Origin of the sequence: Moorena bouillonii PNG (assembly GCF_001942495.1) — a bacterium.
Lineage (GTDB): Bacteria > Cyanobacteriota > Cyanobacteriia > Cyanobacteriales > Coleofasciculaceae > Moorena > Moorena bouillonii.
In genome coordinates, this window is the sequence record NZ_MKZS01000001.1 from 6676106 (window position 1) to 6733776 (window position 57671).

Here is a 57671-nt window from a genome sequence, read left to right on the forward strand (position 1 = left end):
CCTAGTTGGCGATTTCCGGGAATTGCCGGGAATTGCCTAGGCTTTGACTAGGAGTAGGTTAGACTGGTTTACGCACGTATCATTCTTTTAACACGTTTTTACGTTGTCTACTTATAGTCAGGCCAGTTAGTTGTCTGACTTCCTATTATATAGCAAAGTGCTATAAAGAGCGATCCAGCCCCTTAATCAGGGGGTTTCCCCCATTTGCAACAGCATCAAGACAGGTATTGCCGACAACAGAAGAAAAAAATATCCATTGACGAATAAATTCGTCAAGCACGCTTATATACCCCGGATAAATCACGGGTGCTAATCGCATCACGTTGGTAATTTCATGATAACTATGTTAATGCTAGCTTTCTGTGAGAAATGACTAATGACTAAGGACTGATGACTGATGATCGATATCATGGTTAAGGTTTAGGATAGCGATCGCACCATGTCTCATCCTCTATACGTTGCCTTTATCTGGCATCAGCACCAACCGATTTATAAATCCCACAAGGGTGCCTCGGTGGCATCAGGCGAATATCATCTACCTTGGGTACGCCTACATGGCACGAAAGATTACCTAGATTTGGTGCTGCTCCTAGAGAGCTACCCTAAGTTGCATCAAACGGTGAATCTAGTACCAACTCTAATTTTGCAACTAGAAGATTACATTGATGGTACTGCTTTCGATCCTTATCTGACCCTAGCGCTAACCTCCACTGAACAACTGACTCAACACCAGAAGCAATTTATTATCGAACATTTCTTTGATGCCAATCACTACACCCTGATTGACCCCCATCCCCGCTATCGGGAACTGTATGAGAGCCGCCAAGATCAAGGGAAAGAGTGGTGCCTAAACAATTGGACATTAGAGGATTACAGCGATCTACTAGCATGGCATAACCTAGCGTGGATTGATCCGTTGTTTTGGGATGATCCCGATATTGCTAGATGGTTAGAGCAGGGGCGAAACTTCACTTTGTCAGACCGACAGCGCATTTACTCCAAGCAACGAGAAATCCTCAGCCGCATCATCCCCCAGCACCGGAAAATGCAAGATGCTGGTCAATTGGAAATAACTACAAGTCCCTATACTCACCCTATTCTACCGTTGTTAGTGGATACGAATTCTGGTCGTGTGGCTGTTCCTGAGATGAGTCTACCCCAACAGCGATTTCAGTGGGAGGAGGATATTCCCCGACACCTCCAGAAGGCTTGGCAGATGTATACAGAAAAATTTGGACGAGCTCCACGTGGGCTATGGCCTTCCGAACAGTCAGTCAGTCCTGAAATTTTACCTTACATTGCCGAAGCTGGGTTTAATTGGATCTGCTCTGATGAATTAGTATTGGCTTGCAGTATCAACCACCGTTTCCATCGGGATAAGAGGGGGAATGTTACCGAACCAGAGTTACTTTACCGCCCTTATCGTCTACAAACAGAACACAAAGACCTAGCGATTGTGTTTCGAGACCACCGCTTATCAGATTTGATTGGCTTTACCTATGGGTCAATGTCGCCGACTAAGGCAACGGCTGATTTGGTAGGACATTTAGAGGGGATTCGCGCTTCCCTTGCGATCGCAGAGTGTAACCCTGACACCTCGAAACCCCAGCAATCTGAGGCTTGCAGCGGTTTAGAACAGCCTTGGCTAGTCACGATTGCTTTAGATGGGGAGAATTGCTGGGAAAACTATTCCGAAGATGGTTTACCCTTCCTCCAATGCCTCTATCAAAGTCTGAGTGATCATCCTCATATCAAACTCGTAACGGTTTCTGAGTTTATCGAACCATTTTCCCCTACAGAAACTATTCCGATCAGTAAACTACATAGTGGTTCCTGGATAGATGGTAGCTTCACCACTTGGATTGGTGACCCAGTCAAGAATCAAGCTTGGGACTTACTAAGTGCAGCACGACAAACCTTAGCCAAGCATCCAGAAGCCACGGAAGAAAATAATCCAGAAGTTTGGGAAGCTTTGTATGCAGCAGAAGGTTCTGACTGGTTTTGGTGGTTTGGTGAGGGTCATTCGTCCAACCAAGATGCCGTCTTTGACCAGCTGTTCCGGGAACATTTGTCGGGGATTTACCGAGCACTGAATGAGCCAATGCCACCTAATCTCAAACACCCCTTAGTATCTCTTCAGGTACCTTGATTGAACCGGCTAACTAATATACTATTATTTGTGGCTGTCGTGCCCGATAAATTGGGCTGCCATTAGGCTGGCTGGTTTAATCGGCAAGATTAATCAGGCTAGTTATGTCAAGGAAAATTTCAGCAGTCCAGAAACCAACTATATCCAAGCCGTGAAGCTATCTATCTACCACACCCCGGAAGAAACTCCGAAAGACACCTTACCAGACTGTGCGATCGCAATTGACGTCCTGCGAGCCACGACTACCATGGCTACAGCTTTAAATGCTGGTGCTGAAGCGGTGCAAGTGTTCAGTGATATCGACAAGTTAATGCAAATCAGCGAACAATGGCCCACTGACAAACGGCTACGAGCTGGGGAAAGGGGTGGTAAAATGGTAGAGGGCTGTGATATGGGTAACTCGCCCTTAATTTGCACACCTGAGCGAGTAGATGGAAGGCGACTATTCATCAGTACCACCAACGGTACCCGTGCTTTACAGCGTGTCCAAAATTCCCCAGTAGTCCTAGCTGCTGCCTTAGTGAATCGTGTCGCAGCAGTGGAGTATTTGCTGACCCACAAACCAGATACTATTTGGCTAGTGGGGTCAGGTTGGGAAGGAGCCTACTCCCTAGAAGACACCGTTTGTGCTGGGGCGATTACTCAAAGACTTATGGAAGAAACCGGAGACTCAGTGGATGACATGGCTGGTAATGATGAAGTAATTGGTGCGATCGCACTTTACTCCCAGTGGCAAGATAAATTATTAGAGATGTTCTATTACGCTAGTCACGGAAAACGCCTGCTGCGGCTTAATGGTCATGAAGATTTAAAGTATTGCGCTCAAACTGATGTATTAGACGCTTTACCGATTCAGAAAGAACCAGGGGTTTTGGTTAAAAACCCAGTTAACAGGTAACAGGCACGCAGCTAACGACAGCTTTTTTCCTTTTGAGTTTGCCTAGGCAATTATTTTGGATTTTTCAGCTAACCTCTAATGTGTTGGAATGAACTCACCAGAATTTAATTCACTTAGCGAATTTCTTCAAGGACTAAGTGAAGAAGACTTAGCTAAACGATTAGGAGTAGCACCAGCAACACTCCAAGAATTAAGAGATAAACCTGATTTTTACCAGTGGAGTCAGGATAAAGACCCAGAATCAGTTTCATGGCGATATCAAAAGGATAAGCAACGCTATATAGTCAACTTATCCTTTGGATGATTCTGGTTTACTTTGTAATTGTTTTTTTTGATTAATCATAGTTTCGTCGAATCTATCAGTAAGGCTAATCAAAACTAAAACTGCTTCAAAAAGCGCAAATCACTGTTATACAAGCGACGAATATCATCAATCTGATGCAGAACCATGGCAAAACGTTCTACTCCAAAACCAGCAGCGAAACCTGTAGAAATTTCAGGATCATAGCCTACAGCCTTGAGTACATTGGGGTCAACCATACCGCAACCCATCACTTCTAACCATTTCCCTTTCCACTGCACATCCACCTCTGCTGAAGGTTCAGTGAAAGGAAAATAACTGGCACGGAAACGCACTTCTAACTCTTCCCCAAACATTGCCTCCAAAAATTCCTTAAGGGTACCTTTGAGGTCGGTAAAGGTTATCCCTTCATCCACTGCCAAAAGTTCTATCTGATGGAACACTGCCGAGTGGGTAGCATCTACCGTATCCCGTCGATAAACTCGACCAGGTGCCACAATCCGAATCGGTGGCTCATGGTTTTCCATGTAGCGAATCTGTACCGAAGAGGTATGGGTACGCAGCAAATTACCATCCGGCAAGTAGAATGTATCTTGCATATCCCGAGCCGGATGGTCAGGGGGAGTATTCAGGGACTCAAAGTTATAGTAATCTGTCTCCATCTCTGGGCCAGTAGCAATGGTGTAGCCTAAACCAACAAAAATATCTAATGCCCGATCAATGGTGCTATTGAGGGGGTGAATTCGACCTTGGGGACGATATACCCCTGGCATAGTCACATCCAGGGTTTCTGAACGCAATTTTGCCTGAATTTCAGATGCTTTCAGCTCTTGCCGCCTCTGCTCTAGGTTCTGCTGGAGGGTTTCTTTGACAACATTTGCGATCGCACCAATCTGAGGTCGGTCTGCTGGTGCTAACTTACCCATTCCCCGCAATATCTGAGACAGTTGCCCTTTCTTGCCTAGGTAATTAATGCGCAACTGTTCCAAGTTTTCCAAGGTATCAGCAGAAGCGATCGCAATGGTTGCTTCTTCTTTGAGTGTAGCTAGTTGGGTCTCAATCTCGTTGAGGCTTGTCATCAGTAATTTTAGGTTATTAAGAGAAGAACCGGAAACCCCTGTCATTTATGCAGGACTGTTTCATTTTACTGAAAAAATTGTCAGCTGAGTGGGGTAAACGGTCTTAGAGTATATCAATTTCAGATTAAAATCGAACAGCGACTTTTATCTTTGGCTGCAGTATCCTATCTCATGAAATTGCTCATCAGCAACGATGATGGTATTTTTGCCCTTGGTGTACGTACCCTTGCCAACACCCTCGCTGAAGCGGGGCATAATGTTACCGTAGTATGTCCTGACCGAGAGCGATCAGCAACTGGTCACGGTTTGACTCTCCATGAGCCGATCCGTGCTGAAGTTATAGATAACATCTTTCATCCCAAAGTTACTGCTTGGTCTTGTTCTGGAACCCCTTCAGACTGTGTAAAGCTGGCTTTGTGGGCATTAATGGATAGCGCACCAGATTTAGTGCTTTCTGGGATTAACCACGGCTCTAACCTGGGTACTGATGTCCTCTACTCTGGCACTGTTTCAGCCGCTATGGAAGGGTTAATCGGAGGGATTCCCAGCATTGCCTTCAGTCTAGCTACCTACACCTCAAAGGAGTTTCAAGTAGCGGCTTCATTTGCGAAAACTCTCCTAAATCAGCTGTCAGAGCAACCTTTAGCAAAAACAACATTACTCAATGTGAACGTGCCAGCTGTTAAGCTCTCAGAAATAGCTGGTATTGCCATCACCCGTCAAGGGATTCGTCGTTATATCGAGAATTTTGAGAAACGAGTTGATCCCCGAGGTAAAATCTATTACTGGTTAGCTGGTGAAGTTATTGAGGATGTGGAACAACCCGATCATATTCACTTACCTCAAGATATCCCTACTGATGTTCAGGCAATTCGCAACAACTACATTACCATCACCCCTTTACAATATAACCTCACTGATACCGCTAGGGTGTATCACTTGAAGCAGTTGAAACTGGGTCAGGATGAAGGATGTTCGCCGTAGGCTTTCCTTGTAGGGTTTCATCAAGGATGAAAAATAAAGGATGAAGGATAAAGTTTGGCAAAATTTACCTGAATTTATATTTAAAAATGAGGAGATTTACTGCTTTTATACAGAAATACAATTGACCGTTTAATCATCAAAAATAAGGTAAAAAGCACCCATGCTGCGACAACTTTAGTCAGCGGATTTCTATAACCATTGAAGCAGGCATTGATGAGATACTTCGTAATTGTAAGACCTGTTGGCAATAGCTTAAGAAAGAAAAAGGTGAAACCAACTAGTCAACTCTTTTTTGGTTAAACTTTAAACCTTCAACTTTAACCCTTTGACATTTAACCTTCAACCACCGCCTCGATAGTACAGTTCAAGAAAGCGGAAAAACTTTTCACAGAGTTCTGGATCTCTTGCACCAACGTTTATTTCTTTGGTAATTTCTGCTACCGCCTGTTTCCAGTAGGGGCGAATGCCTGGGGGATCACTACGGTTACGATATAGCCGCTTGCTGATGATAGCATCTGCCGCATTCACCAGCTGAAAGACCTGAACAATGTAAGGAATTTTCTCACCACGCAACCCATCCGGATAACCAGTGCCATTCAGCCTCTCTTGGTGGGTACGCACTAAGAATGCAAACTCCTTCAGGAGCGGATACTGGTTACAAATCAGTTCTGAAACTTCAGGATACTCCTTAACTTTTGTCCACTCCTTTTCTGTCAGCGGTCCTGTTTTGAACAGGATCTGATCGGGAATGCTAATTTTCCCTAAACCGTGGCAATAGCACAAAAAAACCAGCTGACGCATTGCTTCTGGTTCTAAGTTTAACCAGCGGCCAAAATGCATACACATAGTTCGCAGACGATAGCACCTTAAGCCAATGGGTACGTTGCGAGCCAACTGGATTTGTTCAAGGAAATTTAGGATATCGGCGTCCCCAGAACGAAGCATCAAACTTTGAAGTTGGTTTTGATTTTAACAATTAAATTATCCCTATCTATTAGCTTACAGATGTGAATTTTTTATGAAGCTAATCCATTTGATTAAGTCTTTGTCCCATAGTGGTACTCCTTTAGAAGTAGTTAGAAACGTTAGTAAAATCCACTCCTATAGCAATCCTAAATCATTGTCTTGATGCAGTCGCTCATGGGGGTTTCCCCCAAGACCGCGCTGCATCGCTTGTAAAATCAGCAAAATCTGGGATTATTGCTGGGCAATGCTTTTAGCGATTCGGCGAGGCCGACGCTATCGCGAACACTTTGGCAAATATATTTCACGAATCATATAGGACTGCTATAGCAAGAAATAAAACTGCAATAATACTACTTATTTAAAAGTAGCTAAATCCCGATTTTGGTGAATTTTTCATGACCCTGAGTCAGTTTATTGAGTTGCGATCGCATAGTGAACTAACTCAACTAGTTTCTGACGCAATGTCTCCAGTCCAAGACGTTTACTAGCAGAAATAAACACTCCTTGAGGAAATTCTTCTTTCGCTAACGCTAGGGTATCACTATCTACTTGGTCAATTTTATTAAATACCACTAAAATCGGTCCTGGTGTAATGGGCATATCCCTTAGAATTCCCATTACAGAACGAATGTGACTAGCCCAAGCTGAATGGGATAAATCCACTAAATGCAGCAAAGCATCTGCTTCTGTTACTTCTTCGAGGGTAGCCCGAAATGAATCTACTAAGGGTGGGGGTAACTCGTGAATAAACCCTACCGTATCGATCAATAGCATAGCGCCAGACTTACCCGTTACTGAGTCAACAATAGGTAAGCGTCGTGTGGTGGGGTCAAGGGTAGCAAATAACTGGTCAGCGGTATAAACCTCAGCATTGGTTAGGGTATTCAACAGGGTAGATTTGCCGGCATTTGTATAACCAACGACCGCCACTGTCGGAACATCCTGTTGCTGACGCCGCTGCCTTAACCTTGACCGATGAGCCTGTAATTGGTTTACTTCTTGTTGAAGTCGGGTAATTCGACGCTGAATGGAGCGGCGTTCGGTTTCCAGTTTGGTTTCACCGGGACCACGAGTACCAATGCCACCCCCTAACCGGGACATCGCCTGACCCCGACCAGTAAGGCGAGGCAACATATATTCTAGTTGTGCCAGTTCCACCTGCAATTTACCAGCACGGGATTGAGCTCGTTGGGCGAAAATATCGAGAATCACTTCAGTACGGTCTACAACTCGAACACCAATTTGGGATTCTAGGTTGCGAGCTTGTGCTGGTGATAGGTCGCGGTCAAATACTACCAGATTAGCGGCTAGAGTTTGGGTAGTCAGAGCAATTTCCTCTACCTTACCGCTACCAACTACTGTTTGGGGATGGGGATGCGATCGCTTTTGCTGGATTACCCCTAATACTTCTCCACCAGCGGTTTCCACCAACCGCCCAATTTCTGCTAAGCCATCTTCAAATCGCTCTGGGCTGATTTTTTCAGTCATTAACCCTATAATCAGCACCCTATCTTGGTCAACATCAACTTGCTGAGCCACAAATTGCCGTCGAAACTCAGCTTCTAGCTCTTCGACCAATTCCTGGAAATCCTGCTTGCTCAGAATATCCAGACTCATGGGTGATGATACACTCCAATTTAAAAGTTGAGAGTCTACCTTATTGTTTCCTTCTGAGTTACTAGGAGGGAGTAAATGTGCGAGATAGGTTTCTTTGATATAACCTGTTGCTCCACCACCCCGCCTGATCATACCTGACCCAGTAATTGTAAGTACCACCAATGCATCCAATCGCTGAATTGCCATAGCCGTGAGGGTAGATTCTCTGGGGATTTCTGATTTGAGCTGAGTGGCGATACAGCGAATCCCGCACAATCGTTCAGCACCGTAACGGGGCAATTCCAGGGGAGGAATTTTGGTCTGAGTAGGGGTACCTACAGCCACACGAATCACTTGTCCCCGGCGATTGATGTAGGTGCATAGGGGCTGTTGGATGTCTGTGCTAATGGCCGCAACACGTTGAGCAAACTCCGGCGTAGTCAAGTTATCGCTGGGTAAGCGTTGGTGATACAGCCGTTTTAGTTGCTTGAGCTGGCTAGGCTTAAGACCTTGAAGATTACCGTAGATAGTATCGATAGGCGCTACTGACCAGTAACCTGGTTTCCAAGACTACTCTATCTATTTTAAGACTTACCCAGTGAAACCAAAAATCCGGCTTTACTACGGGTATAGGGTGATGGGGTGGGTGACCGGTTAACCGGGTGTGGGGAGCTTGGGGTGACACCGTTAGCCAACAGGACTTACGCACCAAGACCCTTAAAACCCAGTTTCTGGTTATAAATTAAAGATGCTTGCTTCCATGGCTTTTACCTTTTATATCAAATCCAGATAATTGTCCACATTTACGATATCCAGACAAAATCTTTCTCTCCCTGTTCCCCTGCTCCCCTGCTCGCCTAAACAGGAAGTATGCTTATTCAACCGGATTTGATATTACCTTTTGCCCTAGCTAAACCTTCCCCTACCTGTAAGACTAATACTGATTCACCAGCCCGAATCAAGGTTTTACCAATTGGCACCAACGCTAGACCATTGGTATAAGCAAGATTAATCAAATTACCAGAACTATGACTACCACTGGCCAGATGAAATTCGTAGGCACCAGCTGCATCTAAACACAGTTGTCCCCACAGGTAAGTTTCCCGGCGTCCACCGGCATGTAAGTCATTAGATGCGATCGCTTTGACAAAAATTGGTTTCGAAACTTCCTCCGGTAAACCAGATAGTTTTAACAGTGCTGGTTTAACAAACCGCCAACAACTGACTAGTGCTGAAACGGGATTCCCAGGTAGACCAAAGTAAAGTACTGGACGTTTTGAACAGGAGGGAGTAGTAGAAAGATCACTTTCTTCTGGGGAATTAGGCAAGGGGGAGGTAAAGGTAGCAACTGTTAGGGGTTTACCGGGTTTAACGGCAACCGAGTGGATGTGAATCTCTGCCCCGAGCTGGGCTAAGATTTGGTCTACATAATCATAATCTCCCACTGATACACCGCCAGTAGATAGAACCATATCTGCTTGGGATATAGCGTTTGCGATCGCATTTTTTAGATCGTCTGGCTGATCGCGCACAATCCCCATAGGTATGGGTACTCCTCCCAAGAGGGAGACAAAGGTAGCCAAGGCATACTGATTAGAATCCACAATTTGACCAGGTTTTAGGGGTTGGTCAGGGGTTACTAGCTCGTTGCCAGTGGAAAAAATTGCCACCCGAGGACGCCGATACACTGTCAATTGGTTACACTGAGCTGCAGCTAAGACGGCAATTTCTGGAGCACCAAGCCTAATGCCTGGTTTCATAAGACTTGTTTGGGCTTGGTAAAAAGATGCCCGATGACGGACAAAGGCTTGGGGTTGGGGAGCCTCCAAAATCACCACCTGGTTATCCTGGAGTTTGGTGTTTTCTTGGATAACCACCGTATCAGCTCCTTTTGGCATACAACCTCCAGTAAAAATCCGTGACGCTTGTCCGGGTTTGACTTCACATTGGGGTTGATATCCAGCAGGGATTTCTTCGACAATAGTCAAAACTACTGGTTGTTCGCGATTGCAGGATTGGACATCGCTATAATGCACGGCATACCCATCCATGGCTGAATTATCCCAGTGGGGAAAATCTAAGTTACTGGTCACTGTTGCTGCCAGAATTCTATTAGTGGCAGCGGATAGCTCTACCACCTGTGTTTCCAGCCGTGGGTCAAAGGGTTGAACCAAATTGAGAATGATTGACTCTGCTTCTTGAACTGGTAGCATTGCCTATTAAGTATCAAAGATGAACGATGCAGCACTATTGCATGAAGGACACAGTGAAGGACTTGCGCTGTGGTGGGCGTGAAATCTTCCCTAATTATCCTCTTAGGTGCGCTTTCCGCGTTAAGAATTAAATTCGCCACGGGTCGCACCTCTTAATCAATGGTAGGTTTTTAGCTTTCATCGGAAATTTCGATTCTGATGCGTTCATTTTCTGTTGCGACTCTTTCATCCACGAACAACTTTTAGCTTTCATCCCGTGACTAGATCAATTATCGATAGATTACGATTAGGGTTATCCGTAGGCATTGCCAAAACCGTCACCGCTCTGGTTCGGTTATTAAACCTAGGGGCAGCAAGTGTTCTGCCTGGAGCAATTGCCCGTCGTCTCCAGCCTCAAGTGCTTCCCTTACTCTTGGCTCAGGTCAGACGAGGTGTGATTCTAATTGTTGGTACTAACGGTAAAACTACCACCTCTCTACTTCTATGCACTATCCTGGAAGACCTTGGTTGGCAAGTTGCTCACAATAGTACTGGGGCAAATTTGATTAATGGCTTAGTGACAGCACTCCTAGTTCATACCAATGGCATTGGTCAGTTGGATGCTGACTACGCCCTTTTGGAAGTGGATGAAAATGTACTGCCCTTGGTATTGCTTGATTGTCAGCCTAAGTTTATTTTGGGCTTAAACCTGTTTCGTGACCAGCTGGATCGTTATGGGGAAGTGGATACCATTAGCCGTCGCTGGCAAAATGCGATCGCTCCGTTACCTGAGGAAACCGTTGTGGTTTTAAACGGCGATGACCCTACCCTTGCTTACCTCGGTCAACAGTTACCCCAAAGAGTCCTTTTCTTTGGGTTAAGTGAGCCAGATGTCTATCTTGATGAAATTCCCCATGCCGTTGACTCAATTTACTGCCCAAGTTGTGGACATCCCCTGGACTATGAGGGTGTTTATCTGTCCCATCTAGGAGACTATCACTGTCCTCAATGTGGCTTTAGTAAACCTCAACTCGGAGTCAATAGTAGCCAGTGGCCACAAATATTAATTGGTATCTATAACAAATACAATACATTGGCAGCGGGATTACTAGCCATAGAGATGGGAATTGACCGGGATACCATCTACAACAGTATTAAAAGCTTCCGCGCTGCCTTTGGACGAGCAGAAGAATTAGTTGTGGATGGGAAGCGGGTTCGGATTCTGTTATCCAAAAATCCAGTAGGGATGAATGAAACGATTCGGGCTGTAAATGACTTGCAAAAACAAGGTGGAGCATCCACTAAGCTAGTGGTACTCAATGACCGAACCCCCGATGGCACAGATGTGTCTTGGATTTGGGATGTGGATACAGAGAAATTAGTGAACTCAGGGGGAACTGTAGTAGTCAGTGGCGATCGCGTTTATGATATGGCACTCCGTCTACAATACAGCCAGAATCAAGACCAGAATCAAGACCAGACTAATTGCCAATTGATTATTAAAGAAGATTTATCAGACGCGATCGCTACCGCTTTGGACGAAACTCCAGCTGACGAAACCCTTCATATTTTGCCTACTTATTCTGCCATGTTGGAAGTGCGGGGACTTTTGACTGGGCGCAAAATTTTGTAGGTATTTTTAAGGGAGATAATTGGAAATTATATTAAGTCCTGACGAGCGCAAAAATTCTGCAAAAATAAATCTATACCCCCAGTAGAAGCCGATCAAGAAACCATGACTCAAAGTATTGACCCGGTTGTTTTACCTCCTCCTTTCCCAGATCACACCCAACTACCAGAATCAGATGGAAGTTTTGTGAAGAATTTTCAGGAACACCCCCAAAGCATCTTACTTACAGATTCCATTGGACCAGTTTTAGAGCAAATTCATCCCGATGGACACTATGCCATTGGACAAGACTGTGGTATATATTGGCGAGAAACTGACCCACCCGAAAAAGGAGCAGAAGCTCCTGACTGGTTTTATGTTCCCAACGTTCCCCCTAAGTTAGATGGTGAAATTCGCCGTTCCTACGTTATATGGCGAGAATATATCGCTCCTTTAATTGCTCTTGAATTTGCCAGTGGGAACGGGGAAGAAGAACGAGACCAAACTCCTCTATCCCGAAGTGAGGAAGGAAAAGTCACTAAACCAGGCAAATTTTGGGTTTATGAGCAGATTATACGCATTGCCTATTACGGCATCTATGAAATCAAAACCGGTAACTTGGAGGTCTATGAATTCCTTAAAGGTTTCTATCACAAAATGAAGCCCAACCAGCGAGGTCATTATCCCATTGAACCATTAGGAATCGAATTGGGACTGTGGCAGGGAACCTATCAAAATCAAAACCAACTCTGGTTAAGGTGGTGGGATAACCAAGGTAATCTATTGCTGATTGGTAATGAGCGGGCGGAAGTAGAACATGCACGAGCTCAAAAAGCTGAACAGGCAATCTTCGAGGCTGTGCCCCGTTTCCTGAAGATGGGACTAACAGTGGAACAGGTAGCAGAAGCCCTGAGCTTGAGTGTAGAACAGGTACTAGAACAAGTTGAGGGTTGAATAACTGTAACCAGACAATCAACATGAGCGTTATCAAACACACTACCGAATGGTTAGAAAGCAACTGGGTTAATCCCGCCTATGGAGGTTTGCTTTTAGCAGTTATTGCCATCTGTTTCTTTGGCGCTGCCACCAATACCATGGCAGGATGGCTCTATGTGATCAGTGCGATTATTTTTGCCCTACTGGTAATTGCCGCTATCTTGCCAATGCGATCGCTTAACCATCTATCAGTACGCCGACGTCCGATCTCACCGGTCAGTGTGGGAGACCAGTTAACCATTGAACTAGAAATCGAAAACCCCACCCTCCGGCCTCAAACCCTATTACAAATTCAGGATATGCTCCCACCGGAACTGGGAGCAATGACCAAAACCCCAGTAGCCAATATTCCAGCCCAAAGTGTCCATCGCTGGGTTTATTACCATCCCACCCCCAAACGAGGAGTCTATCGGTGGCACCAGGTACAATTGAGAACTGCCACACCCTTGGGATTATTTTGGTGCCGTCGCCGTCGATATGTCAGCGCTAGGGCAGTAGTTTATCCCACTGTACTGCCCCTTACTCGCTGTCCCCTAGTGGATGAAATCGGTCAAGAGGAGAGTATGCAAGTCCAAAGCGATCGCAAGTCTCAATCAGTTAGCCAAGACCTCACCAAAGCACTACGACCTTACCGAGTTGGTGACCCTACCCGTCTGATTCACTGGCGCACCAGTGCTCGTTACGGTGAATTACTGGTACGGGAGTTAGAAGTATTAACTGGTTCTCAAGAAATTATCATCTGCCTCGATAGCTCCAGTCAATGGCATCCCGAAGACTTTGAACAAGCCGTGATTGCTGCTGCTTCTATGTACTCCTATGCTTGTCGGACTCAGCCAAATGTCAAATTATGGACACCGATAACAGGGTTATTGCACGGTAACTCAGTAGTGTTAGAAGCCCTTGCTGCCACCCAAGCCGGAGTTGATGGCAAAGCCGAAGAGCAACCCTACCTACCCCCCTACCTACCCTTGATCTGGCTGACTCAAAATCCTGTTAGTCTTAACTCCCTACCCCCTGGAAGTCGTTGCTTACTTTGGCCAAAAGATGTATCCGTGGGGAAGCCAGTCCAACAACTTAAGCGCGATAGTTTGGGAATTGTAATTAATACGACTGAGCCCCTAAAACCCCAGTTACAGCAACCGATACGATAGCAAATAAGCTGTGGAACGCAACGGATTATTAACAGAGGTAAGGTCAGGTTTTTTGCAGTCATGTCTGCTGATTTAGGGTAAAGCAGAGGGTTTTGGTATGTCTTAACACCAATTCAACCCCATCAAAACAATTATCCTACACTATGTATCGGTATCCCAACGATCAACAACTATCCGATTTACGTTTAAGACAGTACGATACAATGCTAAAAACTGTTTCACAAGTCAATTTTCCTAAATGACTACATCACCAATAGCTAATCAAGCCAGTGATAGTAAACTGGAGGCGATGCAAAACTTTGCTCAGACTTATGCTCAGCGTACTGACACTTACTTCTGTGTTGACCCAAGCGTAACTGCTGTGGTTATTGAGGGACTTGCCAAAAACAAAGAAGAACTCGGTGCTCCCTTATGCCCTTGCCGCCATTATGAAGACAAAGAAGCAGAGGTGAAAGCTACCTTCTGGAATTGCCCTTGTGTCCCCATGCGGGAACGCAAGGAGTGCCACTGTATGTTATTTTTAACCCCGGATAACGATTTTGCCGGTGATAAGCAAGAAATTTCCCTAGAGGAAATTAAAGCTGCGCGAGATAGCATGGCATGACAGCCATAGTACTACCTGAAGAATTTTGGCAGGGTGTCGATCAATTTAATCAGCAAGAGTTTTACGCTTGTCACGACACCCTTGAAGCTTTATGGATAGAAGCAGTTGAGCCGCAAAAGCGGTTTTATCAAGGCATTTTACAAATGGCTGTTGCCTGCTACCACCTAGGTAATCTCAACTGGCGTGGTGCAGTGGTATTACTCGGTGAAGGGATCGGACGTCTCAGTAACTATCAACCAGACTATGGGGGGATTGATGTCACTGAGCTACTATCTCAAAGTGTTAATCTCCTAGAGGCATTGCAAAACGTCGGCTCAGAGCAAGTTGCTGATTTTGTTAGACAGTTAGAGGCGGCTGACAGCAATGATGTTGTAGTTGGTGCCGAAGGGGTTAGGGGTTTTCCAAAACTTAAGGGAATTGATGGTTAACCATTAACTTGTTAACCATTAGTTCTTAGGACATGCTTTGAAGGGATGAGAAACTTTGTTGGTGCCTAGTCGTCAAAACTAAAACACTTGCCTTAGAGCAAAAAGCCCATTTTCATTCCCAAGCTATGGCTGGATTTGCTTAAACTAGTAGGCAGAACAGCTTATTGGTATTCGATATCAGTCATCACACACAACAGCATGAAGTCCGACCTTAAATATACTAACCGATTAAGGCATAATCTAGGTCTAAGATTATTCTTGCCAGTTACCTTGGTAGGTGCGATCGCATTACCAACTTTCCTTAACATCCCCCAAGCACAAGCCCAAAATAAACCATCAGCTGCTGATGGAAGTGCCTTGACGGTTCGCTCTGATGTCCAGGAAGCTAACTCCAAAACTGGCGTAGTCACAGCCCGTGGCAATGTCCAAATTAACTATCCCGCTCGCCAAATACAAGCAACTGCAGCCCAAGCCCAATACTTTAGCCGTGAGCGCCGTCTGGTTCTCAATGGCAATGTTTTTGTGTTGCAGGAGGGCAATAGTATTCAGGGTGAAACCATTACCTATTTGATTGATGAAGGACGCTTTGTAGCCCTGCCTCAACAGAACCAACAGGTAGAATCAATTTACATCGTTACTGACTCAGACAGCACCACATCACCGGCTCCAGGGCTTCCCTAGCTAAATCAACCCCTACCATCAGCCATTATGGCTTAAAAACTAGCTCTTAATTGATAGAATAGCCTGCAACCACTTATGGTCATTTCCTGGTCATTGGTCAATTCCTAAGGATATAAGGATTATGGACTATTGACTAATGACTGATTAAAGGTGCTATCTGTGAAAATATTATTAGATAATATCCATAAGTCCTATGGCAGGCGCAGTGTTGTAAGTCGCGTTAATCTTTCCGTTGCCCAAGGGGAAGTTGTAGGGTTGCTTGGTCCTAATGGTGCTGGTAAAACTACAACCTTTTACATTGCCACTGGTCTAGAAAAACCTAATCTGGGTACAGTTTGGCTAGATGATCAAGATATCACTGCCATGCCGATCAATCGGCGAGCCCAGCTAGGTATTGGTTACCTGGCTCAGGAAGCGAGTATCTTCCGCCACCTTAGTGTTCGGGACAATATTCAATTAGTCTTAGAACAAACTGGTGTGCCTCGTGGTGAGTGGCGATTAAGAATGCATTACTTACTCCAAGAGTTTCGTTTGGAAAAAGTCGCCAATACCTTAGGTAATCAAGTCTCTGGAGGAGAAAGACGTCGAACAGAACTGGCAAGAGCGTTAGCTGTTGGTTCACTTGGACCGAAGTTCTTATTCTTGGATGAGCCATTTGCTGGTGTCGATCCCATTGCTGTCTCAGAGATTCAAAAAATTATGGCTCGATTACGCGATCGCCAAATGGGAATTCTGGTGACTGACCACAATGTAAGAGAAACCCTAGCGATTACTGACCGCGCCTACATTATGCGAGAAGGACAAATCCTGGCTGCCGGAAGTGCTGAAGAACTTTATGATAATCCTCTAGTACGTAAGTATTACTTAGGGACAGGGTTTCAACGATAACAGAAGCTATTAAAAATTAATTTAGTGATTAGCAAATCGTAAACAACTCACCGCTAACTCACAACGCGAGTATAGCGGGAGCTTTTAAGCTCAAAGTTTACCAGTCTAAGTTCTATAAGAACTACGTTATTTCTAAGTGTTCAAGTTCCTACCTGGGGATGCGTAGCTAGTCCCCAGCTCTAGAACCCAGTTATTAAACAGGTGTAATTGAGTTAAGCCAGTGTAGCTGGGAAAGTACCGAGAAATAACTTTGACTAAGCTAACTTTACCCTAGCAATAGGAGGAAACACAGTTATGCGTGTATTTGTGCTCAACAAAAATCGACAACCTTTAGATCCATGTAGACCAGCAAGAGCTAGGATTCTACTTTCAACAGGTAAGGCTAAAGTCTATCGTCGTTACCCGTTTACTATAATCTTGACAGAGGAAATAAAAGAACCTATAACTCACGGGTCACAAATCAAAATAGATCCTGGGGCAAAAACAAGTGGTTTAGCTATCGTCCAAGGAAATCGAGTGGTTTGGGGAGCAGAGCTTACCCACAGAGGCTTTCAAATTCGAGACGCACTAACTTCTCGTAGGCAATTAAGGCGTGCCCGACGCAATCGTAAAACTCGATATCGTAAGCCCAGATTTCTTAATAGAACTAGATCAAAAGGTTGGTTAGCTCCTAGCCTGATGTCTAGAGTTAAAAACATTTTAACTTGGGTTGAAAAGCTGACTAGAGTATGTCCTGTGACTGGTATCTCTCAAGAGCTAGTTAGATTTGACACTCAAAAACTACAAAATCCTGAAATATCTGGGATAGAGTATCAGCAGGGCACACTTTACGGTTACGAACTTCGGGAATATTTACTTGAAAAATGGAATCGTAAATGCGCTTATTGTGGGGCAACAGGTACTCAGTTAGAAATTGAGCATATCAAACCCAAGTCTAAAGGCGGTTCCGATTGGCCTTTGGCCACGCTACGCGATCGGGTTTCTAACTTAGCTATTGCGTGTCACCCATGCAATCAAGCTAAGTCTAATCAAGATATTGAGCTTTTCCTGTCTAATAAGCCTAGTGTCTTGAAGCGTGTATTGAGTCAAGCGAGACGCCCTCTGGCTGACGCAGCTTCTGTTAATACAACTCGCTGGAAATTATACCACGATCTAAAGTCAACTGGAATACCAGTCGAGGTTGGCAGCGGCGGATTGACTAAATTCAATAGATGCCGTCAAAACCTGCCAAAAACTCATTGGCTAGACGCAGCAAATGTCGGGAAAGTTGAAACATTGATCATTGAAGTAACCCATCCTTTGCTGATTACTGCCAAAGGTCACGGAACTCGTCAGCTTTGTCGAACCAACAAGTATGGATTCCCTGTCCGTCACTGTTCAAGAACTAAAATTCACAAAGGCTTTCAAACGGGTGATATTGTCCGAGCTGTGGTAACTAAAGGCAAGAAAATCGGTACCTACGTTGGACGAGTTGCAACTCGAAAATCAGGATATTTCAATATCTCAACTAAATCAGGACTGGTGCAAGGAATCAGTCACAAGTATTGTCAATTTATTCACAGGAAGGATGGTTATGCCTATACAAATTAAAGCCTGTCCTCCCTTTCCTGAGTGCCTGTCACCTGGGGTAACCCCAGGTGTTTATATGGCAAGTCTCACCGCTAAATCAAAGATTATAGCGGGAGACGACCGGGAGGCGGACAGATGAAATTTGGTAAATCCAAGTCCATCATTGCACTAATGCCTGGCTTATCAGTGATGGATCGCTACATCGTATTTGAGCTAATCCCACCACTGCTGTTTGGTATTGGTGCTTTTTCATCACTGGGTGTAGCTATTGGAACCCTATTTGAGTTGGTTCGCAAAGTTACTGAAGCAGGATTACCACTGGGAATTGCACTTCAAGTGCTACTGTTGCAGATACCCCAGTTTATTTCCTATGCTTTACCAATGTCGATGCTCCTAGCTGCTCTGATGGCATACTCTCGCCTCAGCAGCGATAGTGAGTTGATTGCCATGCGCAGCTTTGGGGTAAGTATCTACCGACTGGTAATACCTGCTGTAGTGGTGAGTTTGCTCGTTACAAGTCTGACATTTGTATTTAATGAATTAGTGGTTCCTGCGGCTAACTACCAGTCCAAAATCACCTTAGACAAAGCGCTTAAAAAAGAAAGACCATCCTTTCAGGAAAGGAACATCTTTTATCCCGAATATCAAAAAGTAAAGCTACCCAATGGCAAAAAAGTTAACAAAATTAAGCGTTGGTTCTACGCCGAGCAATTTGATGGTAAGCAGATGAGAGGCTTGACAATTTTAGACTTTTCTCAGACCGGTCTAGAACAAATTGTCACCTCTCAATCTGCCGTTTGGAACCCAACTGAAAATCTCTGGGATTTTCTAGATGGCACCATCTATATTATATCTCCCGATGCTTCTTACCGCAATATCCTCAGATTTCAAAAACAAAAGCTACAACTTCCTAGAACACCTTTGGATTTGGCAAAAAAAAATCGTGACTATGGTGAAATGAACATTGCTCAGTCTCTAGAGCGTTTGGAGGTATTACGCCATAGTGGTAATGCTAAAAAAATTCGTAAACTTAGGATCAGAATTCAACAAAAAATTTCTTTTCCCTTTGTTTGTCTAGTTTTTGGTTTAGTGGGAGCTTCCTTGGGAACTCGTCCTCAACGTACAGGTAAAGCAACCAGTTTCGGAATTAGTGTTTTAGTAATTTTTTCTTACTACTTATTAGGGTTTATCACCAATGCCCTAGGTCTAGTTAACATTTTCTCTCCTGTTATGGCAGCCTGGTTGCCCAATTTATTTGGACTAGGTGCTGGAGGATTGTTGTTATATAGAGCTGCGCGATAAGTAGGCTAGATAGACAGGTGGTTATTGTTGCTAATTGTAAATTGCTAATTGTAAATTGCTAATTGTAAATTGCTAATTGTAAACCTGAATCGGTTGATTAGAGGCTAGCATCAAGTTACAGCGAAGCTGAAATGTCTAACATCGTTGAAACGTGCCATGTCTTCTCGTCATCAACCTCCTGCCTACCTCCGCTATTGGAAAGCTCAACTACAACCTTTGGGACGACCAGCATTTTGGGGAGCAGCTGTCTTGTTATCCCTAATGTTGTGGTTTCTCCGGGAATACTGGAACCATCCAGAATTGTTAAGGGCAATTGGGATCAATCAAGTGGCTGAAACTGATACTCCCACCGTTGAACCAACCCTGTCTTCTGAAGATGATGAACTAGCGGCAAGGTTGGCTGATATTGATAATTCTGCCGTGCTATTAGCAGAGCTCGAAGCCCTAAGTGCTATATCAGTACCACCACAGCAAACCAAGAAAGCCAAAAAGTCTAAAACCAAAAATTCAGAAGGGTTATTTACTCAAGTTATTCAGCAGACAAAAGCTAACTCCCAAGCAAAATCACCTTTGCTAACCCCAAACGTCCAACCTCAGCAGTCCTCAAAAGCCAGACATCCGTTTGCTACATCTACAAACGATTTGTTTAATATCCCTCCCGTTCCTGGGAGTGGCTTACTGACCAATCCTAACTCTGTTAATCAGAGATCTTTATCCTCAAGCACACTGAACCAGACTAATTCTGTCTTGGGGTTGGGTTCCCCCAATTCCCTCTACACTAATCCAGCAGAGTTACCAGTCAGCCCTTTACAGGAAGCCTTGAATAGGCTGAATGCTGCTAAGTCTGCTACCACTAATAGCAAACCTCAACTACCTGCTCACATCTTGCCTTCAAACATCTCCTATGGAAACAGGGCACTTCAGCAACAAGGGAACTCAGGAACTCAGGAAATCAAAGCTAGGGGGGGAATACCGTTGAGGGCAACTGGGAATCAAGCATTACCGACTCCCTCCTATCCAGGACAAATTACCTATCCTGGAGCAATAAGACCAGGTGTAACCGGTAACAGGACTTTCTCGACCACACCGACAACCGCTCTTTTTTCGGGACAAATTAATTATCCTGGAGTCAATTTACCTCGAACAAGGAACGATAGAACTTTTCCGACAACACCTACAGTTTCTATCAATTCCAACACCTACTCTACTCCATTCCGGCAAACTACCGGTGTACCAACGGCAGCACCGCTTACACCAGTAGCACCACAAGGAACTAGTAAATTGGAGCAATTTTCTACCCAGTCTACTAGTCAAAATCAGTTTTTCAATCAGCCTCGCTTAAAGTCTAAGCTTGAACCAAGTCAGCTTAGGCGACCTAAAATTATCATTTCCAATCCTTGAAATTCCCCGGTCTCCCATACGGGGAGATTATCCCTTAGTAGATTTTGGTTAATCGACTCGTCCTAACCTGAAAGCTTGACAGCAACCAAGGGCTTAGGGCAAATTTTCCCAAGGATTGCCCTTAAATGTAGACTTGCACGTTCGGTTAATCGACCCAGTTTCTGGCATGGCCTGTCGTAACAAGTTTGCTCAAAACCTCTGTTGATCGGGTTACCAACTTAAGACACTCAAGTGTCAACTAAAATATTTAATGATTGCCTCAGCAAACTCAGAACACTTCAGGGGAGGTTCTACGGGTGGAGTCATCATCCGGGCTAGGTCATAAGTAACTTCCCGGTTAGCGATCGCATCTGATATCCCCTTCTTAATCAAATCAGCAGCTTCTTGCCAACCCATATACTCTAGCATCATCACTCCTGATAAAATCACAGAGCCTGGATTTACCCGGTCTAGACCCGCATGTTTGGGAGCTGTGCCATGGGTGGCTTCAAAAATCGCACAGGTGTCACCAATATTCGCTCCTGGACCCATACCTAATCCACCAACCATAGCAGCAGCAGCATCAGATAGGTAATCACCATTGAGATTCATTGTGGCTAGAATAGAGTATTCCGCTGGTCGAGTCTGGATTTGTTGGAAAATGCTGTCCGCAATCCGGTCATTTACCATCACCTTATCTTGCCATTGACCTTGCCCATGGCTGTCCCAGATGGAATTAAGGACATTTTCTACTTCCTGGATCACTTTCGCCTGTTTTTCTGGGGTCAAGGCATCATAACCCGGTTCAATCGCGCGAGCATTCTCTTCCAGGGTAATATCAGGATTTTGCTCTTTGTTGCTGAGAATCCAAGATTCCCGCTCAGTTATACATTCTGCTCGAAACTCTGTGGTTGCTAGTTCATAACCCCAGTCCCGGAACGCGCCTTCGGTGTACTTCATAATATTCCCCTTATGTACCAAAGTCACCATCTGCTTAGACTTAGGTAGCCTGAGGGCATGTTGGATGGCGCGGCGTACTAAACGCTGGGAGCCAGTTTTACTGATGGGTTTAATCCCAATACCAGCATCTAAGGGAATCTGTTTTTTGCCATGTTCTGGAGTGGCTGGGATTAGATCCTGATTGAGTAAAGTAATCAATTTTTCAGCAACTTCGCTTCCTTTGGGCCATTCAATACCCAAGTAGATATCTTCTGTATTCTCCCGATAGACAATCACATCCAGTTTCTCTGGAGTTTTGTGGGGAGAGGGGGTTCCTGGGTAGTATTTACAGGGACGCACACAGGCATAGAGGTCATTAATTTGCCGCAGGGCTACATTTAGAGAGCGTATACCACCACCCACGGGAGTTGTCAAGGGTCCTTTGATAGCAATGCCGTATTCTTTGATGGCATTGAGGGTGTCTTGGGGTAAATACTGATAAGTACCATACTTTTCGCAAGCTTCGTCACCCGCGTAGATTTTAAACCAGCTGATGCTTCGATCGGCACCATAGGCGTATTGGACTGCTGAATCAATTACCTTCTGGGCAGCTGGCCAGATATCGACACCAGTACCATCTCCGCGAATAAACGGAATAATTGGGTTGTCAGGAACAATGGGTTGACCATCCTTGTAGGTAATGGCAGAACCAGTCTGGCAAGGGGAGATTTTATCGTACATAAAGTAGTTTCAATGAATGTCAGATGGAAGTTGGCAATAGACCTATTGTCAGAAAACTACCAGATCTCCTGCACTGGGCTTGAGACATTAAGCTTTTTTGCTGATCAACCCCAGGTAGATGGTAGTTGAGGTAAAGTCTATCCATAGGGGGATGGCAAAAAATCTACCCTAGTTAATCTTCTCATTAAGATTATTACTACTTGACAGGGCAAGAGTCGCAGAAAGAGCAGGTAGTTGTTGATCTTTCTTCCCGAAAATTCCCATTTCTGGGTATTAGCATGAGTGAACGTAGTTCAAGTTCAAAGCTTTGATGAAGTTATTACACCATGGCTCAACTGTTTGAAATCAGCCTTTATGCTGAAATAGGGGTTCTATAGCTTAAGTTCTCCTGTAATAGGAAGGTGTTCAACTGTTTTACAACAGTCAGCCAAGGCTGCTTTGTGCAGCGCCATCGCTCCTAAAAAATTGCTTGGGTGATGTGTCAATAGTTAGGGCTTCAACACCGAAACTTACAGTGTTATTAGCATAGATGCTGCCTATGGTCAACCGAATTCCGTTCAAAAGATATGGTGTATTGTTTGTCTCAGTGGGCCTTTCATAGACTTCCAGCCAGATGGCAGCAGCATCAATTCATGACCAATTGGCAGGAGTGTTTTTAGAAAAGGTGGCTCCAGAAAGAATATGAAAAAGATTTTAGTTGTTGACGATGATAAAACCCTGCTAACTCTTTTGAAGCGCTACCTGGAACATCGGGGATACCAGGTAGAACAAGTGTGTTCGGGAACTGAAGCCTTGGAAGCTTGTCTCAAAAATCCACCTGATTTGGTAGTTTCTGATGTGCTTATGCCGGAAATGGATGGTCTAGAGTTTTGCCGTCGTCTGAGAAACATTCCCAATGGTAGGCTGATGCCATTTATTTTTTTGTCTAGCAAAGCAGAATTAGAAGACCGTATTAATGGTCATTCTATGGGAGCAGATGATTATTTAACTAAACCAGTTGCGCCTAGAGAACTAGAGGCAAAAATCGAAGCACTGCTAGAGCGCTCGCACCGTATCCATGCTGAAATTGTTCGGTTGATGCAGCAAGCTACTGCTATAGCTCCTGGCCATCTAGCTAACCAATTCTCAACACCAACAGCTGTTGAGAATTCTAAGACTTTTGCTCCGGTAGGGGCAAAACCTCAACCTCTACCCTTGACACCAGCAGAAGAACGAGTATTTTGGCAAGTTATTCAGGGGTTAACCAACAAAGAAATAAGCGATCGCCTATTTATCAGCCCTCGTACTGTTCAGACTCACCTCAGTAGCATACTCCATAAGTTGAAACTACATAATCGTAGCCAATTGGTGCGCTTTGCCTATGAGCAGGGATACAAAAGGCCTAAGGAGTAGACATGGGGAAAAATCGGGTTTATTGGTCAATCTTCGATTTTGACAGAGCTGCCTTGTATTTATAATTCCAACAGACATCAACTGAGCTTTTATTCTACTATCAGCTATCACCCATCAGCCAATTTTATGACTGCTTACTGACGACAAGCTAACCCCTTAAGCTATAAGGTATCAACTTTCAACTTCTTCCGCAATCAGTCTTCGGTCTACCCAGCAAGTCTCATTTTGGGCAATAGGTGTTCAAATTGGCAAAATTCCTGTACTGTATTAGACCTCTTGCAAAAGTATTTTTTTGATAGTGTTTGCGTCAATTCTTGTCCACTGTTCCGGTGATCCGCAGATTCGCTGTTCCCGACAACTGCCGCAAAGTCTATTGATATCCGGATCAGCCAAGAGACTTGAAGTCACACCAGACCACCAGGGTTGTTCGACACAATAGTATACCTCTTGCAAAAGTCTTTCGTGGTATGATAGAAAGCTTAGTGATTTTTGATTTAGTCTACGCTTAAGACTAACCAATTTGCTTTGTACTCTCTTTATATATAAGCCTAGTACACAATAGACCTAATTTTCCCAAAAATTTCTATTGTAACTCAAAATATTTTTGCAAGAGGTTTAGTGAGTGATCTTCCCTCCTGGCTGAAATCGCTGACAGATAAGCCCAAAGGCAAATGGTCGAGTAAGATGATAGGCACCCTTTTGGGATCTTCAAGATCTAGGTTTTGGCTTGTCGATGCCGTTGTGCGAAATCCCCCAAAGCATGCTAAACCAAGTATCCATTCATTGTTCTCATGATGACTATAAGTAATACTACCCACAACTGATGTCGTCTTCCATCAATGGTTCGAAAATCTTTTACCGAAAATAATGGGTTTAAAGCCCCGTCCTTCGCTGGATAGAAACCTGTTTATTGTGGAGCCTTATAACAATAGCCTTAACCCTTTTCACGGCCTGCCGACCATAAAGGCTCCACTATCTTACGGTAACTTGGCCTATGGCCACGCTGCGCGAACAATGGAAGGCTTTTTTTTGAACTCATAATTGACATTTTTATAAAATTATGTTAGTATAAAAATATATAAAATTAGGTCGATATTCGGTGATTATTATAGAGTTCAAAGCAAAAGGTAAAGACTCCCAATATTCAGCCATAGATGAGGCTATCCGGACAGTTAAATTTATTCGAAACAGTTGCATTCGTTTGTGGTTAGACAACAAAGGGAAAGGAAAAAGTGACCTTAGTAGGTATTCTAAAATCCTTGCCAAAGAATTCCTTTTTGCCAATGAACTGAACTCTACTGCCCGTCAGGCTGCCTCTGAGAGGGCATGGTCATCGATTGTTCGTTTCTACGATAACTGCAAGAAGAAAGTTCCAGGGAAGAAGGGTTTTCCTAAATTCCAAAAACGTGCTCGCTCTGTCGAATATAAAAAATCAGGATGGAAGTTATCCCCTGACAAGAAGTCTATAACGTTCACGGACAAGAAGGGGATCGGAAAACTCAAGCTTAAAGGTACCTGGGAATTGTGGCGTTTCGACAAAAAACAAATCAATCGGGTCCGGATAGTCAAACGAGCTGATGGGTACTACGTTCAATTTTGCGTTGGAGTCAACGTAAAAGAGGAAGTGGAGCACACAGGCGAAATGATCGGATTAGACGTAGGGCTCAGAGAGTTCTATACAGACTCCAACGGTCATTCTGAACCTAATCCCCGATTTTACAGAAAAGGTGAAAGACGTTTAAAGTTTTATCAACGCCGGGTTTCCCGGAAAAAGAAAGGCTCATCCAACCGGAGGAAAGCGGTTAATAGGCTGGGGAGACAACATCTTAAAATAAGTAGGCAGCGTGAGGAACATGCAAAGAGACTTGCACGTTGCGTAATCCGATCTAACGATTTGGTCGCCTACGAAGATTTAAGAGTTAAGAACTTAGTCAAGAATCATTGCCTTGCCAAGTCTATTAACGACGCAGGTTGGTATCAATTCAGGAAATGGTTGGAGCACTTTGGGACTAAATTTGGCAGGGTGACTGTTGCAGTAAATCCTGCCTACACCAGTCAAAATTGTTCTGACTGTGGCGAAGTTGTCAAAAAATCTCTATCTACTAGGACTCACGTCTGTGAATGTGGATGTGAACTAGACAGAGATCACAATGCCGCCATTAATATCCGAAATAGAGCTATAAGTACGACGGGGCACGTCGGAACTTGGGTCATCGACCCGAACGCTTCAGGAGATTTAGCCTCTACTGTTCTTGGTTCCGACCAGGTTCAGCAAGCTGAGTCGTTGAGAGAAGAATCCCCGCTCCTTTAGGACGGGGAGTGTCAATTGACCAATTTTAGAGGATATGGTGAAGGTTTATCATACAGAACAATAAAACCACCAATAACCACCACCGCCAAGGCTGAGGGGACTAATGGTACCCAATAGCCTTGTTTCAATAGACCTAAGCAGGACCCGTAGAGAATCGATAGAGCCAACAGCAACACACCCAAACGTATGGATGATTTACAGCGCCAACACACCAGACCAACCGTTAGGCACCAACCCCAAATCCACACTACTTCAGCCCATGCGGGCCAATCTTGTATCAGGGGTCGCTGATCTAAAACAGCACTGAGAATCTGACTTACCATGTGGGCATGGAGAATTACCCCTGGTGTTTGATCCTCTATATCATTCCCTTTACTATAGGGTGTAAAAAAATAATCCTCACGGCTGGGAGCAGTAACGCCGATCAGAACAATTCTTCCCTTGAAGGCATCAGGATTGATCTTACCGTTTAGAACTTCAGAGAGAGTGACTTGGTGAACAAAATCCTCTGGAGATTTGTGAAAACGGTAATTCAGCATGATTTGGTGTCCCCAATCATCCAGGTTATGATAACTGCCAGTATGCTTGGTTAAGGGTGTAAAGACTACATCACCTAGCTGTAAGTATTCTTGATCGGTGTACGTGGGAAAGATGTCCTGTGCCACTAGATACCGCATGGCCAACTGGGTACTCAGAGCATAAGAAGCACTACAAACTGATGTTGGATCAGGGTTAAAGGCCAACAGATGGCGACGAATCACCCCGTCTCGGTCAGCTACAACATCACTAAAGCCCAAGTTGTGTTTCGGAACTTCTGGCGGTGGTGAAATTCCTGGATCGTCTTCATTACTGGCTTTGCACACTGCAACCAAATTCTCGCTTTCCTGTAGGAGCGTTCCCAAATCTTGGTAGTCTGGCGCTACAGAAAAATCACGATGAATATCTAGGCCAATGACTTTGGCTTGAGAGGAATTAAGTATCTCTAACAGTTGTTTGAGTGATCGGTCTGATAAGGAGGTACCTAGTCTTAAATCCGACTGCTGAGCTTTAATATCTTTTTCAGTAACCTCTACCACTATCAGACGGGAATCGGGAAACTCCGCTGGTCTTCGATTCATCAGGTGGTCGAAGGCTTTCAACTCCAAACCTTGCAGTAAACTAAGCTGCTGTATAACTACCAAAAAGCATGTAATTACCAAACTGCTCACTAATACCTTGACGAAGGTCAGGGGTGGGATTGGAGGTGGGATTGGAGGTGGAGGTGGAGGTGGAGGTGGAGGTGGAGGTGGTACCGGAACACTTTCCCTCAACTCTTCCCAAGTCGGTGGCTTGGCGGCGGGATTCTGACAAATTATCGGTAACCAAGTTGCACAAGGAAACTCATCTTCTATCCCTTGTAATCGTTCCCTAGCTTCCCGCACTGCTAAATAGAAAGACTGCCCCCCAGCAAAAGCGGTTAAAAAATATTTCAAAAATTCCTGTGAAACCCGGTCGGGTACCGGTTCTCGCATCACAATAATTTGGGGAATGTATAAATTAGCCAGATTCGAGGCTAAACCCAAGCCATCACAAGAATTGAAAATCGCTATTTTTAAGCCTTTTACAATTGCTCTGTTTAAGCCAAACTTTAACTGATTAATGGTTAAACTATCGGTTTTATTAATATAAATGTGACCCGTCTCTCCATCGTTTTTACTGGAACTATGTCCAGCAAAAAAGAGGATATCCCAGGATTGCTCCCAAAGGGCTTCATGGACTTGCTGGCGCTTGGGTTCTATAAGGAACGTGAGCTGAGCATCAGGTAATTGCTGTAGCAACTTCTGATCCGCTTCGGTATCAATACCAATACTATTGCCAATAATTGCTAAAATTCTCACCTTGGCGTGGGGCTTGGGATTTCCCTTGGCTGGTTCAAACTTTAAGGCACTTAAAGCAATTTCAGCCTTGGAATAGCGTTCCCAAAAATCCCACAGATGCCAGGGCAGTCGCCGTAAACAACTGTTCTCGGTTTGAATAATTAGACGGATTTCATCGGAGGGTGATAGTTGTTCGAGTAATTTCTCCTTAATCGGTCGAAATGGCTCTGAAGATAGCCAAGCATTTAAGCGATCGCCTAAGACTTGGGCAGCATTGTAGCACCGTTCCAGTTTAGATACATTCGTCACTTGTACCACTGATGCTTCTAGACGGGAACGTAACCCCAAACTGTGATAACTCGTTGTCCAACTTTGGCACGATTGCAGAATTTCAGGAGCAGGAGGTAGCCTGCCAGTGATTTCCAACAAGGGTCTTTTGCCCTCTTCCCAAATCTGTAAAGTGACTGGAAACCCTTTGTCAAAACAACCATCTCCTATCTTTAAGACAACTAATTTACCAATACTTCGCGTGTTATTGGTCATTGGTCATGGATCACTTGTGTTGCAGATGTGATTTGTCTCCTAATTTTACCTATTTATAGAGGTTTATATAGGTTTATAGAGGGTGTATCGGTGTCTGAGGATTGACCACTGAGTGATATCAAAACTGATATCAAACAAGACACCAGATAACCGATCTATTCCCGAAGGACTTTGAATTATAACGCTTTCAGTGGTGTGTCGATGGCTAAATTCGATAATTCCTAGATTGGCGGTAGGCCACACTATGGGATCAGATGGTAAAATCCTCAATAATCCTGGCATCGCCAAGGGCAACTTCGACACTAAATTGCTCTCCTGGTACACCACTAAACTGCAATTGAATGTAATTATCGATTTGTCTGGCTTGGGCTTCAAGAAAAACTGTTCCGGATGCATCCAGCACAGTGAGGGTGAGGTTGGCAGGCAAATAGGTTTTACTGCCGGTGGGATATACCTTGAGGCGAATATTTTGCTTGAGTTCAGATTCTGGCACAAGTTCCACCACCAAAGCCACGGGGGAACCAGCTAGCAATAGCCCTAAGTCGATTAACTTAGCCCGCCTAATGCCCACATCAAGATTTTCCTCTAGGGGTAACGCCTCAGTTGAGTCTAGACCAGCAGAGCGGAAAGCGAAAATTGGTTCGGGTGGGTTTAACAAGTTTTCCAAGCTTTCGAGAGTTTGCCAACCAGTTTCAACCACATTGTCTAACCATTGACTCAAGTTTACCCTTGTTCTGTGGGCAACAGCAGCAGGCTTGGGGGTTACCTGTGTCATGGGTGGATGAAAGCGATCGATTAAATCGTCAACAGGTCGTAGTTGACTAATGGGTAACTCTTCGGTATCAGCAGTTGGAGTAAATCCCAACACTGTTCCCTCCGAGGATTGTTCATCAATCTGAACAACTACATACCCAATCCGATCAGACCAAACTTCCGGGGGAATATGGCAAACGGAATCTTGGGATTTGATTGCTCGGCATTCGATACGACCGATACCGGATATTTCCAAGTCTGCCACATTAGCTAACAGGCGTATAATAGGGTTCCAGCTGTCTGAGGCTTTTAAATCTGTAGGCATGCCCATCATTTGCATGTAATCATTGACAACCAACACAGCCAAGGTGTTGAGTCGAACTTGCTCAGCTTTTTGAGGGGTAGGCTGCTGCCTAGCAAATTGCTCAGCACGGCTGCGTGCATTGTTAGTAATGGGCAGAGGAAGGGCAAATTGTTCTAGGTTATGGGTGTTGTAGGTCATAGGAATTGTGTTTCTGTACTGATGTGAACACCTTGACTCAAGCAGGTTAAGGTTAAGGTAAGTCTTTTTAAGGAACCTCCTATTATAGATATCCCTCCGATTCTCCAAATTTACGCAAACGGGGCAAACATTGTCGCTGATAAAAGCTACTTAATGTAGAAATTGATACATTAAACTCTTCGGATAGGGTTTTCCAGCTAGTTTCTGGAGGCAAGCGTCGCAAAATTAAGACTTGGCAGGTGACCTCTTGATGACCTTTAATATGGGTAGTGCGTAGATCACTATCAACAGCCGCCGTTTCCACCCATTCCCTTATATCTTCGAGTAACGTAGGCACGTCCGGTGGAGCTGCCACACTATTGATCGGGTCAAGGTTTTCACCATTTTTACCCTTGCTAGCAGATACTGTCTTAGCTTGTCCGTCTATGGTCTTGATGCGAAAGTCTTGGAGTCGTTTCTTCAAGTAAAAATTGAGCCAAGTGACCACACTGCCACGGCTAGAGTCGTAGGGATTACCGGTTTTGCCTTCGCAAATATTCTGGCAAAAGTAAATCCAGGTTTGTTGGAGTGCGTCTTGATAGTAGGGACTATGTTCTTGCCAAAGTTTCTTACTGATTAAACGAATAATTTTTGTTAAGTTTCTTTGACGGTGAGCGCTTCCAGGTGGATGACTACATGCTGCCGTCACTAGCTGGTTGAGCTGCTCATAGAGTTGAGTCATAATGCGTCCGCTCCGCCTTTGCTGATATTGCCTTTTTCCGAAAATACTATGTTCACATCAGTATGTATATCTTAGGTCGGGTCAGCTTCAGGTCTGTAATCTGAACTACTCCAGGATACTCGGAGTTTTGGTTAAGACTAAGCCAGTCCAGTATTGATCTATTGACAGTAATGGTATGATGTGTTAAAAACGTGCGGCTCGTTCTAGCTAGGAGCCTCCAGTTTCTGGAGGGGTATGAGCTAGGGGATTAGCGAGGAAAACTCCCCAAAATCCTAACTATCTACCGGATGATGGTGAAAACCCATCCCTTGAGGAGACAAGTGACTCTCTATCTGGCCACACCGAGTAGGCGGCAACCTACAGAGTGACGCTGGCACCAGGGCGGGATTAGGACTGAAACAGATAGGTTCCCTACCGCTAATGAGGAGATGACACGGGTAAACAAGTCCTAAAAAAGTGTCTTAGCACACCAACACAATCTGAACAAAACATGTGTATGGCATCCTCTCATTCTCACGGTTGTTTGTTATTGCAAATCGTAATCTCCGAGAAGAGGATAGGCAAAATGGACTGTCCTAAATCATCAAAATAATCTGGAAGATGGAACGAGTAAAAACGATGGTCAAATATGGGTCTGAGGAACGGTCGAAACCTCGGTAAGCTATGCCAAGCCCAATCCCCACCATCGGGTAAGATGTGCTCAAAACTGGGCACGGGTATTCAGAATACACAAACCAATGGAGAGTATGGGTAGACACAGACAAAAATCTAGTGACCTTTGGAAAGGACAAAACTGGAAGCAACTCCGGAAGAACCTTTTCCGCCTACAAAAGCGCGTGTATAAAGCGGTTCAAGTTGGTGACTTGAGGAAAGCTCGGTCTCTACAGAAACTGATACTGAAATCTCGTTCAGCACAGATATTGGCCATCCGTCAAGTAACACAACTCAATCAGGGCAAGAAAACCGCCGGTATCGACGGAAAAACTGCACTGAATTACAAGGAAAGATTAGAGGTACTTGAAACCATGAGGCAAAGCGCCCTCGACTGGCATCATTCCAGTCTTCGTGAAATCCCAATCCTTAAAAAGAATGGGAAAGTAAGAATGCTCAAGATACCAACAATCTCAGACAGAGCATGGCAATGTAAGCGCAAAATTTGCTCTCGAACCAGCACACGAAGCCACATTCCACGCCCGAAGTTACGGGTTTAGAACCGGCAGAAGCGCACACGATGCCCAAAAACATGTATTTCAAAACTTGAACGCCCATGGGAATGGCATCAAAAAGAGAGTAATAGAACTAGACATTAAAAAGTGTTTCGACCGCATTTCCCATAAGTCCATCATGGACAGGTTAATTGCACCAGCAAGTTTGAAGACTGGGATATTCAGATGCCTTAAGGCCGGAGTTGACCTGGAATTTCCTGAGCAAGGAACCCCACAGGGAGGTGTAGTCAGCCCACTACTCGCCAATATCGCACTTGACGGAATAGAGGATATACACCCAAGCGTCCGATATGCGGATGATATGGTCATATTTCTCAAGCCAAAAGATAATGCCGAAAAAGTATTGAATAAAATCAAGAAATTTTTGGCGGAACGCGGGATGGAAATCAGCGAAGAAAAGACCAAGATAACCAAAACGACAGACGGATTCGATTTTCTGGGATGGCACATGCGTGTCAAACTAAACGGAAAGTTCCACTGCACTCCCTCAGTGGAGAATCACAGAGCTATCCGTAAGAAAATCAAAGCCATAGTCAACAACTCGAATTATGGTGCAGAAGTAAAAGCCAAGAAACTAGCCCCTATCGTACGTGGATGGAGGAATTACCACAAATACTGCGACATGAGCAGTTCCCGAGATAGTTTATGGTTCATGAACAACACCGCAAACCGGAAATTCCGTAGAGAAAAGAAGGTAAACCGGTATCAGGCCGATAAATTATGCAAGAAAGGCTTCCCCGCAGTGGGGTATGAACAGAACAAACACGTAATGGTAAAAGGGACTAAGTCCCCCTATGACGGAGACCTAGTCTATTGGAGCCAGAGAAATTCCCAACTCTACTCCGATGCTACATCAGAAACTTTGAAAAAGCAGAACCATTCCTGTGGATATTGCGGACTGAGATTCATTGATGAAGAAAGAGTACATCTCCACCACATTGATGGAAATCACAACAACTGGAAGAAAAACAACCTCATGGCTGTTCACCAAAGTTGTCACCAATATATTCACGGGGGCAAGTCGTTCGCGAAGCGTCGCCTTTGGCCGTAGGCCACGCTGCGCGAACGGCGATAAGACTAGGATATCTAGGAGCCGTATGAGGGGAAACCTTCACGTACGGATTTGAAGGAGAGGTGCCCCGGCTAATCCCGGGCATCGACTCTAATTTACTGATGGCGTTTAAAGCGATGCAGCGCGGTCTTGGGGGTTTCCCCCATGAGCGACTGCATCAAGACAGCGATCGACACCTGCTTCCCTTCTACCTATCCTACCTAGGGGCTACTGGGGGAAGAATTTTCCGGTTTTTAACAACCCATTTAAGGCCGCTTCAGGTGCTAGACACTTTCACCGAAGTGTTTCTACGGCATTAACCAAGTGGCAAAAGATTTGAAACGTCGTGCTTAGGATTGTTCGCGAATCATGCATCTGTTAGAATATCAGGCTAAAGAATTATTCTGTGAGATTGGCATTCCGGTTTTGCCTGCTCAACGCATTGACCATCCTACCGACATCAAGGGATTACAGATTCCCTATCCGGTGGTGCTCAAATCTCAAGTATCTACTTGTGGAGATAGCCCAGCTCGTCGGATCCGGTGTGTAGAGAATACCATCGATGCGATCGCAGCAGCTAGGGCAATTTTCAAACTCCCGATTCTGGGTAAGCATCCTCAAGTACTGCTAGCAGAATCCCGTTACAATGCTGAACAAGAATTTTATCTAGCGGTGTTCCTAGACTACAACTTGGCCCGTCCTGTCCTATTGGGTTCTTCCCAAGGGCGTATGGACACCAAAACCTTGATCAGCGATATGCAAAAGGTTGTGGTCGAGCAAAACTTTTCACCCTTCTATGGGCGGCGTCTTGCCATCAAAATGGGACTTTATGGTAATCTGATTGAGTCAGTGAGTGGGATTATCAATAAAATGTACCAACTTTTTGTCCAAAAAGATTTGGACATAGTGGAAATTAATCCCCTCGGTGTTAGCCCGACTGGTGAACTCATGGCTCTTGATGGCAGGATTGCTATCAACGACAAGGCTCTGAGACGTCATCAGGATTTGATCAACTTGACATCGACCATGGCTGAGAGCGGTTCTTACCAACAGATGCTCACTAACTCAAGCCATAATTTCAATGGTTGTGATCTCAAAGGTCGTGATCTCAAAGGCAACATCGGGATTATATGCAACAGCATGTGTCTAGCTGCAACAACAGTTGATCTGGTATACCAAGCAAAGGGTAAACCAAGACAGTGTCATCTCGTTCCAACGATCAACTCTAACCAATACTGGCCAATAACTCCTGGTGCGATAGAGGAACTGCAAGAGGCTTTACGAAAACTAACGACATCCGAAGGGATTAAAGTGGTCTTAGTGAATATCTTGAGCAATAGGGCTACCAGCAATGCCGCAGCTGAGATGATTGCCAATTATCTACTGTGTCAAAGTTGGGAAACACCTGTACTCAATTCAGAGAACCAGGAGCAAAATTCCACCAGTCATCCCCTTAGCTCCCATCACCAAGACCTGTTATCTAAGGGCAAATATCCTCGATCAGCCTCTGGGATTGAGAGACCTCACCTTGTGATCCGTTTAGTTGGGACAAATTTTCACTCGATTCAACAGCGTTTGGCTCAGCTCCCCGTATACTTTACAGACAACTTAGATCAGGCAGTAAAGCAAGCTGTATCTCTTGCCAGGAAGGGGTCACGACGTCCTAACCTAGTCATCTAGCTGAGTGCGTCAGTGCTCAGTTACGATTCTTTTGTTCCTTGTCCTTTTTGATTAGCCAGAGTCTTCTGGCAACTAAAAATGATCAATGATCATTGATCATTGACAAACAACAAAAGAATAAGGATCAATCACCAATGAACTTGAGTACCGATAGCAAAGTTTTAGTACAAGGCATTACACAACCTCTAGGTTTGTACTACGCTGCCCGGATGAAAGCCTATGGCACCAATGTCGTAGCTGGAGTTAGTACTGGTCAGGGAGGGCAAACCTTGCATGGCATTCCTGTATTTGATTTAGTAGAGCAGGCTTGCCATCATGTCGAGGCTGTGGACACAACCATTATTTTTGAAGAATCCTACCAGATAAAGGATGTTGCCTTGGAAGCGATAGATGCTGGGATCAGGCAAATTATTCTCTTTACTGGTGGTATTCCTCCCTTGGATATGGTAGAATTACTAGCTATTGCCCAAGCTACTAAAACGATTATTCTTGGTCCGAGCAGTTTTGGGATTATTGTTCCAGGAAACGTTTTGCTAGGGACTCACGAGAGTGAATTTTACAGACCTGGCTCAGTAGGATTAATTACCCGTGGTAGTTATCTGATCTACGAAGTTGCTTTAGGCTTAACTCAAGCTAACCTAGGACAGTCAATCGCTATTAACCTTGGCAGTGAAGCAATTGTTGGTTCTTCATTTAGCCATTGGCTGGAGGTTTTGGAAAAAGATAAAGCTACAAACGTTATTGTCCTAGTTGATCAGACTGGCGGCGGCTACGAAGACGTGGCCGCTGCCGCGTATATAGCCCAGGAAATCCATAAACCAGTGATTTCCTACATTGCGGGACGCTATACACCAGAGACACAACTAATTTGTAACCCTAGTGCTAGGCTATATACTCACCTACCAGAGGCTATGAGTAATATGACTAAAATGTCTACGGCACAGGAAAAAGTGGCAGTATTTAAGCAAGGGAGAATCCCAGTAGCTGAACGCCCTTCCCAAATTCCCATCTTGGTTCAAAAGGCTCTCGACCATTGACAGCAATTGATTCGTCACCCCATCACCCGTTGGTCGGATTTATAGCGCTACGCACAAGTAAGAAGTAAGAAGTCAGAAGTCAGAAGTAAGCTAGACTCACGTTTCGGAGTTTAGGAATGTCCTAATTTTAATGCGTAGTGCGAGTGCATCATAGTTTGCATACTACAAACTGACATCTTGAATGTGGGTTATAACCTGTAACCTACAACCTACGAGCTGTAACTAAAAGCCTACAACTTGTAATATACAACCTATAACCTACAAGCTGTAACCTTGTTGAGCCTAGTTTTTTGCAAAGTATCGTTAAGCGGGCTGGAATTTAGTTGAGATTGTTTACTAGAAAACAATCCTTTCGGAATAAATCGATAAAATAGAGGATGTAGGGTTTATGATAAGACCCAACTAATCGTCCTTTTCAACTGACCTAGTTTAAATTTCAATTAATTTATGGAACTTAGTGGCTCATCTGCCAACTCTTCTGACCCTCACCCATATAGATGGGCAGAAGTCTTGGGTACGGTAATTGCGCTGTTGACCTTAACATTACCTTTGTTGATCATCGCTTACTACTCTTCTTCAAATAACTACGTTAATGTTTTGCCACAAACCACCTACTCACCTACGAGATTAGAAGATTGACATACAAGTTTTTTAGATAACCAAAGAAGGAAAAGTATGTGGGTGCGCTGATTTAAAAACCTTCAATAGCTGAGGTTTAATAGAAAATCCCAGCGTCATGTCCCCTAGGGACTGGCGTAAGGGGGATTCTGTGAAATTTCAGCTTTATAGAAAGTTTGAGTTGAATGGTATACCACTTGCCTTGGCTCCTTGATGATAGTTAACAGCGGACAAGGAAAAGGAGAAAGGGGAATCAGAGGAGATTGGTGTCGTCTCTTTCACCCAGGCTACCTCTTATCAAGCAAAGGGAAGGCAGACAAGGAAAAACCATCAACAATGAACAACAATGAACAATTACCAGTCTCCTTCGCTATAGGCTAGCTTAAGTAGATAGCCTTCACCCATAACCTTTCACTTTTCACTTTAACTAAATCTCTAGCTCAAAAAAACCTTTAATTTAAAGAGAATGAAAAAAATCTAACTAGAAAATAAAAGAATTTGTAAAGTTGCGGAATTTACCGGTTTCTGGATTGAAAATTATGTCAATGTGCGTAAAGATTAATTTCGCCTAACTCCATCTTTGGGCGTATTCCCAAAATGATTTTCATTGCAAAAGGATTCTGGCAACACTCAACCAATGTAGGTTTAGTGACTTTGGTTTACCTTGGGCTGGCAAACTTAGTCCATGGATTGATTGCAGGTAATACATTAGTACCACCAGTTTGGTCTCCCGCAGGATTTACCCAAGTAACCGTATTACTAATAAGGGAGAATCTTTGGTGGTTAACCGAACACCAAGGAGTTTTGCCATCGGTTTCTTGGGAACAATTTTTCTCGACTGTGTCGCCTCAGAGGTTCTGGCCAGTTTCTGGGATAACTGCTTTAGGGTATATCTTGTCAGTATTGCTCTCGATAGGATTAGCACGGTTGTGGCAGCTTCGTCCTTCCCTAGAACGGCGACGAGATGTATTGGGGTTCCTAGGGGTGTCGATGCTTGCCACACTAATCGCTCCGACTGTCACTCTAACTAACTTACACCTGAGTGGTGAATTTGATGGTAGGAATTTCGGCGGGATGTGGTGGCAATGGTGGTTAGGGGACTTAATGGTGGTTTTAGTCGTAGTACCAGTGTTTTTAGTGTGGTGCTACCTAGTGAAGGAGTTGAAGGTTGGCAAGTTGTTCGCGTTCGCGAAGCTTGGCCAATTGGCCAAGGTTGAGAAAGTTGAAGAGTCAAGCCAAACTAACCTGCAACTGTCTAACCAACAACCGTCAACCCCTCAAGCAAGCATAAAGATAAAACAATTTATTTTGGCAGCTATCTGGCTGATTTCACTCTTGACAGTCAGTTGGGGAGTGTTTGGGTCGGACATTGGGCCAAAAATGGCAACCTATCCCCTCGCCTGCTTGATATTTCCCTGGCTGATTTGGGCTGCCCTCCAATTTGGTCAACGCCTGACCACCCTAGGCTGCTTGATGGTATCGAGCATTGCCATTGTAGGAACCAGTTTGGGTACCGGACCGTTTCTTGCCAGCACCGGGAACTTGAGCGAAGCAGTTCCCCTACTACAGGTTTTTATGATACTGATGGCGACAATCCCTTTATTCTTGGCAGCGACTACATCAGAACTAAACGCGGCGGCAAAATTGTTGCGCTTAAGCGAAGCCAAATACCGCAGCATCTTCGAGAATGCGATGGAGGGCATTTGTCAGACCACACCTGACGGACACTATATCAGTGCTAACCCGGCACTAGCGAGAATATATGGCTATCAATCATCGGCAGAACTCGTAGCAAGTGTCACCGATATTGCCCACCAACTTTATGTTGATCCTCAACGACGGGCAGATTTGCTTCTACAGCTACAGGAAGATCTTGTTGTTTCAGGGTTTGAAGCACAGATTTATCAAAAAGATGGTACTATAATCTGGATCTCCAAGAATGTGCGGGCGATCCATGATAGTAGTAACTTTCTACTCTACTACGAAGCTACAGTAGAGGATATCACAGAGCGTAAGCAAGCTCAAGAGGCACTCCGTCAGCAGAATGAACAGCTGGAACATCAATTTCAAGAGCGAACAGCTACCCTGAGGCAGCTCAATCGACAATTAATCGCGGAGGTTCTTGAACACAAGCGCATTGAGGATGCGCTTAGGGAGAGTGAGGAACGGTTTGCTCTGGCTATTCAATCCAACACCAACGGACTCTTTGAAATCAACCTGAAAACCTATGATCATTACTACTCGCCCCAATTTCTCAGCCTGATTGGCTACCCATTGGATCAAGATAGACCGACCATTAATGAATTACTGGCACTGATTCATCTTGAGGATATTGATGAGGTGAAAGCCATCCTAGATAACCTATTGGCTGGACGAAGTTCTCAGCGATGCAGCGCGGTCTTGGGGAGGCAGCGCGGTCTTGGGGGTTCCCCCCATGAGCGACTGCCGTGGGTTTCCCCCATGAGCGACTGCATCAAGAAGTGGAAACACAAGTTTCGTCTGCTGCGCACAGATGGCTCAATTTCCTGGATTCTCTCGACTGGCCTGGTGATCAAAGATCATAACGGTGAAGTGGTTCGTCTAGTTGGTACCTTTACTGACATTACTGATAGCCAGAGAGTTAAAGCCTTGTTAGCTGGACAAAATCGTATCCTGGAAATGATTACCCAGTGGGAGAAGTTGCCAGATGTACTAGACCGACTAGCTCGGTTGATTGAGGAGCAATTGCCCAAGATTAGGTGTGCTTTCTTGCTGGTGGACAAAAATGGGGTTAATCTGCATCATACTGCCGCCCCCAGCCTTCCAGAATCCTACATTCAGGCAATTGATGGTATGGTGATTGGTCCATATATGGCTTGCTGTGGCACTGCCGCCTATTGGCGAGAACCGGTCATGGTTAAGGATATTGCTACTCATCCCCTGTGTGGAAATATAAGGGATTTGGCACTCTCCCACAATCTCAGAGGGTGTTGGTCTATCCCCATTTTGTCCACTGAAGGGACGGTGCTAGGCACCTTCTCAACATACTACACTGAACCTCATACCCCAAACCGCGAAGAGCAACAACTGGCGGATAAGGCCACCCAACTCGCTAGAATTGCCATTGAGCGCTCTGTGGCACAGGAGGATGTACTCCGTACAAATGCCATGCTCAAAGCACAACAAGAAGCTGCCATTGATGGAATTTTAGTGGTTGATGAAAATTTTAGGGTGGTTTCCTACAACCACCGTTTCTGTGACTTGTGGCAGACTCCAGAACAGTTGTTTCAAGCCAATGATATTAAAGAATTGCTCAAGCAGCTGAGTTCTCAACTGAAGCATCCCGAAGAATTTCTGGCTCAGGTGGACTATCTCCAGGCTCATCCCAAAACAACGAACTACGATGAACTGTTAATGAAGGATGAGCGTATTTTTGACTTTTATTCAGCACCAGTGCTTACCAGTGGTGGGGATTACTATGGTAGAATCTTCTGCAACCGAGATATCACTGAACGTAAGCTATCAGAGGCAAAACTACGGCAGGCGGAACAGAAGTATCGCAAGTTAGTTGAGTCAGCTGGTGATGCTATTTTGATGGCAGATGCGGAAACCGGAATCATCCTGGAAGCCAATCAGATGGCGGAACAGATGCTCGGTCGTGGCAGAGATGAAATTATTGGGTTGCATCAGAGTCAGATTATTCCACGAGAACGATTCAAAGCCTACTCCCAAATTTTCCAGCAACATGTGGAGGCAGGGGGTGTATTTCAAGTAGAACTGGAATTACTGCATCAAGTTGGTACAACCGTGCCTGTAGAAGTTAGTGCGACTACTTTGGAGCTGCAAGGCAAGACAGTTGTGCAGGGAATTTTTCGAGACATTAGCGATCGCAAACAGGCAGAACAGGCGTTGAAGCAGGCTAAAGTTGACGCGGAAGTAGCCAATCGGGCTAAAAGTGAATTTTTAGCCAACATGAGCCATGAATTACGTACCCCCCTTAACGGCATTTTAGGTTATGCCCAAATCCTCCAAGAGGAACCCAATCTGAGCGCTACGCACAAAGAGCAGCTCAGTATTATTCAGCAAAGTGGTCAGCATCTGTTAACCCTACTCAATGACATCCTGGATCTATCAAAAATCGAAGCCAGAAAAATGGAACTTGATGTCAGAGATTTTCAGTTTCCCAAGTTTCTCGAAGGTATTGTGGAAATTGTGGTGATCAGTGCTAAACAAAAAAACATTTCATTCCGTTACGAATTCCTTTCGCCTCTGCCTGAATTTGTCAAGGGTGATGAAATAAGACTGCGACAAGTTCTGATGAACCTTTTGGGAAATGCTGTCAAATTTACAGATACTGGTGAGGTAACGTTTAAAGTTGGTTATTTGGGGTGTTCAGAGTTGAACGTTGATCGGTTGAACCTTGTTCGCGTTAGCGCAGGGTCGGCCGAAGGCCACGCTTTCGCCGTAGGCGACGCTGAAGCGTGGCCGAAAGGCCAAGGTTGTCAAGACAACCTACCCTACGGTAACGCCCAAGGCGAACAACCTAAAAACCGTCAAGCTTTAACCGAAAAGCAAGGTACTCAAAAAATGCGCTTTGTGATAGCAGACACTGGCATTGGTATCCCACCAAAACAACTAGCAGAAATATTTTTGCCATTCCATCAAGTGGGCAATACTGACCGTCAGGTTAATGGTACAGGCTTAGGATTATCGATTAGTAAACGTTTAGCCGAATTAATGGGTAGTCAATTAAATGTGAAAAGCACTGTCGGTCAAGGTAGTATTTTTTGGCTAGATTTAGATTTACCAGACGTTTCCGATGAACAACAAGGAGGACAAGGAATTGTAGAATCCACTAAGGAAGAGAAAGCTGAAGACGTTATGCCTGTAGCTCCATCGCCAGATAAAATCTCCGTTCTGTATGAACTAGCAATTATGGGTGATATTCGAGGCATCCAAGAGGAAGCTAATTTGATTGAACAGTTGGATGATAAATTCATCCCCTTTGCTCAAAAGTTGCGTCAATTATCAAAAGGCTTTCAAGAACGACAAATACTGGAATTTGTGGGGAAGTATATGGATAACAAATACCGCGAAGCTCCTTGAAAATAAAAGATTTACAAAAAACTGATAAAGTTAGGGAAAATAAATTACATAGTCTTTAAAAAAAATAGATATTTAAATTAGTATTTAAACCAGGAAGAAGTTATTATATTTTTAAGGTTTATTGTTTAAGGTTTATTTTGATTAAATGGCAATATATTTTGTGAAATGATACTCACGGGGTGACAACAAAGCTCAAACCTAGATAGGTGGCACGGTTAATGGTTTTAGGTATTGGGTAAAATGAGCGCATCGGTGTCATTTGTATTTCCCAGCAATTGAAGCAATTTTCACGCATACTTCGTCAATGATAGTTTTAATCAATCCATCCCGCTTGACAATTTTACCATTAACCTAACCCCTGTAACCTAACCCCTGTAAGATTTTCAATTAGCTTGTCACCCCCTGAGGAAATGATAAGAACCGATTGTTTTGAATTTTATTAATTAGCCATTGATTAGCGACAAACCCCAATAACGAGTTCATGTGATTATGAATATTTCCTCAGTAACTCAAACTAATCATCATTCCTCTTCCAGGACAATCCCCCTAACTGAGAGCTATAACAAAATTGGCTATAAAGGTGTAATTGTGATTGTTGATGATAGTCCGACTAATTTAGGGGTGATGTTTGAGTTGTTGAGCAATTCTGGCTTCAAAGTCTTAGTCGCTCAAGATGGCTATAGTGCGCTCCAGAAAGTTAACTATGCTCAACCGGATCTAATCTTACTGGATATTATGATGCCCGGAATTGATGGGTTTGAAACTTGCCGTCGCTTGAAAGCTCAAGAGTCAACTAGAGACATCCCAGTTATTTTTATGACCGCTCGTACTGATACTCTCGACAAAGTTAAAGGTTTCAGGCTCGGTGCAGTAGATTATCTCACTAAACCAGTGCAGCACGAAGAAGTAAGAGCGAGAGTAAACACTCACTTGAAACTCGGGCGTTTACAAAAGCAACTACAAGCACAAAATTTTCAGCTGCAACAGGAAATTAAGCAGAAACAAGAAGCTGAGCATAAATATCGCAGTATCTTTGAAAATGCCACTGAAGGCATTTTTCAAGTTACACCAGAAGGACAATTTATTACCGCTAATCCAGCACTCGCACGTATTTTGGGCTATCAGTCGCCAAAAGAACTGATTAATCAAGTCACGGATATTGGTCAACAACTCTACCTTGCACCGATGCGTCGTGACGATATATTAGCCCTAATCCACAAAGAAGAAACGTTATCAGAGGTTGAGTCCGAGGTCTATCGGAAAGATGGTATAGTAATTTGGATTTCGGAAAATATACGAGCAGTCAGAGACAATTTTGGTGATTTACTCTACTACGAAGGCACACTTAGCGACATTACAGAGCGCAAAAAAGCTGAAGATGAACTTCGTCGTGCCCGAACCGAAGCTGAGCTTTTGCTGCTTAATATTTTGCCCCAACCGGTCGCAGAACAGTTAAAAAAAGGAGAACGTACTCTGGCAGAAAGTTTTGAAGATGTAACTGTTTTGTTTGCTGATTTAGTTGACTTTACCAAACTCTCAACCCAAACCTCTCCCACCGAACTGGTCGAAATTCTCAATGTAATTTTTTCAGAGTTTGACCAACTAGCTGAGGAGCATGGTGTCGAAAAAATTAAGACGATTGGTGATGCTTATATGGCTGTTGCCGGTCTGCCAAAAGCCTGCAAGTATCATGCGGATGCGATCGCTAAAATGGCATTGGATATGCAAAAATTAATTGCCCAGTACAATGCTCAAACGAATCACAATTTCCGTCTCAGGATTGGCATCAACAGTGGACCAGTGGTGGCTGGGGTAATTGGAATCAAAAAATTCAGCTATGATTTGTGGGGTGATACCGTAAATATGGCTAGCCGTATGGAATCTCAGGGTATACCAGGTGGCATTCAGGTTACAGTTACTACCTATGAGAAATTAAAAGATAAGTACCGGTTTGAGCAACGGCAACCGTTTGAAGTCAAAGGAAAAGGGAAAATGACTACTTATCTGCTCACAGGTCCATTAGCAATGGGTAATGGGTAATGGGTAATGGGTAATGGGTAATGGATAATTGACCTAACTATACTTGATACCAAGTTGCGATCAAACGTACAACTTTCTCTTCCGCCAATCTCTTTATTTCCCTATCTCCCTATCTCCCCATGTCCCCATCTCCCTATCCAAGCAATCTACTCTCTTTGAATGCAACTCGGTATGACTTGACCCTTGACGGATTTCTTTAGTTCAGCAGTTCAGCAGTTTAGCAACAGCGTAAATTAAACTAACCCATGGAAAAAGGACCCAGAGTGAGCAACCTGTGCTACTATCTGGGAAAATCCTCCTAGCTGAGATCACCAATGGGTAAGGTTCTGGTGTTAAACGCCTCCTATGAGCCGCTCAACATCACCAACTGGCGACGGGCAGTTGTCTTGTTGATCAAGGGTAAGGCAGAGCGTATCGAACATAACGGCAAATACGTTTACGCAGATTTTCCACTGCCTACAGTGATTAGACTGCGCCATTACGTCCGGGTACCCTACAAAGATATTCCCCTTACCCGTCGTAACATCCTGCACCGTGATGGTCACTCTTGTCAATACTGCGGTTACAGTGGCGATGACTTAACGTTAGATCATGTGATTCCTCGTTCTCGCCATGGAGGTGAGTCCTGGGAAAATATTGTTACAGCTTGCGTGCGCTGCAACGTCAAAAAAGGGAATCGCACCCCTAAAGAAGCCAACATGATGTTGCAAACCCAACCCCGGAGACCTTATAGTAGTCTCCACTTTGAAATTGCTAAACACTTAAAAACTGGACGGCATCAGGAGTGGCGGAAGTATGTGATTGGTGCCTAGTATACTAACTCATGTCACGACTAATCAAGCCAAAAGGGGATTAACCAATGGCTAATGACTAATGGCCAATGGCTAATCACCAATGGCTAATGACTAATGACTAATAACTAATGACTAACAATTTACTTAACAGTGGTGCGTCTAGCTTAGATTCAGAACAGGTTGATGCTCAAGGGCAACTGTCATCTACTCAAGATGTAAATCCTTCGGAGGGAAATTCCCAAACAAAAAGGCGGCAGTCGGCTACATCAGGTTCAAAAGTACATTCAAAAGTACAACAGTTGCAGGAGACTCTAGAGCGTCATCAACATGAGCGGCAACTGATTATCCTACAAGATTTCCCTGACCCAGATGCTCTCTCTAGCGCTTGGGCTTACCAGCTGATTGCCGAGCAGTATAATATCCAATGCGATATTGTCTATGCTGGTACCCTCTCTCACCAGGAAAACATTGCCCTGGTTAAGCTGACTGGTTTACCAGCCAAACGCTGGAGTGTGGAGACGACAAAAAATCAAGATTTATCGGTGTATCAGGGCTATGTGCTGATTGATAATCAGGGTACAACCACCCAGCTATTACCGATTGTTACCGAGGCGAATATTCCTCTAATTGCAATATTTGATCATCACAGTAGTCAAGGGGAGTTGAAAGCAGAATTTATTGACCTTCGTCCTCAAGCAAGAGCCACCGCGACGCTATTAACCCATTACCTTCAGGCTGGGTTACTACAGCTTGATAGTAGCATTAGTGAACATATCAAATGTGCGACAGCTTTGATGCATGGTCTGCGCTCTGATACTAATATGCTGATGCAGGCTCAGGAAGAGGATTTCTTGGCAGCTGGATATCTCAGCCGCTTCTATGACACTCAACTCCTTAACGCTATACTCAAGACATCTCGATCTCGTCGAGTGATGGATGTTATTGAGCGATCGCTTAAATATCGCATTGTCCAAGATAACTTCTCTATGGCTGGTGTCGGCTATCTTCGCTATGAAGACCGGGATGCTATTCCCCAAGCTGCTGACTTTTTAGTCACTGAAGAAAATGTTCACACTGCTGTGGTTTATGGGATTGTTTACGATGAAGACCAAGAATTAGAAGTGGTGATTGGTTCCTTGAGAACCAATAAGTTAACCCTCGACCCTGATGAATTTATCAAAGAAGCTTTCGGTCAAGACAGTCATGGGCGTTTCTTTGGTGGTGGACGCATGATGGCTGGTGGCTTTGAAATTCCGACGGGATTCTTGAGTAGTTTTAATGACAAATCGGAGTATGCCAAGCTCAAGTGGGAAGTGTTTGATACCCAAGTCAAGCAAAAACTACTGCGGTTAGTTAATCCCCAGGATACGGTTATCTAAAACTAAGTAATACCAACTGATGAACTCAGGAGTGTTTTCAGTGAGCGCGATCGCATTTTAAGCGAATCTCAAGAATCAGCCCATGGAACTCTACTTAATTCGCCACGGTATTGCTGCTGAGCGAGGCACCTACAACAACGATCGAGAGCGGCCACTGACCAAAATTGGCCATGAAAAAACTAGTAAAGTAGCAAAGGAGCTCCATAAACGAGGGCTAAACTTTGACCTAATCTTGACTAGTCCATTGGTCAGAGCTAAGGAAACCGCTGCTATCCTGCAAGATGTTGGTTTAGGCTCATTGGTTGAAGAGTCGGATAGTCTCGCTCCTGAGGGTGACATTCACCAATGGCTCAGCTGGCTACAGCAGAGGTGGAGAAAGACTGATGTTCAAAGACGTTTGGCTCTAGTTGGTCATCAACCGGATTTAGCTAATTGGGCGGAAATGTTGGTGTGGGGAGTATCCAATCAAAAACTAGTGCTCAAAAAAGCTGGAGTAATTGGGTTAAAGCTTCCTAATACTGGCAAGCCCTTCGGTCGCAGTGAGCTATTCTTGCTGACCTCACCTAAGTGGTTAGTATAGCCATCTTTCAGGGTTGATGGTGTTCGGAATCTCCCCCCATTCATGGGTCAGAGAAGTCAAAGAGTGCTATAATATAGTCTCGCAATCAAGTACCCAAAAATCGGGATGAAGTAGGATCTAATATCATAATTCGGACATTGACATTTACTTAGCGCTAGAGTATAATCGAGACAATTGACACAGAGTTAAGTGACGATGCCCAGAAGTGTAGGAGTAGCAAAAAGAATATCAACTCAAGTAGTCCCTGTGGTGGGGATGACCAAGTCGGTTGAACTTGAATTGCTGTCTACCATGAAAAAGCTGGGCGTCGTTAGGGCTGAGTCTTACAACAAACTGGGGAGCATTAACCATTGGGGATTGGACTGGAAAAAAGCTATCCCGGAAGTAAAGAGTTTTAGAACTCCAGATACCCTGGGAATTCCTGCCAAGTTAATGGATTGGACTATCAATGATGTAGCGAAAGCCATTGTAGCTCAGCAAGCAGCCTGTAGGGATGTTGTAACGAAGAAAATATATAAAAGATTTCCCAGTAAAGAGAACCAAAAGACTAGAAAAGAACTTTGCAAACAGCTCAAAACCTTAGCTTTTCTGAACAATCCACTTCTCCATCGACTTGTTAGAAAGGAATTTCATAGAGGGCATTCTTGGATTAAAAACCAAATAGTTTATCAACAAGAGGGTTATCAATGCAAAAGACTTTCTCGTAAGACTTACCAGCTAGAAGTAGCTGGTTTAACAAGAAGGAAAAGAAATAAAATAATTGTTCGGTCTAATCGGAAAATAAAAGGGCAGATTAGATTAATATACAATCAATTATTGCCAAGGTTTGAGGTTCACTTTTTAGTAGACCATGGCAACATTGAAATCCCGACTGAACGTCGAAGTATAGGGCTAGACAAGGGATATACCGAGGCTTTCTATGATTCAGATGGTCAGGCTCATGGAAAAGGGTTAGGCAAAGCAGCTACCCAAAAATCTGATCGTATCTGTGAAAAGAACAGAAATAGAGGAAAGCTCTGGGCACTCCATAGAAAGCTAGAAAAAATCGACCCAGCTAAGTCGGCTCGGATATTAGAAAACAACCTAACCAGAAAAACAGAAAACAAGCGTTACAGACAGAATCAATCAGAGATTAAAGCCATAATAGGAGCAGCCTCGAAGTCTGTTTTTAATGGTAAATCACTGAAAGTATTTGCTGTTCGCGAAGCGTGGCCTACGGCCTCAGATTTAACGCAGCCGATAAAAAATAAACGTCAGTCCAAGGCCATGTCCCGTAAGCTCAATAGTTGGATGAAAGGAGAGCTTCGGGATTCTTTACAGAAATGGGCTGATTGGACTGGGTCGGTTATTACAGAAGTTCAACCTAGTTACACGTCGCAAGTTGACTCCAGGAATGGAACCCTGATGGGGAAAAGGACTGGGGACTGCTTTACCGGATTCGATGGGGTCGTGTTACAGGCTGACCACAATGCTGCCAAAAATGTCCTTGCGAGGGGTACAGACTTCGAAATCACCCGGTATATGAGTAAAGCCGAGGTGCAGGCAGTATTGTTGCGTCGTACCGCGCGTTTCTTGGAAGGTATGGGACTGAGTCTGCTAGATGCAGTTAAGCTTGGCTGGCTTGACTCCAAACATAGCAAAACTAAGGCTTTCAAGCAACTCCTGGTCGAGATGCCAGGAACGCCGAGAAAGATGAGTGGGAGGCTTGACTCCAATTGCTGTATGACCACTCCTCCCTCAGGCAACAATAAAATGCACCTTGACCGTTTTGTACCGGATTATCCCGATTAATTACGGTTTAAGAGTATCTCATTAAACTATAAACTAATAATCTTTGTAGCACGGAAGACTAAAGAACTAATCTCTGGTAAGTTAGCCTGAGATGACTGAAGATTCTCTAGGTAATAACATGATAGCTTGCGAGTACCAGCCAGGTTTAGAAGGCATTCCAGCAGCTCAATCCAGTATCAGCTACGTTGATGGGCAGAAGGGAATACTAGAGTATCGTGGCATTAGGATCGAAGAACTCGCATCAAACAGTACTTTCCTAGAAGCCGCGTATCTACTGATTTGGGGTGAGCTACCTACTAAGAACGAACTTTATGAATTCCAGGAGGACGTTCGCCTCCACCGACGGATCAAGTACAGCATCCGGGACATGATGAAATGTTTTCCAGAAACTGGTCATCCGATGGATGCTCTACAAGCCTCTGCTGCTGCTTTGGGTCTGTTTTACTCCAAGCGGGCTTTAGACAATCCACAATACATTCGGGGAGCCGTGATTCGCCTGTTGGCTAAGATACCTACCATGGTAGCAGCATTTAAACAGATGCGCAAAGGGGACGATCCAGTACGCCCTCGGGATGATCTTGGCTATGCAGCTAACTTTCTGTATATGCTCAATGAGGAAGAGCCCACTCCCCTAGAGGCTCATGTCTTTGATGTTTGCCTGACACTCCATGCCGAACATACTATCAATGCCTCTACTTTTTCGGCTCTGGTGACTGCTTCTACTCTTACTGACCCCTATGCAGTAGTGGCATCAGCGGTGGGAACTCTAGCTGGTCCGTTACACGGAGGGGCGAATGAAGAAGTGATTACCATGTTGGAAACCATCGGCTCAGTGGAGAATGTCCACCCTTACTTGGAGGAGCGCTTGCAGCGCAAAGAACGAATTATGGGTTGCGGTCACCGAGTCTATAAGGTAAAAGACCCGCGAGCAACTATACTTCAGAACTTAGCGGAACAACTGTTTAAGGAATCTGGCACAGACAAGTACTACGACATTGCTTTGGAGTTGGAAAAAGCAGTGGAGGAAAAACTGGGTCACAAGGGGATTTATCCTAATGTGGATTTCTATTCCGGCTTAGTTTACCGGAAGCTGGGTATTCCGAGTGACTTGTTTACACCAGTGTTTGCGATCGCACGGGTTGCGGGTTGGCTAGCTCACTGGAAGGAACAGCTAGCCGTCAATCGAATTTTTAGACCTACTCAAGTCTACACTGGCACTCACGATGCTCCCTATATTCCTATGGAAGCTCGTTAGTCGTTAGTCATTAGTCGTTAGTCATTGGTCATTGGTCATTGGTCATTTGGGCGTTGGTGATTCTTGAGGGAAGTCCCACGAATAATCATGTACTCGGCTCCCTCGGCCAAATGCCTAAGTTTTGGTACCTAGTTTTCGTCCCTTCAAAAGCTGACTGCTGATAGCTGATAGCTGTTCGCGTAGCGTGCGTGGCACAGGCTTCTAGCCTGTGATAAGTGCGCATATGCCTAGGAAAATAATAATTGCCAATTACCAATTACCAAGTAACTAATGAAATTTCCATTAACCAAAAAATTCAATAAATTTATAATTTGGATATTAATAGGAGTGGTGCTATTGGTAGGATTTAACACTATCATTCCTGCCCCTCGCCATACCCCAAAAACCACAAATAAAATTCAAGGAATTTGGGTAACTCATGTCGGTAACAACTTTCTATCCTATACAGGACAAACTGACAATGTATTTCACGAGTTATCTGGTCTTAATTTTAATCGAATTTACGTTGATGTTTATAATGGTGGAACTACCTATCCTAGTAACTATTCCCTCAAAAATAACTGGATTACCTTACCCTTAACCGACCCCCTAAAAGCCGCTATCAAAGAAGGTGAACGTCAAGGATTAAAAATCTATGCTTGGTATGAGCATGGCATGATGCTTCATCTTAATTCAAAATTTGCTAAACAGCATCCCAATTGGCTCCTGAAGACATCAACAGGAGAAAAAGCTATCGATCAACATCTGTGGCTAAATCCAAACCACCCAGATGTTCAACAGTACTTCATTAATTTATTTACTGAAGTGGCTAAGAACTATCCTAACCTCTATGGTATTCAACTAGACGATCATTGGGGCATTCCAACTCAATTTGGAAATCACGCCAGAGTGATGACGGAATTAACCCGTAAAATTTACCAAGCGGTTAAAAAAATTAACCCTAATTTAATTATATCTCTTTCTCCCAATTCCCCAAATTTTTCCTACAGAAAATACTCTCAAAATTGGTTGTATTGGGTACGCCAAGGCTTTATCGATGAAGTGATCGTCCAAATTTATCGCAAGACAAGCCAAGAAGTAATCAATACTCTAAGATCTTCTGGTTTACGAGAAGCTAGTTATTACGTTCCGGTAGCCGTAGGTATCTACAGTGGAGAATTCTATCGCCCTAAGCCCATCAATGAACTCAACAAGCAGATAAAAATAGCCCAAAACTCTGGTTATGGTTATTCTCTTTTCTGCTGGGAATCTACCTATAGTCCTTTTCGTAATATTAAACCAGAGTACAAAGAAGCGTTTGTTAAAACTTACTTGAGCATAAAGAAGCTTTTTTTAACTTTATAAGTTTTTTGTAACTATTAGTTTAAGTAGTTAGGTATAGCAAAGGGAACAGGGAATAGGGAACAGGGAACAGGGAATAGGGAACAGGGAACAGGGAATAGGGAACAGGGAACAGGGAATAGGTTATAAGGAAAAAAAATTTCTGTACCTCATAGCTATCAGAAACACTATAGATGAGGCGAAACTATTTACTTAATTTACCTGTTTTAACCCATTAATCCTCTTTATCCTCTTGCCTTGTCTATAGATACAGGACTTACGCACATAATCCATGGGTAGGGTGGGCAAAACCTTGCCCACCCTACAGGTAGCGTTAAATTGAGGGATTTGCGTAAGTCCTAAGATAAATCCTCAAAACCAATTAAATTTTAAATTTAGTAAACTTTTATTAAGTTTAATTAAGGCATGCCCTACCATGAAGCAAAACCTGATTGAAGGGAAGGTGAGCTCCCAGCTAACCCGACTAACGATACCGATGATTTGGGGAGTGTTTGCAGTTATTGCTTTCAACCTGATTGACACCTATTTTGTCGGACAACTGGGAACCAAACCCTTAGCAGCTATGAGTTTCACCTTTCCCGTGGTGATGACTTTAGGTAGTCTAGCGATGGGGTTAGGGGTGGGAGCATCCTCTGTGATTGCCCGTGCCATTGGAGAAGGGGATCTCCAGAAAGTGCGGCGACTGACAACAGATAGTCTAACCCTGTCTCTGCTAGTAGTAGCACTGTTCACGTTCCTAGGATTAGCCACTATCGATCCCCTATTTACCGCCTTAGGAGCTGATGCCGATTTGCTACCACTGATTCGTAGTTACATGCAGATTTGGTATTGGGGAATGATTTGTCTGGTTATCCCGATGGTGGGTAACAATGCTATCCGCGCTTCCGGCAATACTGCTATTCCCAGCGTGATAATGACGGTTGCTGCATTCGTCAATATTGCCCTCGATCCAGTATTAATCCTCGGACTGGGAGGATTTCCGCGATTAGAACTGGCAGGAGCAGCGATCGCAACAGTCATTTCCCGCGCCACCACCCTAGTTGTAGCCTTGTGGTTTCTCAACAATCGCCTGCAGATGCTTTGCTTCAACCTGCCCAAGCTGAGAGTAATTTTAGAATCCTGGAAAAAAATTCTCTATGTGGGTTTGCCTGCTGCTGGAACGAGCATGGTATTTCCCATATCTATTGGTGTGATCACTGGGTTGCTAGCTGGTTACGGAACTATAGCAGTAGCAGGTTTTGGCATTGCCTCACGAGTAGAATCCTTTAGCCAGATTGTCCTAATTGCAATCTCTGCCAGCATTGGACCGTTTGTAGGGCAAAACTGGGGGGCGAAAAAATACCTCCGTGTCCATCAAGCCTTGCGTCTAAGTTTCCTATTGTGCTTATTTTGGGGAGTGCTAGTAACAGTGATTCTTGCTCCCACAGCTCCTTGGTTAGCCTCCCTGTTTAACAGCAACCCAGAATTGACACTCCCTGGTCTAAAGACGCGGGGATTCTTGGTTCAACGACTCGGCTTGCTGAACCTGGTTTTCACCAAGAACAGTAGAGACCAAATCTCCCCGAGCGTTTGGATTTAAAATCCAAGTTCCGGTGTGCCCCACCGTACTTAAGGCTCGTTCTAAAATATTGATCGCAGCATTATGATCTCTATCTAGCAAACAACCACACTGACAGATGTGGGTTCTAGTTGACAGAGATTTCTTGACTGTTTCACCACAATTAGAACAATTTTGGCTCGTATAGGCAGGGTTAACTGCAACAGTTATCTTGCCAAACTTAGTGCCAAAATACTCCATCCATATCCGAAATTTATACCAACCGGCATCATTAATAGACTTGGAAAGACAGTGGTTTTTAACCATATTATTAACCCTTAAGTTTTCATAGGCTACCAGGTCGTTAGACCGGACTACGCAACGTGCAAGTCCCTTTGCATGTTCTTCACGCTGCCTACTTATTTTAAGGTGTGTCTTGCCAAGTTTATTAATCGCTTTTTTACGGTTAGTAGAGCCTTTCTTTTTCCGAGAAACTCGACGCTGATAGAATTTTAGACGCTTTTCTCCCTTTCGGTAAAATCGAGGGTTTGGAACAGTATTGCCATTAGAGTCAGTGTAGAAGTCTTTTAATCCAACATCTAAACCAATACTGGTTCCTGTTGGTTCAACCGACTCAATAATGTCAGTTTTAATGCAAAACTGAACATAATAACCATCGGATCGACGGACTATCCTAACCCTCTTAATTAGTTTTACATCTAAACGCCATAAGTCCCATGTTCCCTTAAGCTTGAGTTTTCCTATTCCTTTTTTGTCGCTAAAAATAATCGACTTTTTGTCTGGACATAGCTTCCAGCCTGTGGTCTTATATTCTACTGAGTGACAATGCTTCTTGAATCTAGGAAATCCCTTCTTGCCGGGAACTTTTTTCTTGCAGTTATCGTAGAAACGGGCTATCGATGACCAAGCTCGCTCAGCACTGGCTTGACGAGCCATAGAGTTCAATTCATTTGCAAAGGGAAATTGCTTGGCCAAAACAGTACAATATTTGCTGATATCTGATCTACTAACGCCTTTATTATCCATCCAATACCGAATACAGCTATTACGAACAAACTTGGCTGTTCTAATCGCTTCATCTATCGCTGAATATTGTTTTTGTTTGCCGTATGCTTTGAACTCTAAAACAATCATTAGTATCGACCTTTAGCTACTACTTTAGTATACATCGGCCAGGGTAAGATTCCGTAATTCTAGAAATATTTTTTTTCATGGCTAAAAGCGCGCTACCAACCTTCATCCCCACTTTGAAAAGACGGGAGACGGGGGACGGGGCTTTCGGTTTCTGAATCCCTCGTAATATCAAAACTGTCTTAGCCTTAAAGAAAAATTAAGTGTCTGCTGGCATGGTTCAGCTTTGAAGTAAGCGATCAGCTTTCAGGTTTCAGTTATCAGCTTTCAATTTTCAGCCATTCCCGTAGCGTGGCCAAGGCCAATGGCTGACCGCTGACCACTGACTACTGACTACTGACGGCTGATGGCACCTCAAGTAGCGTGCGCGTAGCCCATAGGCTTACCTTCTGATTTCACTGCTTCCAGCTCCCAAGCTCCCTAAAAACATGTACCTCACCTAATTGCGCTATATAAAACAAGAGTGTTCGGCAGCTTGCAAAACCTTTTGGATGTCAATACCAATGATTAATTTCTAATCCTTTTAACCGATATAGCGCTACGCGCAAGTCAGAAGTTAAAAGTCAGAAGTCAAAAGTAAGGTACGACTAGGTTTCGGAGTTTAGAAATGTCAAACATCTTAATGCGTAGTGCTATATATAGCGTTTATTATAGCAAGGAAGTACACAGTATTTTTTACCTCTTGCATTTTCCCTGCTCCCTGCTCCCTGCTCCCTGCTCCCTAAAACCCAGAACGAAAGTACATCATGAGTTTTATTATTGCTATAAACTATGATAGTTACTCAATCGTCTTACCAATAAAAAAGTTAACTACTAGTTACTTAAATATCTAACACTATTATTTGTAAATAAATGTAAATATATTTAATTAAGCATTGCATTTTTTCTAGAATTTATCTATACTATAGAAGGTAAACACCGATACTAATAACCGCGCTGAGCATGCCAGTTAATCATCACCAGCGCGGCTTTCCTCCCAACCAAGTAGGAGTTACTTCTATGATGCAAAAAAAAATCACGATCATCAATCCCGGCTTTTAAGCAAGTCACCTGATCTCCCTTGGGAATACTGAATTCTGACCTCAAAGATTGTAAGCATTCAGCTTATGGGCTATGGGCACGCTACTTGAGCGGCCATTGGGTGCATCTCCTCAAAGCTGACAGGAAAGCCCACCGGACTGTTTACTGCATTGATTAAACACAACTTGGAGTTCTTCGTAATCTAAATTAATCATGACTCTTCTGATTGCTGAATAAGAAGAAACACGAGCATGCATGAATTTGAAGTCTACTAATTAATTCGGGCTCGGTGGCGTTCCACAAATCTACCCAATTGTCGATAACCCCAATAACCACTGATCATCCCCATAATGATAATTAGAAGCACTAGCCATAGAGGATGACGAAGACCATGAGGATCAAGGGTGATCAAGTATTTGCAAGAGAAACGTCGATTAAGCTTTTCTCCAGGATTTGGGTATATTATGGGAATTATGCCATTTTTTCGGGCTATTGCTTCACTATAAACCTTTTTCCTCTATAAGCGATGCAGAGGTGCGACCCGTGGCGAATTTAATTCGCCTACGGAAAGCGCACCTCAGCGGTCTTGGGGGTTCCCCCCATGAGCGACTGCATCAAGAATGGAACAGCCCTGCCACTGGCGAGGGGATTGGCCAAAATACCGCCGGAAATCTCGACTAAACTGAGATGGGCTAGAGTAACCCACTTGATATGCGGCCTCAGCAACTGTAGAGCCACTCACAATAAGCCTGGATGCATCATTGAGGCGATGAAGCTTAATAAACTGAATAGGGGAATAAGTCGTGATTTCCTTGAACTTGCGGTGAAACGCTGCGCGGCTCATGCCTGCTTCCTTGGCCAATTCGTCAATCGAGATAGCTTCATGAAGATTGGCTCTGAGGAAGGTCAAGGCCCGCGATATTTTCTGCATTCCTCCACCAAATGCTTGGTAAACCGAGCACCCAGCCTCGCCTCGAAGAACGGCAAACATCAGTTCTTTAAGCCTACCGTTGCCGAGTATATTGAGGGCAACAGGATCATCTAGCAATTCCAGGATGCCCTGAAGTGCCTTCGTAAATTCGTTATCCCATTTGGCCACAGTTAGCCCAGGTACTATTTCGGTACTGGAGGTGCTGGAACTGTCTATAGCTGCCATGTCAATAACAGTTTCAAACATTGTAGGAGTCTCAATGCCCAACCAAAGACCAAGTAGGGGTTTTTCCGGTGATGCCTCGATCACTTCTGCCTCTACAGGAAGAGGCAGCGTACAGCACAAGTATTGGTTCTTATCATAGATTTGCGTTGTGCCGTTCAAATATGCTCGTTTCCTACCCTGGACAATGGCGCAAATGCCAGGTTCGTATACCCCTGGCAATCGTTCCACAAGGTGACTCGTTCGAAACAGTTGTAATCCCTCAATAGGGGTATCGTTTACGCCCTCGGAACTTGCGTGACGATTAATAAGATGGACAATCTTACACATATTCATGAATCTAGGATGACTTATTTTGACTATATTGATCCTTCTCTGAGATAAATAGGCAAAAAAATGAGAGGAATAGGCTTGTTTTAGAAGATTCCAAGGGATTAATCTGCAAGTAGACGCAGAGCGCTTGGGGCACATTCTAAGGTCATAAATGCTCTGTGGAGAAGTCCTGAAAATCGTGCTGAAGACTCTGCTAACCAAACTATGTAGATAGGAATAAAACATGTTTAATCTGATCCTTAATCCCGGAAAAAACGAGATTTCCTTTAAAAGCCAGGGATATACTCTAGCTGCTAATCTATATGTTCCTAGAGAGTTTGATCCCTCTAACAGCTATCCAGCTGTTATCTATTCGCCTCCCTTCAATCAGGTCAAGGAACAGAGTGGTGCGATCTATTGCCACAAGCTGGCCGAGAGGGGCTATGTTGCTTTAGCCTTCGACCACGTTGGCTATGGTGACAGTGAAGGTGAAATTCGCAACTATGAGAACGCCAACATTAAGATGGAAAGCATCCGCGATGGGATTAGTTTTCTGGGCACCTTACCCTTTGTTAATCGAGATCGCCTTTTTGGCCTTGGCATGTGCGCCAGTGGTGGCTATATGGCCCTGGTGGCAACTACGGATAAAAGGCTCAAAGCCATCGCAACCGTCTCTGGCATGATGAGTAATCAAACAAGTTATTTCAAAACGATGGACCGTGAAACTGTTTGCGCTGCCATCGCAACAGCAAATGCGGGACGGCAAAAGTTTTATGAAACGGGTAAAGTCGAATACATGGATGGCCTTGGTATGGAAAGTTTGGATCTCGACTCCCTCGACAAAAAATCAGCTCAGTATGAAGGCTATGAGTTCTACATGACCAAACGGGCTGGAGCTGAAACCTATCCTAACTACTCTCACAAGTCGCCAACTTTTCTGCTGGAAACACCAATGCTAGCTGATGCTCAGTCCTATGCACCTTATCTTTACACACCCTACATCGGTATCTACGGTGAGAAGGCATTACAGGATACTGGCTCATTGACAGTAAAATTTTATGAGGCTGCAAGCGAACCGAAAGAGCTGGTTGAGATTTCAGGTGCAAGTCATGTATCGCTCTATGACATCAATGCAGATGTAGATCGTGCTATCACAGCAATAGATACATTCTTCCAAAAACATTAAAAGCTAATTTTGCCTTGAAATTAATACTGATACCAAATCCTGTTGAGATAGGTACCTTATTATCAATTAAGACTTATGTAGATCAGTCTTTTCTCAATAAGAAAGGGTTCTCTGTAAGCCGGATTTGGTATGACATGGCTGAGGGGGTGACATGAGCCATGAAAAGCTTGCTGTATAAGGCTTTGAGGCCAATTAACTAAGGAAAGATACAGTCCCAAATTAACTCTCGATTCATTGTCTTGATGCAGCCGTTCATGGGGGAAACCACCATGAGCGGCTGCATCAAGAAGCGCTGTAGTCTTTTTCTTTTACTTTCAAACTTTATTCCAAGAGGTAAAGCATTGGCTAACTTTTCAATGGCTAACTCTTTTGATTGATTGTAGCATAATAACTACAATATTTACTAAAATAGAATTACGATCCTTTAGTTTAAATTTTAGATGCTTTTGATATAATAAGGGTAACATTTTCAGCAAAAATCCGTATGGGGGCTAGGGCGTGTTTTCAAAGTTTTCCGCAAGATTATGATCCCCCCCAGCCCCCCTTAAAAAAGGGGGGAGCCATACTCAAAGTCCCCCTTTTTTAAGGGAGATTTAGGGGTATCTCCGAGTTTGAAAACACGCCCTAGTGACGAATGGATTACGCTATCAGTTTGTTTATCTGCAGCAGGAAACTTCCCCAACTTATCAGCTGATGCCATTACTGAACTTGATGGAATCTGAAAGTTCTATTAAATTGCTACAGGTTCTTAAAGCTATCTGTAAACTCTAAAATATGATATCCTAATGTGATATTATCAGCAGGGAAGCTTGTCCTAGTCATTCTTGTTTCCCGGTCCCAAGGAAAAGTAGATACACCCTGCATTTAGTTAATCTCTCCAATTCTACGATTACAGAAACTGAA

At 44.1% G+C, this 57671-nt stretch carries 41 protein-coding genes and 3 pseudogenes; 32 read left to right on the forward strand and 12 right to left on the reverse strand.

Annotation, left to right across the window (positions count from 1 at the left end):
* Positions 1-439 precede the first annotated feature (439 nt).
* The 3 genes and pseudogenes from BJP37_RS27125 to BJP37_RS27135 all read left to right on the forward strand — a co-directional run.
* Positions 440-2128: pseudogene (locus BJP37_RS27125) on the forward strand (glycoside hydrolase family 57 protein); the annotation flags it as partial.
* Between the two features lie 172 nt (positions 2129-2300).
* Positions 2301-3047 carry a 2-phosphosulfolactate phosphatase family protein gene (locus BJP37_RS27130; RefSeq protein ID WP_075906517.1) on the forward strand — a complete coding sequence of 249 codons (747 nt, stop codon included), beginning with the start codon at positions 2301-2303 and terminating at the stop codon, positions 3045-3047.
* 88 nt (positions 3048-3135) lie between these two features.
* Complete coding sequence (locus BJP37_RS27135; protein ID WP_075903518.1) at positions 3136-3351, forward strand: hypothetical protein; 216 nt, start codon at positions 3136-3138, stop codon at positions 3349-3351.
* Between the two features lie 74 nt (positions 3352-3425).
* Here the strand turns inward: BJP37_RS27135 and pheS are convergent, their stop codons facing one another.
* Positions 3426-4427 carry a phenylalanine--tRNA ligase subunit alpha gene (pheS, locus tag BJP37_RS27140; protein ID WP_330359460.1) on the reverse strand — a complete coding sequence of 334 codons (1002 nt, stop codon included), beginning with the start codon at positions 4425-4427 and terminating at the stop codon, positions 3426-3428.
* Positions 4428-4598: 171 nt separating this feature from the next.
* On the opposite strand from pheS, the gene surE reads away from it, so the two are divergent.
* Entirely contained in the window at positions 4599-5411 is an 813-nt protein-coding gene (surE, locus tag BJP37_RS27145) for a 5'/3'-nucleotidase SurE (protein ID WP_075903520.1), read from the forward strand.
* Between the two features lie 339 nt (positions 5412-5750).
* Here surE and BJP37_RS27150 read toward each other — a convergent pair whose 3' ends face one another.
* From BJP37_RS27150 to BJP37_RS27160, 3 genes are all read right to left on the reverse strand, one after another.
* Positions 5751-6356 (reverse strand): HD-GYP domain-containing protein, encoded by a 606-nt coding sequence (locus tag BJP37_RS27150; protein ID WP_075903522.1) that lies wholly within the window; start codon positions 6354-6356, stop codon positions 5751-5753.
* A gap of 432 nt (positions 6357-6788) precedes the next feature.
* Positions 6789-8510 carry a GTPase HflX gene (gene hflX, locus BJP37_RS27155; protein WP_075903524.1) on the reverse strand — a complete coding sequence of 574 codons (1722 nt, stop codon included), beginning with the start codon at positions 8508-8510 and terminating at the stop codon, positions 6789-6791.
* 341 nt (positions 8511-8851) lie between these two features.
* Complete coding sequence (locus tag BJP37_RS27160) at positions 8852-10186, reverse strand: molybdopterin molybdotransferase MoeA (protein ID WP_075903526.1); 1335 nt, start codon at positions 10184-10186, stop codon at positions 8852-8854.
* 256 nt (positions 10187-10442) lie between these two features.
* Between BJP37_RS27160 and BJP37_RS27165 the strand changes: the two genes are divergently transcribed.
* The 10 genes from BJP37_RS27165 to BJP37_RS27210 all read left to right on the forward strand — a co-directional run bounded on the left by BJP37_RS27165 (position 10443) and on the right by BJP37_RS27210 (position 20794).
* Entirely contained in the window at positions 10443-11798 is a 1356-nt protein-coding gene (locus BJP37_RS27165; RefSeq protein ID WP_075903528.1) for a Mur ligase family protein, read from the forward strand.
* 102 nt (positions 11799-11900) lie between these two features.
* Complete coding sequence (locus BJP37_RS27170) at positions 11901-12728, forward strand: Uma2 family endonuclease (protein WP_075903530.1); 828 nt, start codon at positions 11901-11903, stop codon at positions 12726-12728.
* A gap of 23 nt (positions 12729-12751) precedes the next feature.
* Entirely contained in the window at positions 12752-13921 is a 1170-nt protein-coding gene (locus tag BJP37_RS27175; protein WP_143727823.1) for a DUF58 domain-containing protein, read from the forward strand.
* Positions 13922-14159: 238 nt separating this feature from the next.
* Complete coding sequence (locus tag BJP37_RS27180) at positions 14160-14525, forward strand: ferredoxin-thioredoxin reductase catalytic domain-containing protein (RefSeq protein ID WP_075903532.1); 366 nt, start codon at positions 14160-14162, stop codon at positions 14523-14525.
* Positions 14522-14953 carry a DUF309 domain-containing protein gene (locus BJP37_RS27185; RefSeq protein WP_075903534.1) on the forward strand — a complete coding sequence of 144 codons (432 nt, stop codon included), beginning with the start codon at positions 14522-14524 and terminating at the stop codon, positions 14951-14953. Before BJP37_RS27180 ends, BJP37_RS27185 begins: the two co-directional genes overlap by 4 nt.
* A 198-nt stretch (positions 14954-15151) precedes the next feature.
* Positions 15152-15634 carry an LptA/OstA family protein gene (locus tag BJP37_RS27190; RefSeq protein WP_070395222.1) on the forward strand — a complete coding sequence of 161 codons (483 nt, stop codon included), beginning with the start codon at positions 15152-15154 and terminating at the stop codon, positions 15632-15634.
* Between the two features lie 159 nt (positions 15635-15793).
* The gene (gene lptB / locus BJP37_RS27195; protein WP_071106446.1) at positions 15794-16522 is read left to right on the forward strand and encodes an LPS export ABC transporter ATP-binding protein; all 729 of its coding nucleotides are present in this window, start codon (positions 15794-15796) and stop codon (positions 16520-16522) included.
* 294 nt (positions 16523-16816) lie between these two features.
* A complete protein-coding gene (gene iscB, locus BJP37_RS27200; protein ID WP_075903537.1) occupies positions 16817-18112 on the forward strand; it encodes an RNA-guided endonuclease IscB in 1296 nt (431 codons plus the stop codon).
* Positions 18113-18226: 114 nt separating this feature from the next.
* Positions 18227-19393, forward strand: a complete 1167-nt coding sequence (locus BJP37_RS27205; protein ID WP_075903539.1) for an LptF/LptG family permease — start codon at positions 18227-18229, stop codon at positions 19391-19393.
* Between the two features lie 156 nt (positions 19394-19549).
* A complete protein-coding gene (locus tag BJP37_RS27210) occupies positions 19550-20794 on the forward strand; it encodes a hypothetical protein (protein ID WP_075903540.1) in 1245 nt (414 codons plus the stop codon).
* 234 nt (positions 20795-21028) lie between these two features.
* Here the strand turns inward: BJP37_RS27210 and BJP37_RS27215 are convergent, their stop codons facing one another.
* Positions 21029-22453, reverse strand: coding sequence for an NADP-dependent isocitrate dehydrogenase (locus BJP37_RS27215; protein ID WP_075903542.1), 1425 nt, complete (start codon positions 22451-22453; stop codon positions 21029-21031).
* A gap of 681 nt (positions 22454-23134) precedes the next feature.
* On the opposite strand from BJP37_RS27215, the gene BJP37_RS27220 reads away from it, so the two are divergent.
* Together BJP37_RS27220 and BJP37_RS27225 are read left to right on the forward strand one after the other, a co-directional pair.
* Complete coding sequence (locus tag BJP37_RS27220; protein ID WP_075903544.1) at positions 23135-23845, forward strand: response regulator transcription factor; 711 nt, start codon at positions 23135-23137, stop codon at positions 23843-23845.
* Between the two features lie 1099 nt (positions 23846-24944).
* Complete coding sequence (locus BJP37_RS27225) at positions 24945-26156, forward strand: RNA-guided endonuclease InsQ/TnpB family protein (protein WP_075903546.1); 1212 nt, start codon at positions 24945-24947, stop codon at positions 26154-26156.
* 11 nt (positions 26157-26167) lie between these two features.
* Here BJP37_RS27225 and BJP37_RS27230 read toward each other — a convergent pair whose 3' ends face one another.
* The 4 genes from BJP37_RS27230 to BJP37_RS42020 all read right to left on the reverse strand — a co-directional run bounded on the left by BJP37_RS27230 (position 26168) and on the right by BJP37_RS42020 (position 31245).
* Positions 26168-28555 (reverse strand): CHASE2 domain-containing protein, encoded by a 2388-nt coding sequence (locus BJP37_RS27230; RefSeq protein ID WP_081431348.1) that lies wholly within the window; start codon positions 28553-28555, stop codon positions 26168-26170.
* Between the two features lie 250 nt (positions 28556-28805).
* A complete protein-coding gene (locus tag BJP37_RS27235) occupies positions 28806-29810 on the reverse strand; it encodes a DUF1822 family protein (RefSeq protein WP_075903548.1) in 1005 nt (334 codons plus the stop codon).
* An 82-nt stretch (positions 29811-29892) separates the two neighbouring features.
* The gene (locus tag BJP37_RS27240) at positions 29893-30531 is read right to left on the reverse strand and encodes a hypothetical protein (RefSeq protein ID WP_075903550.1); all 639 of its coding nucleotides are present in this window, start codon (positions 30529-30531) and stop codon (positions 29893-29895) included.
* A gap of 513 nt (positions 30532-31044) precedes the next feature.
* Entirely contained in the window at positions 31045-31245 is a 201-nt protein-coding gene (locus BJP37_RS42020; RefSeq protein WP_214607779.1) for a hypothetical protein, read from the reverse strand.
* 32 nt (positions 31246-31277) lie between these two features.
* Here BJP37_RS42020 and BJP37_RS45175 point away from each other — a divergent pair.
* The 12 genes and pseudogenes from BJP37_RS45175 (at position 31278) to BJP37_RS27295 (ending at position 49067) form a co-directional block, all read left to right on the forward strand.
* Positions 31278-32808: pseudogene (locus BJP37_RS45175) on the forward strand (group II intron reverse transcriptase/maturase).
* 137 nt (positions 32809-32945) lie between these two features.
* Complete coding sequence (locus BJP37_RS37545) at positions 32946-33128, forward strand: hypothetical protein (protein ID WP_143727825.1); 183 nt, start codon at positions 32946-32948, stop codon at positions 33126-33128.
* Between the two features lie 49 nt (positions 33129-33177).
* Positions 33178-34488, forward strand: a complete 1311-nt coding sequence (locus BJP37_RS27250; protein ID WP_075903552.1) for an ATP-grasp domain-containing protein — start codon at positions 33178-33180, stop codon at positions 34486-34488.
* Between the two features lie 134 nt (positions 34489-34622).
* Complete coding sequence (locus BJP37_RS27255; protein WP_075906525.1) at positions 34623-35525, forward strand: succinate--CoA ligase subunit alpha; 903 nt, start codon at positions 34623-34625, stop codon at positions 35523-35525.
* 447 nt (positions 35526-35972) lie between these two features.
* Positions 35973-36164: a TLTLP motif-containing protein gene (locus BJP37_RS45345; protein WP_075903554.1), complete on the forward strand. Its 192-nt coding sequence runs from the start codon at positions 35973-35975 to the stop codon at positions 36162-36164.
* Positions 36165-36740: 576 nt separating this feature from the next.
* Entirely contained in the window at positions 36741-41228 is a 4488-nt protein-coding gene (locus tag BJP37_RS44395; RefSeq protein ID WP_075903556.1) for a PAS domain S-box protein, read from the forward strand.
* A 489-nt stretch (positions 41229-41717) separates the two neighbouring features.
* Positions 41718-43268, forward strand: coding sequence for an adenylate/guanylate cyclase domain-containing protein (locus tag BJP37_RS27270; RefSeq protein WP_075903558.1), 1551 nt, complete (start codon positions 41718-41720; stop codon positions 43266-43268).
* A gap of 314 nt (positions 43269-43582) precedes the next feature.
* Positions 43583-44080: an HNH endonuclease gene (locus BJP37_RS27275; protein ID WP_075903560.1), complete on the forward strand. Its 498-nt coding sequence runs from the start codon at positions 43583-43585 to the stop codon at positions 44078-44080.
* Between the two features lie 110 nt (positions 44081-44190).
* Positions 44191-45441, forward strand: coding sequence for a DHH family phosphoesterase (locus BJP37_RS27280; RefSeq protein ID WP_075903562.1), 1251 nt, complete (start codon positions 44191-44193; stop codon positions 45439-45441).
* A gap of 82 nt (positions 45442-45523) precedes the next feature.
* A complete protein-coding gene (sixA, locus tag BJP37_RS27285; protein WP_075903564.1) occupies positions 45524-46021 on the forward strand; it encodes a phosphohistidine phosphatase SixA in 498 nt (165 codons plus the stop codon).
* A 195-nt stretch (positions 46022-46216) separates the two neighbouring features.
* Positions 46217-47812: a zinc ribbon domain-containing protein gene (locus BJP37_RS27290; protein ID WP_229415461.1), complete on the forward strand. Its 1596-nt coding sequence runs from the start codon at positions 46217-46219 to the stop codon at positions 47810-47812.
* A 118-nt stretch (positions 47813-47930) separates the two neighbouring features.
* A complete protein-coding gene (locus BJP37_RS27295) occupies positions 47931-49067 on the forward strand; it encodes a citrate synthase (RefSeq protein WP_075906527.1) in 1137 nt (378 codons plus the stop codon).
* Positions 49068-49152: 85 nt separating this feature from the next.
* On the opposite strand, the gene BJP37_RS40175 is transcribed toward BJP37_RS27295, so the two are convergent.
* Positions 49153-49290: a hypothetical protein gene (locus tag BJP37_RS40175; RefSeq protein ID WP_158069801.1), complete on the reverse strand. Its 138-nt coding sequence runs from the start codon at positions 49288-49290 to the stop codon at positions 49153-49155.
* Between the two features lie 47 nt (positions 49291-49337).
* Here BJP37_RS40175 and BJP37_RS27300 point away from each other — a divergent pair, with 47 nt between their 5' ends.
* Together BJP37_RS27300 and BJP37_RS27305 are read left to right on the forward strand one after the other, a co-directional pair.
* Positions 49338-50411: a glycoside hydrolase family 10-like protein gene (locus BJP37_RS27300; RefSeq protein WP_075903566.1), complete on the forward strand. Its 1074-nt coding sequence runs from the start codon at positions 49338-49340 to the stop codon at positions 50409-50411.
* Between the two features lie 412 nt (positions 50412-50823).
* A complete protein-coding gene (locus BJP37_RS27305; protein WP_075903568.1) occupies positions 50824-51987 on the forward strand; it encodes an MATE family efflux transporter in 1164 nt (387 codons plus the stop codon).
* Here the strand turns inward: BJP37_RS27305 and BJP37_RS27310 are convergent.
* Together BJP37_RS27310 and BJP37_RS27315 are read right to left on the reverse strand one after the other, a co-directional pair.
* Entirely contained in the window at positions 51889-53100 is a 1212-nt protein-coding gene (locus BJP37_RS27310; RefSeq protein WP_075903570.1) for an RNA-guided endonuclease InsQ/TnpB family protein, read from the reverse strand. The genes BJP37_RS27305 and BJP37_RS27310 overlap by 99 nt on opposite strands.
* A 1594-nt stretch (positions 53101-54694) precedes the next feature.
* Positions 54695-55606: an AraC family transcriptional regulator gene (locus tag BJP37_RS27315; RefSeq protein WP_075903572.1), complete on the reverse strand. Its 912-nt coding sequence runs from the start codon at positions 55604-55606 to the stop codon at positions 54695-54697.
* A gap of 220 nt (positions 55607-55826) precedes the next feature.
* Between BJP37_RS27315 and BJP37_RS27320 the strand changes: the two genes are divergently transcribed.
* Together BJP37_RS27320 and BJP37_RS42890 are read left to right on the forward strand one after the other, a co-directional pair.
* Complete coding sequence (locus BJP37_RS27320) at positions 55827-56768, forward strand: alpha/beta hydrolase (protein ID WP_075903574.1); 942 nt, start codon at positions 55827-55829, stop codon at positions 56766-56768.
* 624 nt (positions 56769-57392) lie between these two features.
* Positions 57393-57539: pseudogene (locus BJP37_RS42890) on the forward strand (restriction endonuclease subunit R); the annotation flags it as partial.
* Between the last annotated feature and the right edge of the window lie 132 nt (positions 57540-57671).

Bases quoted from the DNA above. Each gene is read 5' to 3' on its own strand.
- BJP37_RS27135 (WP_075903518.1), top strand. From the start codon at position 3,136: ATGAACTCACCAGAATTTAATTCACTTAGCGAATTTCTTCAAGGACTA.
- pheS (WP_330359460.1), bottom strand. From the start codon at position 4,427: ATGACAAGCCTCAACGAGATTGAGACCCAACTAGCTACACTCAAAGAA.
- surE (WP_075903520.1), top strand. From the start codon at position 4,599: ATGAAATTGCTCATCAGCAACGATGATGGTATTTTTGCCCTTGGTGTA.
- BJP37_RS27150 (WP_075903522.1), bottom strand. From the start codon at position 6,356: ATGCTTCGTTCTGGGGACGCCGATATCCTAAATTTCCTTGAACAAATC.
- BJP37_RS27160 (WP_075903526.1), bottom strand. From the start codon at position 10,186: ATGCTACCAGTTCAAGAAGCAGAGTCAATCATTCTCAATTTGGTTCAA.
- BJP37_RS27170 (WP_075903530.1), top strand. From the start codon at position 11,901: ATGACTCAAAGTATTGACCCGGTTGTTTTACCTCCTCCTTTCCCAGAT.
- BJP37_RS27175 (WP_143727823.1), top strand. From the start codon at position 12,752: ATGAGCGTTATCAAACACACTACCGAATGGTTAGAAAGCAACTGGGTT.
- BJP37_RS27180 (WP_075903532.1), top strand. From the start codon at position 14,160: ATGACTACATCACCAATAGCTAATCAAGCCAGTGATAGTAAACTGGAG.
- BJP37_RS27185 (WP_075903534.1), top strand. From the start codon at position 14,522: ATGACAGCCATAGTACTACCTGAAGAATTTTGGCAGGGTGTCGATCAA.
- BJP37_RS27190 (WP_070395222.1), top strand. From the start codon at position 15,152: ATGAAGTCCGACCTTAAATATACTAACCGATTAAGGCATAATCTAGGT.
- iscB (WP_075903537.1), top strand. From the start codon at position 16,817: ATGCGTGTATTTGTGCTCAACAAAAATCGACAACCTTTAGATCCATGT.
- BJP37_RS27205 (WP_075903539.1), top strand. From the start codon at position 18,227: ATGAAATTTGGTAAATCCAAGTCCATCATTGCACTAATGCCTGGCTTA.
- BJP37_RS27210 (WP_075903540.1), top strand. From the start codon at position 19,550: ATGTCTTCTCGTCATCAACCTCCTGCCTACCTCCGCTATTGGAAAGCT.
- BJP37_RS27215 (WP_075903542.1), bottom strand. From the start codon at position 22,453: ATGTACGATAAAATCTCCCCTTGCCAGACTGGTTCTGCCATTACCTAC.
- BJP37_RS27220 (WP_075903544.1), top strand. From the start codon at position 23,135: ATGAAAAAGATTTTAGTTGTTGACGATGATAAAACCCTGCTAACTCTT.
- BJP37_RS27230 (WP_081431348.1), bottom strand. From the start codon at position 28,555: ATGACCAATAACACGCGAAGTATTGGTAAATTAGTTGTCTTAAAGATA.
- BJP37_RS27235 (WP_075903548.1), bottom strand. From the start codon at position 29,810: ATGACCTACAACACCCATAACCTAGAACAATTTGCCCTTCCTCTGCCC.
- BJP37_RS27240 (WP_075903550.1), bottom strand. From the start codon at position 30,531: ATGACTCAACTCTATGAGCAGCTCAACCAGCTAGTGACGGCAGCATGT.
- BJP37_RS37545 (WP_143727825.1), top strand. From the start codon at position 32,946: ATGCAGCGCGGTCTTGGGGGTTTCCCCCATGAGCGACTGCATCAAGAC.
- BJP37_RS27250 (WP_075903552.1), top strand. From the start codon at position 33,178: ATGCATCTGTTAGAATATCAGGCTAAAGAATTATTCTGTGAGATTGGC.
- BJP37_RS27255 (WP_075906525.1), top strand. From the start codon at position 34,623: ATGAACTTGAGTACCGATAGCAAAGTTTTAGTACAAGGCATTACACAA.
- BJP37_RS45345 (WP_075903554.1), top strand. From the start codon at position 35,973: ATGGAACTTAGTGGCTCATCTGCCAACTCTTCTGACCCTCACCCATAT.
- BJP37_RS44395 (WP_075903556.1), top strand. From the start codon at position 36,741: ATGATTTTCATTGCAAAAGGATTCTGGCAACACTCAACCAATGTAGGT.
- BJP37_RS27270 (WP_075903558.1), top strand. From the start codon at position 41,718: ATGAATATTTCCTCAGTAACTCAAACTAATCATCATTCCTCTTCCAGG.
- BJP37_RS27275 (WP_075903560.1), top strand. From the start codon at position 43,583: ATGGGTAAGGTTCTGGTGTTAAACGCCTCCTATGAGCCGCTCAACATC.
- BJP37_RS27280 (WP_075903562.1), top strand. From the start codon at position 44,191: ATGACTAACAATTTACTTAACAGTGGTGCGTCTAGCTTAGATTCAGAA.
- sixA (WP_075903564.1), top strand. From the start codon at position 45,524: ATGGAACTCTACTTAATTCGCCACGGTATTGCTGCTGAGCGAGGCACC.
- BJP37_RS27290 (WP_229415461.1), top strand. From the start codon at position 46,217: ATGCCCAGAAGTGTAGGAGTAGCAAAAAGAATATCAACTCAAGTAGTC.
- BJP37_RS27295 (WP_075906527.1), top strand. From the start codon at position 47,931: ATGATAGCTTGCGAGTACCAGCCAGGTTTAGAAGGCATTCCAGCAGCT.
- BJP37_RS40175 (WP_158069801.1), bottom strand. From the start codon at position 49,290: ATGCGCACTTATCACAGGCTAGAAGCCTGTGCCACGCACGCTACGCGA.
- BJP37_RS27300 (WP_075903566.1), top strand. From the start codon at position 49,338: ATGAAATTTCCATTAACCAAAAAATTCAATAAATTTATAATTTGGATA.
- BJP37_RS27305 (WP_075903568.1), top strand. From the start codon at position 50,824: ATGAAGCAAAACCTGATTGAAGGGAAGGTGAGCTCCCAGCTAACCCGA.
- BJP37_RS27310 (WP_075903570.1), bottom strand. From the start codon at position 53,100: ATGATTGTTTTAGAGTTCAAAGCATACGGCAAACAAAAACAATATTCA.
- BJP37_RS27315 (WP_075903572.1), bottom strand. From the start codon at position 55,606: ATGAATATGTGTAAGATTGTCCATCTTATTAATCGTCACGCAAGTTCC.
- BJP37_RS27320 (WP_075903574.1), top strand. From the start codon at position 55,827: ATGTTTAATCTGATCCTTAATCCCGGAAAAAACGAGATTTCCTTTAAA.